Annotated in this window: 55 protein-coding genes and 3 pseudogenes (2 of these 58 running past the window's edge); 27 read left to right on the plus strand and 31 right to left on the minus strand. The window is 72.4% G+C overall.

Annotated elements, in window-relative coordinates; genetic code table 11:
- From ACWD11_RS19455 to ACWD11_RS19475, 5 genes and pseudogenes are all read left to right on the plus strand, one after another.
- Positions 1-819, plus strand: the 3' portion of a protein-coding gene (locus ACWD11_RS19455) for a quinone oxidoreductase family protein (RefSeq protein ID WP_451284334.1). It extends 159 nt beyond the left edge of the window; 819 of the gene's 978 nt are visible here — the last part of the coding sequence; its start codon lies beyond the left edge, outside the window; it ends in the stop codon at positions 817-819.
- Positions 820-935: 116 nt separating this feature from the next.
- Positions 936-1,928: a dihydroxyacetone kinase subunit DhaK gene (gene dhaK / locus ACWD11_RS19460; RefSeq protein WP_451284336.1), complete on the plus strand. Its 993-nt coding sequence runs from the start codon at positions 936-938 to the stop codon at positions 1,926-1,928.
- Between the two features lie 47 nt (positions 1,929-1,975).
- Complete coding sequence (dhaL, locus tag ACWD11_RS19465) at positions 1,976-2,575, plus strand: dihydroxyacetone kinase subunit DhaL (protein ID WP_451284338.1); 600 nt, start codon at positions 1,976-1,978, stop codon at positions 2,573-2,575.
- On the plus strand, positions 2,568-2,978 hold the full coding sequence (gene dhaM / locus ACWD11_RS19470) for a dihydroxyacetone kinase phosphoryl donor subunit DhaM (protein ID WP_389417916.1): 411 nt from the start codon (positions 2,568-2,570) through the stop codon (positions 2,976-2,978). The genes dhaL and dhaM overlap by 8 nt, the downstream gene beginning before the upstream one ends.
- Before the next feature lie 56 nt (positions 2,979-3,034).
- A pseudogene (locus ACWD11_RS19475) lies at positions 3,035-3,130 on the plus strand (3-ketoacyl-ACP reductase); the annotation flags it as partial.
- Between the two features lie 7 nt (positions 3,131-3,137).
- Here ACWD11_RS19475 and ACWD11_RS19480 read toward each other — a convergent pair.
- Positions 3,138-3,848: a glycoside hydrolase family 75 protein gene (locus tag ACWD11_RS19480; RefSeq protein ID WP_389417915.1), complete on the minus strand. Its 711-nt coding sequence runs from the start codon at positions 3,846-3,848 to the stop codon at positions 3,138-3,140.
- Between the two features lie 417 nt (positions 3,849-4,265).
- Between ACWD11_RS19480 and ACWD11_RS19485 the strand changes: the two genes are divergently transcribed.
- Entirely contained in the window at positions 4,266-5,264 is a 999-nt protein-coding gene (locus ACWD11_RS19485) for a fibronectin type III domain-containing protein (RefSeq protein WP_451284340.1), read from the plus strand.
- Between the two features lie 206 nt (positions 5,265-5,470).
- Entirely contained in the window at positions 5,471-6,016 is a 546-nt protein-coding gene (locus tag ACWD11_RS19490) for a hypothetical protein (RefSeq protein ID WP_451284341.1), read from the plus strand.
- On the opposite strand, the gene ACWD11_RS19495 is transcribed toward ACWD11_RS19490, so the two are convergent.
- The 4 genes from ACWD11_RS19495 to ACWD11_RS19510 form a co-directional block, all read right to left on the minus strand.
- Positions 6,004-6,561, minus strand: coding sequence for a PadR family transcriptional regulator (locus ACWD11_RS19495; RefSeq protein ID WP_389417912.1), 558 nt, complete (start codon positions 6,559-6,561; stop codon positions 6,004-6,006). The genes ACWD11_RS19490 and ACWD11_RS19495 overlap by 13 nt on opposite strands.
- A gap of 31 nt (positions 6,562-6,592) precedes the next feature.
- On the minus strand, positions 6,593-8,608 hold the full coding sequence (locus tag ACWD11_RS19500) for an oxidoreductase (RefSeq protein ID WP_451284343.1): 2,016 nt from the start codon (positions 8,606-8,608) through the stop codon (positions 6,593-6,595).
- An 89-nt stretch (positions 8,609-8,697) separates the two neighbouring features.
- Positions 8,698-9,072: a hypothetical protein gene (locus tag ACWD11_RS19505; RefSeq protein ID WP_389417910.1), complete on the minus strand. Its 375-nt coding sequence runs from the start codon at positions 9,070-9,072 to the stop codon at positions 8,698-8,700.
- A gap of 115 nt (positions 9,073-9,187) precedes the next feature.
- Entirely contained in the window at positions 9,188-10,060 is an 873-nt protein-coding gene (locus tag ACWD11_RS19510) for a hypothetical protein (RefSeq protein ID WP_451284345.1), read from the minus strand.
- Between the two features lie 1,055 nt (positions 10,061-11,115).
- Here ACWD11_RS19510 and ACWD11_RS19515 point away from each other — a divergent pair.
- Positions 11,116-13,140, plus strand: coding sequence for a SpoIIE family protein phosphatase (locus ACWD11_RS19515; RefSeq protein ID WP_451284617.1), 2,025 nt, complete (start codon positions 11,116-11,118; stop codon positions 13,138-13,140).
- Here the strand turns inward: ACWD11_RS19515 and ACWD11_RS19520 are convergent.
- Positions 13,137-13,955 (minus strand): putative protein N(5)-glutamine methyltransferase, encoded by an 819-nt coding sequence (locus ACWD11_RS19520; RefSeq protein ID WP_451284347.1) that lies wholly within the window; start codon positions 13,953-13,955, stop codon positions 13,137-13,139. The two genes, ACWD11_RS19515 and ACWD11_RS19520, sit on opposite strands and share 4 nt — an antisense overlap.
- Positions 13,956-14,149: 194 nt before the next feature.
- Between ACWD11_RS19520 and ACWD11_RS19525 the strand changes: the two are divergent.
- A pseudogene (locus ACWD11_RS19525) lies at positions 14,150-14,431 on the plus strand (MarR family winged helix-turn-helix transcriptional regulator); the annotation flags it as partial.
- Here the strand turns inward: ACWD11_RS19525 and ACWD11_RS19530 are convergent.
- Complete coding sequence (locus ACWD11_RS19530; RefSeq protein WP_451284349.1) at positions 14,416-15,138, minus strand: GNAT family N-acetyltransferase; 723 nt, start codon at positions 15,136-15,138, stop codon at positions 14,416-14,418. The pseudogene ACWD11_RS19525 and the gene ACWD11_RS19530 sit on opposite strands and share 16 nt — an antisense overlap.
- Positions 15,139-15,274: 136 nt before the next feature.
- Between ACWD11_RS19530 and ACWD11_RS19535 the strand changes: the two genes are divergently transcribed.
- The 5 genes from ACWD11_RS19535 to ACWD11_RS19555 all read left to right on the plus strand — a co-directional run bounded on the left by ACWD11_RS19535 (position 15,275) and on the right by ACWD11_RS19555 (position 19,335).
- Positions 15,275-15,880, plus strand: coding sequence for a sulfite oxidase-like oxidoreductase (locus tag ACWD11_RS19535; protein ID WP_389417906.1), 606 nt, complete (start codon positions 15,275-15,277; stop codon positions 15,878-15,880).
- Positions 15,873-16,628 carry a ferredoxin reductase gene (locus tag ACWD11_RS19540; RefSeq protein WP_451284351.1) on the plus strand — a complete coding sequence of 252 codons (756 nt, stop codon included), beginning with the start codon at positions 15,873-15,875 and terminating at the stop codon, positions 16,626-16,628. The genes ACWD11_RS19535 and ACWD11_RS19540 overlap by 8 nt, the downstream gene beginning before the upstream one ends.
- A gap of 32 nt (positions 16,629-16,660) precedes the next feature.
- The gene (locus ACWD11_RS19545; protein ID WP_451284352.1) at positions 16,661-17,248 is read left to right on the plus strand and encodes an Rv1733c family protein; all 588 of its coding nucleotides are present in this window, start codon (positions 16,661-16,663) and stop codon (positions 17,246-17,248) included.
- Between the two features lie 240 nt (positions 17,249-17,488).
- Positions 17,489-18,457 carry an acetylxylan esterase gene (locus ACWD11_RS19550; RefSeq protein ID WP_451284354.1) on the plus strand — a complete coding sequence of 323 codons (969 nt, stop codon included), beginning with the start codon at positions 17,489-17,491 and terminating at the stop codon, positions 18,455-18,457.
- 134 nt (positions 18,458-18,591) lie between these two features.
- The gene (locus ACWD11_RS19555) at positions 18,592-19,335 is read left to right on the plus strand and encodes a GntR family transcriptional regulator (RefSeq protein ID WP_451284356.1); all 744 of its coding nucleotides are present in this window, start codon (positions 18,592-18,594) and stop codon (positions 19,333-19,335) included.
- A gap of 13 nt (positions 19,336-19,348) precedes the next feature.
- Here ACWD11_RS19555 and ACWD11_RS19560 read toward each other — a convergent pair whose 3' ends face one another.
- Entirely contained in the window at positions 19,349-20,077 is a 729-nt protein-coding gene (locus ACWD11_RS19560; RefSeq protein WP_451284357.1) for a class I SAM-dependent methyltransferase, read from the minus strand.
- A 5-nt stretch (positions 20,078-20,082) separates the two neighbouring features.
- Positions 20,083-20,646: a PadR family transcriptional regulator gene (locus ACWD11_RS19565; protein WP_451284359.1), complete on the minus strand. Its 564-nt coding sequence runs from the start codon at positions 20,644-20,646 to the stop codon at positions 20,083-20,085.
- 70 nt (positions 20,647-20,716) lie between these two features.
- Here ACWD11_RS19565 and ACWD11_RS19570 point away from each other — a divergent pair, with 70 nt between their 5' ends.
- The 3 genes and pseudogenes from ACWD11_RS19570 to ACWD11_RS19580 all read left to right on the plus strand — a co-directional run.
- On the plus strand, positions 20,717-21,115 hold the full coding sequence (locus ACWD11_RS19570) for a nuclear transport factor 2 family protein (RefSeq protein WP_389417899.1): 399 nt from the start codon (positions 20,717-20,719) through the stop codon (positions 21,113-21,115).
- Positions 21,116-21,512: 397 nt separating this feature from the next.
- Positions 21,513-22,640 carry a transcription termination factor Rho gene (gene rho, locus ACWD11_RS19575; protein ID WP_389417898.1) on the plus strand — a complete coding sequence of 376 codons (1,128 nt, stop codon included), beginning with the start codon at positions 21,513-21,515 and terminating at the stop codon, positions 22,638-22,640.
- A gap of 93 nt (positions 22,641-22,733) precedes the next feature.
- A pseudogene (locus tag ACWD11_RS19580) lies at positions 22,734-23,603 on the plus strand (D-alanyl-D-alanine carboxypeptidase family protein); the annotation flags it as partial.
- Positions 23,604-23,689: 86 nt separating this feature from the next.
- Here the strand turns inward: ACWD11_RS19580 and ACWD11_RS19585 are convergent.
- Positions 23,690-25,057: a glycosyltransferase 87 family protein gene (locus tag ACWD11_RS19585; RefSeq protein ID WP_451284361.1), complete on the minus strand. Its 1,368-nt coding sequence runs from the start codon at positions 25,055-25,057 to the stop codon at positions 23,690-23,692.
- Positions 25,054-26,457 carry a polyprenol phosphomannose-dependent alpha 1,6 mannosyltransferase MptB gene (gene mptB, locus ACWD11_RS19590; RefSeq protein ID WP_451284363.1) on the minus strand — a complete coding sequence of 468 codons (1,404 nt, stop codon included), beginning with the start codon at positions 26,455-26,457 and terminating at the stop codon, positions 25,054-25,056. The genes ACWD11_RS19585 and mptB overlap by 4 nt, the downstream gene beginning before the upstream one ends.
- Before the next feature lie 112 nt (positions 26,458-26,569).
- On the opposite strand from mptB, the gene ACWD11_RS19595 reads away from it, so the two are divergent.
- Complete coding sequence (locus ACWD11_RS19595) at positions 26,570-27,391, plus strand: MOSC domain-containing protein (RefSeq protein WP_451284365.1); 822 nt, start codon at positions 26,570-26,572, stop codon at positions 27,389-27,391.
- A gap of 7 nt (positions 27,392-27,398) precedes the next feature.
- Here the strand turns inward: ACWD11_RS19595 and ACWD11_RS19600 are convergent, their stop codons facing one another.
- Together ACWD11_RS19600 and ACWD11_RS19605 are read right to left on the minus strand one after the other, a co-directional pair.
- Positions 27,399-28,703, minus strand: coding sequence for a hypothetical protein (locus ACWD11_RS19600; protein ID WP_451284367.1), 1,305 nt, complete (start codon positions 28,701-28,703; stop codon positions 27,399-27,401).
- Positions 28,704-28,882: 179 nt separating this feature from the next.
- Positions 28,883-29,536, minus strand: coding sequence for a DNA-binding response regulator (locus tag ACWD11_RS19605; protein ID WP_389417893.1), 654 nt, complete (start codon positions 29,534-29,536; stop codon positions 28,883-28,885).
- A 74-nt stretch (positions 29,537-29,610) separates the two neighbouring features.
- Here ACWD11_RS19605 and ACWD11_RS19610 point away from each other — a divergent pair, with 74 nt between their 5' ends.
- Positions 29,611-30,516, plus strand: a complete 906-nt coding sequence (locus ACWD11_RS19610) for an oxidoreductase (protein WP_451284369.1) — start codon at positions 29,611-29,613, stop codon at positions 30,514-30,516.
- On the opposite strand, the gene ACWD11_RS19615 is transcribed toward ACWD11_RS19610, so the two are convergent.
- The 9 genes from ACWD11_RS19615 to ACWD11_RS19655 form a co-directional block, all read right to left on the minus strand.
- Positions 30,485-31,426 (minus strand): glutaminase, encoded by a 942-nt coding sequence (locus tag ACWD11_RS19615; RefSeq protein ID WP_451284371.1) that lies wholly within the window; start codon positions 31,424-31,426, stop codon positions 30,485-30,487. The genes ACWD11_RS19610 and ACWD11_RS19615 overlap by 32 nt on opposite strands.
- A gap of 271 nt (positions 31,427-31,697) precedes the next feature.
- Positions 31,698-32,714 carry an asparaginase gene (locus ACWD11_RS19620; protein ID WP_451284372.1) on the minus strand — a complete coding sequence of 339 codons (1,017 nt, stop codon included), beginning with the start codon at positions 32,712-32,714 and terminating at the stop codon, positions 31,698-31,700.
- Positions 32,715-32,758: 44 nt separating this feature from the next.
- Entirely contained in the window at positions 32,759-33,427 is a 669-nt protein-coding gene (locus ACWD11_RS19625) for a FadR/GntR family transcriptional regulator (RefSeq protein WP_389417984.1), read from the minus strand.
- A gap of 113 nt (positions 33,428-33,540) precedes the next feature.
- The gene (gene crcB / locus ACWD11_RS19630; RefSeq protein WP_389417889.1) at positions 33,541-33,900 is read right to left on the minus strand and encodes a fluoride efflux transporter CrcB; all 360 of its coding nucleotides are present in this window, start codon (positions 33,898-33,900) and stop codon (positions 33,541-33,543) included.
- Positions 33,897-34,409, minus strand: coding sequence for a fluoride efflux transporter CrcB (gene crcB, locus ACWD11_RS19635; protein ID WP_451284374.1), 513 nt, complete (start codon positions 34,407-34,409; stop codon positions 33,897-33,899). Before crcB (ACWD11_RS19635) ends, crcB (ACWD11_RS19630) begins: the two co-directional genes overlap by 4 nt.
- Positions 34,410-34,469: 60 nt before the next feature.
- The gene (locus tag ACWD11_RS19640) at positions 34,470-35,432 is read right to left on the minus strand and encodes an SMP-30/gluconolactonase/LRE family protein (RefSeq protein WP_389417887.1); all 963 of its coding nucleotides are present in this window, start codon (positions 35,430-35,432) and stop codon (positions 34,470-34,472) included.
- A 9-nt stretch (positions 35,433-35,441) separates the two neighbouring features.
- Positions 35,442-35,729: an ArsR family transcriptional regulator gene (locus ACWD11_RS19645; RefSeq protein ID WP_389417983.1), complete on the minus strand. Its 288-nt coding sequence runs from the start codon at positions 35,727-35,729 to the stop codon at positions 35,442-35,444.
- 190 nt (positions 35,730-35,919) lie between these two features.
- On the minus strand, positions 35,920-37,479 hold the full coding sequence (locus ACWD11_RS19650; protein ID WP_389417886.1) for a glycoside hydrolase family 53 protein: 1,560 nt from the start codon (positions 37,477-37,479) through the stop codon (positions 35,920-35,922).
- 119 nt (positions 37,480-37,598) lie between these two features.
- A complete protein-coding gene (locus ACWD11_RS19655) occupies positions 37,599-39,620 on the minus strand; it encodes a beta-galactosidase (protein WP_451284377.1) in 2,022 nt (673 codons plus the stop codon).
- Between the two features lie 184 nt (positions 39,621-39,804).
- Here ACWD11_RS19655 and ACWD11_RS19660 point away from each other — a divergent pair, with 184 nt between their 5' ends.
- The 7 genes from ACWD11_RS19660 to ACWD11_RS19690 all read left to right on the plus strand — a co-directional run bounded on the left by ACWD11_RS19660 (position 39,805) and on the right by ACWD11_RS19690 (position 45,997).
- A complete protein-coding gene (locus ACWD11_RS19660) occupies positions 39,805-41,133 on the plus strand; it encodes an ABC transporter substrate-binding protein (protein WP_451284378.1) in 1,329 nt (442 codons plus the stop codon).
- On the plus strand, positions 41,130-42,053 hold the full coding sequence (locus ACWD11_RS19665) for a carbohydrate ABC transporter permease (protein ID WP_389417883.1): 924 nt from the start codon (positions 41,130-41,132) through the stop codon (positions 42,051-42,053). The genes ACWD11_RS19660 and ACWD11_RS19665 overlap by 4 nt, the downstream gene beginning before the upstream one ends.
- The gene (locus tag ACWD11_RS19670; RefSeq protein ID WP_451284380.1) at positions 42,050-42,955 is read left to right on the plus strand and encodes a carbohydrate ABC transporter permease; all 906 of its coding nucleotides are present in this window, start codon (positions 42,050-42,052) and stop codon (positions 42,953-42,955) included. The genes ACWD11_RS19665 and ACWD11_RS19670 overlap by 4 nt, the downstream gene beginning before the upstream one ends.
- On the plus strand, positions 42,952-43,983 hold the full coding sequence (locus tag ACWD11_RS19675) for a LacI family DNA-binding transcriptional regulator (protein ID WP_451284382.1): 1,032 nt from the start codon (positions 42,952-42,954) through the stop codon (positions 43,981-43,983). The genes ACWD11_RS19670 and ACWD11_RS19675 overlap by 4 nt, the downstream gene beginning before the upstream one ends.
- Positions 43,984-44,110: 127 nt before the next feature.
- Complete coding sequence (locus ACWD11_RS19680; protein ID WP_389417880.1) at positions 44,111-44,461, plus strand: VOC family protein; 351 nt, start codon at positions 44,111-44,113, stop codon at positions 44,459-44,461.
- A gap of 70 nt (positions 44,462-44,531) precedes the next feature.
- Positions 44,532-44,921, plus strand: coding sequence for a MarR family winged helix-turn-helix transcriptional regulator (locus ACWD11_RS19685; RefSeq protein ID WP_389417879.1), 390 nt, complete (start codon positions 44,532-44,534; stop codon positions 44,919-44,921).
- Positions 44,922-45,013: 92 nt separating this feature from the next.
- On the plus strand, positions 45,014-45,997 hold the full coding sequence (locus ACWD11_RS19690; RefSeq protein WP_451284619.1) for an AraC family transcriptional regulator: 984 nt from the start codon (positions 45,014-45,016) through the stop codon (positions 45,995-45,997).
- A gap of 213 nt (positions 45,998-46,210) precedes the next feature.
- On the opposite strand, the gene ACWD11_RS19695 is transcribed toward ACWD11_RS19690, so the two are convergent.
- Positions 46,211-46,612, minus strand: a complete 402-nt coding sequence (locus tag ACWD11_RS19695; RefSeq protein WP_389417877.1) for an SseB family protein — start codon at positions 46,610-46,612, stop codon at positions 46,211-46,213.
- A 192-nt stretch (positions 46,613-46,804) separates the two neighbouring features.
- Between ACWD11_RS19695 and ACWD11_RS19700 the strand changes: the two genes are divergently transcribed.
- On the plus strand, positions 46,805-47,383 hold the full coding sequence (locus ACWD11_RS19700; protein ID WP_389417876.1) for an AMIN-like domain-containing (lipo)protein: 579 nt from the start codon (positions 46,805-46,807) through the stop codon (positions 47,381-47,383).
- A 16-nt stretch (positions 47,384-47,399) separates the two neighbouring features.
- On the opposite strand, the gene ACWD11_RS19705 is transcribed toward ACWD11_RS19700, so the two are convergent.
- From ACWD11_RS19705 to ACWD11_RS19740, 8 genes are all read right to left on the minus strand, one after another.
- Complete coding sequence (locus ACWD11_RS19705; RefSeq protein ID WP_451284384.1) at positions 47,400-47,873, minus strand: SRPBCC domain-containing protein; 474 nt, start codon at positions 47,871-47,873, stop codon at positions 47,400-47,402.
- Positions 47,874-48,065: 192 nt separating this feature from the next.
- Complete coding sequence (locus tag ACWD11_RS19710; protein ID WP_389417874.1) at positions 48,066-48,527, minus strand: PaaI family thioesterase; 462 nt, start codon at positions 48,525-48,527, stop codon at positions 48,066-48,068.
- A 31-nt stretch (positions 48,528-48,558) separates the two neighbouring features.
- On the minus strand, positions 48,559-49,779 hold the full coding sequence (locus tag ACWD11_RS19715) for a beta-ketoacyl-[acyl-carrier-protein] synthase family protein (protein ID WP_389417873.1): 1,221 nt from the start codon (positions 49,777-49,779) through the stop codon (positions 48,559-48,561).
- A 16-nt stretch (positions 49,780-49,795) separates the two neighbouring features.
- Positions 49,796-50,071, minus strand: coding sequence for an acyl carrier protein (locus tag ACWD11_RS19720; RefSeq protein WP_451284387.1), 276 nt, complete (start codon positions 50,069-50,071; stop codon positions 49,796-49,798).
- Positions 50,072-50,091: 20 nt separating this feature from the next.
- Positions 50,092-51,762: an AMP-binding protein gene (locus ACWD11_RS19725; protein WP_451284388.1), complete on the minus strand. Its 1,671-nt coding sequence runs from the start codon at positions 51,760-51,762 to the stop codon at positions 50,092-50,094.
- Positions 51,759-53,285, minus strand: a complete 1,527-nt coding sequence (locus tag ACWD11_RS19730; RefSeq protein ID WP_389417870.1) for a B12-binding domain-containing radical SAM protein — start codon at positions 53,283-53,285, stop codon at positions 51,759-51,761. Before ACWD11_RS19730 ends, ACWD11_RS19725 begins: the two co-directional genes overlap by 4 nt.
- On the minus strand, positions 53,282-54,589 hold the full coding sequence (locus ACWD11_RS19735; RefSeq protein ID WP_389417869.1) for a B12-binding domain-containing radical SAM protein: 1,308 nt from the start codon (positions 54,587-54,589) through the stop codon (positions 53,282-53,284). The genes ACWD11_RS19730 and ACWD11_RS19735 overlap by 4 nt, the downstream gene beginning before the upstream one ends.
- Before the next feature lie 356 nt (positions 54,590-54,945).
- On the minus strand, positions 54,946-55,308 hold the end of the coding sequence (locus ACWD11_RS19740; RefSeq protein WP_451284391.1) for a helix-turn-helix transcriptional regulator. The gene runs 666 nt beyond the window's last position; the window shows 363 of its 1,029 coding nt (coding positions 667-1,029); its start codon lies beyond the right edge, outside the window; its stop codon occupies positions 54,946-54,948.

Raw genomic sequence — 55,308 nt, forward strand, 5'->3', positions numbered from 1 at the left:
GACGCGCTGCCCTACCGCCCGGGTCTGGAGGTCTCCGGGCGGGTCAGGGCCGTCGGCGAGGGTGTCGAGGGCCTGCGGCCCGGGCAGGAGGTCGCCGCGCTGGTCGGTGGCGGCGCCTACGCCGAGGTGGTGGTCGCCGACGCGGCGACCGTCTTCCCGCTCCCCGAGGGCATGGACCTGCGGACGGCGGCCACGCTCCCCACGGTCGTGCCGACGGCGTACGCCCTGCTGCACGAGGTGGGCCGGTTGCGCGCCGGGGAGAGCGTGCTGGTGCACGGCGCGGCGGGCGGCATCGGCACCGTGGCCGGGCAGCTGGCCCGGGCGGCGGGCGCCGGGGCGGTGTACGGCGTCGCCTCCTCGGCGGGCAAGGCCGAGTACGCCCGCGGGCACGGCTACGACGCGGTGTTCACCGCCGAGACCTTCCCCGAGGACGTCCGCCGTGCCACCGGCGGCCGGGGCGTGGACCTGGTCCTGGACCCGGTCGGCGGGGACACCCTGCGCCGCGGCCTGGACGCGCTGGCGGTCTACGGACGCCTGGTGTCCTTCGGCAACGCGAGCGGATCGGAGCCGTGGCAGGTGGGCCAGCCCGAGCTGTACGCGCAGGGCCGCTCGGTCGCGGGCTTCTCCATACTCGCCCTGGCCCAGTCGGCACCGGACGCGCTGCGCTCGCTCGCCGAGCGGGCCTTCCGTACGGTCGCCGACGGCACCGTGCGGCTGCCGGTCACCGCGGAGTTCCCGCTGTCGGACGCGGCCGGGGCGCACCGGCTGATGGGGAGCCGTACGTCGACGGGCAAGCTGGTGCTGCGGGTGGCCGACTGAGCCGGGGCGCCCCGGGCGCCGACGGGTCCTCCCCCGCACGTGACCTTCCTCGTCCCAAGGTCGATACTGCCGGCAGCGGTCCGGAAGCTGTCTGCCCACCTCACCAGGAGGCACCCATGAGGATGCTCATCAACGTCCCGGAGACCGTCGTCACCGACGCCCTGCGCGGTATGGCGGCCGCTCACCCCGAACTGACCGTGGATGTCGAGAACCGGGTGATCGTACGGCGGGACGCCCCGGTGCCCGGAAAGGTCGCCCTCGTCTCCGGCGGCGGTTCGGGGCACGAGCCGCTGCACGGCGGGTTCGTGGGGCCCGGGATGCTGTCGGCGGCCTGTCCGGGCGAGGTGTTCACCTCTCCGGTGCCGGACCAGATGGTGCGCGCCGCGGCGGCCGTGGACAGCGGCGCGGGCGTGCTGTTCATCGTGAAGAACTACACCGGCGACGTCCTCAACTTCGACATGGCGGCCGAACTCGCCGAGGACGAGGGCATCCAGGTGGCGAAGGTGCTCGTCGACGACGACGTGGCGGTCACCGACAGCCTCTACACCGCGGGACGCCGCGGCACCGGCGCGACCCTGTTCGTGGAGAAGATCGCGGGTGCGGCGGCCGAGGAGGGCATGCCGCTGGAGCGGGTGGAGGCGATCGCGCGGCAGGTCAATGACAGCGCCCGCAGCTTCGGCGTGGCGCTCAGCGCCTGCACCACCCCCGCCAAGGGCAGCCCCACCTTCGACCTGCCCCCCGGTGAGCTGGAGCTCGGCATCGGCATCCACGGCGAACCGGGCCGGGAGCGGCGGCCCATGATGACCTCGGGCGAGATCGCCGACTTCGCGGTGCACGCGGTCCTGGACGACATGGCCCCGCGCAACCCCGTCCTGGTCCTGGTCAACGGCATGGGCTCGACCCCGCTGCTGGAGCTGTACGGCTTCAGCGCCGAGGTCCAGCGGGTGCTCGCCGCCCGCGGGGTGGCCGTGGCCCGCACCCTCGTCGGCAACTACGTCACGTCCCTCGACATGGCCGGCGCCTCGGTCACCCTGTGCCAGATCGACGAGGAACTGCTGCGCCTGTGGGACGCGCCGGTGCGGACGGCCGGACTGCGCTGGGGCATGTGAGCGGGCGGCCCCCGGGTGTCAACGTACCTACCACGCAAGGAGATCCCGTGCTCGACGCCGACTTCTTCCGCCGCTGGATGACCGCGACCGCCGCGTCCGTCGCCCGTGAGGCGGAGCGGCTCACCTCCCTCGACTCGCCGATCGGGGACGCCGATCACGGCAGCAACCTGGTGCGTGGCTTCCACGCCGTGACCGCGATCCTGGACAAGGAGTCCCCGGACACGCCCGGCGCGGTGCTGACCCTCGCCGGACGGCAGCTGATCTCGACGGTGGGCGGCGCCTCGGGGCCGCTGTACGGGACGCTGCTGCGGCGCACCGGCAAGGCGCTCGGGGAGGCGGCCGAGGTCGACGAGGCACAGTTCGCGGAGGCGTTCCGTGCCGGAGTGGACGCGGTGATGACGCTCGGGGGTGCCGCGCCGGGCGACAAGACGATGATCGACGCGCTGGTGCCGGCCGTGGACGCGCTCGGCTCCGGTTTCGCCGCCGCGCGGGCCGCCGCCGAGGAAGGGGCCCGGGCCACGACGCCGCTCCAGGCGCGCAAGGGGCGGGCGAGCTATCTCGGCGAGCGCAGCATCGGGCACCAGGATCCCGGTGCCACCTCCTCGGCCCTGCTCGTCGCGGCGCTGGCGGAGGCGAACGGTGAGTGACGACCGGCGGGTCGGGATCGTGCTGGTGTCGCACAGCGCCGAGGTGGCCGCGTCGGTGGCCGAGCTGGCGAAGAGCCTCGCGGGCGGCGGGACGTCGGTGCCGGTGGCGCCGGCGGGCGGCACCGAGGACGGCGGCCTCGGCACCAGTTCCGAGCTGATCGCGGCGGCGGCCGCGGCCGTGGACCAGGGGGCCGGGGTGGCCGTCCTCACCGACCTCGGCAGCGCGGTGCTGACCGTGAAGGCGCTGCTCGCCGAGGGCGACGAACTCCCCGACGGCACGCGGCTGGTGGACGCGCCCTTCGTCGAGGGCGCGATCGCCGCGGTCGTCACGGCGGCCACCGGCGCCGACCTCGCGGCGGTACAGGCGGCCGCGGAGGAGGCGTACACCTACCGCAAGGTGTGAACCTCCCGCACCGTGCGACCGGCGACGGGGTCTAGGCGATGCCCCGGGAGGCCACCTCCAGTGCCGCGGCCATCGTGTTCCTCGCCTCGGACGCGGCGAGCAACATCAACGGCGTGGTGCTGCCCGTGGACGACGGCTGGTCGGCGGTCTGACAGGCGGTCAGCCGCCGCGCGCGAACGTGCGCGCCAGCCGCTCCCCCACCGCCACGGCGGCCTCACGGTCCTCGATCGGGTCCACCCGGGTGTCCTTGAAGAGGATGTAGGTGACCTCGGAGTCCGTGCCGCCGCCGTGCGGGTCGGCGGGGATGCCGAGGGCCTCGGCGGCGGCGTAGGACGCCTCGCCGATGATGTCCCGCGGACCCACGTCGCCGACGACCGCGTACCGCACACGGTCCCGGTGCACGAGGGCGACCACCGAGCCGCCGCGGATCCCGTGGTCCCGGTAGTCCCAGATGCGGCTCGGCGTGGGCACGACGACGTACGGGAGGCGTTCGGCGTCCAGGTAGCGGCCGTCGGACTGGGTGAAGGCGGTGGCGTCACTGAACCAGGGGTCGGTGCGGCCGTTGCAGCGGGGGCCCGGGCGGCCGTCGCAGTCGATGTCCAGGTCGGCCTTCCAGAAGACGGCGTCCGGGGTTCCGCAGACGGGGACCGTCGGGAAGCGGCCGTCGTCCGTGCGGTAGCGACCGCGGGAGATCTGGGCGCAGCGGCGCGTCTGGGCCAGCAGTTCGGCGGCGCGGACGTCGCCCTGGGGCCCCATCGCGGGCCGCACCGCCGGCCTCTCCTCGGCGCGCGGCGGGGTGGTGGTGGGCGAGGTGGTCGGGGCGAGCAGGGCGGCGCTTGCCGCGACCAGCGTCAGCGACTGGACACGCATGGATAAGGGACCCTCTCCGGGGGGACACTGACGAACACTCAGCCCAATCTGGTACCTGGCCGATCAAGGAGCCACCATTCGAGGGCCAGACGGGGTGTCCCGGCGCGCCCTTCGGCGACGGGTGGACCGAATCTCCGGCAGCGGCCGGGAGTCTGAGCCTGGATCGGCCCGTCCTCCCGGCCGCGCACGGCCGGCGCGGCATCAGCGACGACAGCGGTCCGCGCCCCCGGCGTGAACTCCCGATTTCCCCGGGGGAGTTCAGCCGTCGAGGGGCCAGCATACGGAACCGCCGCGAACGGTCACCCCCACCGCCCTCTTGATGTGATCGCGTCAGCCACGCCATATTGGTCCGGACCATTGCCGTGCCGGCGCCGGGAGTGCCGCCGCGGCCCCGGTTCCCCCACAGGAGGCTCAGCCGTGCGACGCGCTCCGGTCCCCGCCCGCCCGCACCGACGCGCCCTGTTCTGCGGCGCCCTCGCCCTGGTCGCCTCCTGCGGCGGGCAGGGGCAGGCCGAGCAGGTCCCGCTGCCCGGCGCGCCGAGGGGCGTCACGGCCGAGGCGGGCAGCGCGACCAGCGTGCACGTGATGTGGAACGCGGTGGCGGTGAGCCAGGGCATCGACGGTTACGAGGTGTATCGCGGCCCCACAAAGGTCAAGGACGTGCCGGGTGACGCACACATGGTGGACGTCACCCGGCTCCGCCCGTCCACCACCTACACCTTCACCGTGCGGGCCCGCGACGCCGACGGCCGCCTCGGACCGCCCAGCGAGAAGGTCCGCGCGACGACACCCGCCTCGGCCGCCCCGGACCGCGCGGCCCCGAGCGCGCCGGGCGGCCTCCGGGGCCGCGCGGTGGGCAGCCGGGCCGTCCAGCTGTCCTGGTCCCCGGCGAAGGACGACCAGGAGGTGGTGTCGTACGACATCCATCAGGGCGATACGAAAATCCACAGTGTGGGCGGGAACCAGACCGCGTCCGTCGTGACCGGACTGCGGCCGGGCACCCGCTACACCTTCACCGTCCGTGCCCGGGACGCCGCCGACAACCGCTCCGCGCCGGGCAGGCCCGTCCGCCTAACCACCCCCGGCACCGACGACGGCCGCGGCACGGCACCGTCCGGCTTCCGCGCCACCAGCCACCGCGACCAGGAGGACGGGGCCTACTACATCGACCTGAGCTGGGTCCCGCCGCGCGCCGACGGCCGGATCACGGAGTACCAGGTGCACCTGGACGGCAAGCCCGCCACCTCGGTGGTGTTCGGTGGCGACGAACCGCTCGAGAAGGCCACGTACAGCTTCTACGCGGGCGAGGAGGCGGGCGTGCGCCACCGGGTACGGCTGCGGGCGCGGCTACCCGACGGGACGTGGGGCGGCTTCTCGGCCGAGCGCACGGTCACCACGGGCGACGCGGCACGGTGAGCAAGGCCCGGCAATGGGCCGGACCCGGCACGGAGAGCAAGGCTCCGCCATGGGCCGGACGATGGACCGCGTCACCTGCCCGGGTGCCGTCCGCATGCGCGTCGGGCCCAGAGGACGTTGGCTGACCCCGAGGCAGCACGGGCCTTTCCCGACCCTCGGCGGCGCAAGGGATGTACCGCCAACCGTGCCGCTGGAGGGCAGTCCACATGCGCAACACATCGCCAATCGTCCGCTCGGGGCTGACCGTGGCGGCCGTCGCCGCGCTTCCGCTCGCCCTGACCACCCCGACGGCCGGCGCGCAGTCCGGGATCTCCGTGAGCACCAGCGGCAACACGGTCTCGGTCACCACCAGCGCGTGCAGCCAGACCAGCTCCACCGGCAGCTGGGGCACCGCCTCGCTGCTCACCAGCAGCCAGGCCGACTTCGCCCAGGGCCGTCAGGTGGCGCTCTCGGGCACGACCACCCAGCAGTCGGCGGCCTGGTCGAGCGTCAGCCCGGGCACGTACACCGTCGTGGTGCAGTGCACGTTCAACAACCAGACCGCGGGCACCCAGGCCGTCGTCGTCTCCTCGGCCCCCACGCCCACCGTCTCCGCGACGGCCTCCCCGTCCCGCGGGGTCATGGGCGGCGTCGGCGGCGGCACCAAGGACTACGGCACGCTGACCCTCGCCGCGGGCGGCGGACTGCTGGCGATCGGCGCCGCGGCGACCGTCTGGTTCCTGCGCCGCCGCTCCAAGTCCTACCGCCTCTGAGGCTCGGCGCCGGGCAGCTCGGCGAACTCCTCCAGCGCGTGGGTGAGCCACTGGGTCCAGAAGGTCTCCAGATCGATGCCCGCCCGCAGCACCAGATGGCGCAGCCGGTCCTCGGGGCCGTCCTTTCCGGGCGGGAAGTCGCGCTCCTCGATCTCCCGGTACTCGGCCAGCTGCCGGGCGTGCAGGTCGAGATGGCGGCGCAGATCGGCCGCGATGCCCTCGGTGCCGACCACGGCCGCCGCGCGCAGCCGCAGCAGCAGCGTGTCCCGCAGCGGCTTGGGGTCCTGGGGGGCGGCGCTCCAGCGGGCCAGTTCGGCGCGGCCCGCCGGCAGGACCTCGTAGCTCTTCTTCTGGCCGCGGACGGGCTGCTCGGACGCGAGCGCGCGGATCAGCCCGTCCGCCTCCAGCTTTCCCAGCTCGCGATAGATCTGCTGATGCGTCGCCGACCAGAAGTAGCCGATCGACTTGTCGAAGCGACGGGTCAGCTCCAGCCCCGAGGACGGCTTTTCGAGCAGGGCGGTGAGGATCGCGTGCGGGAGTGACATGACGTCATCCTAGGGACGGCCCGGGACGGCCCTACAGGGCCGCCGCGACCTCCGTGCCCTGCTTGATGGCCCGCTTGGCGTCGAGTTCCGCGGCCACGTCCGCGCCGCCGATCAGGTGCGCGCTGCGGCCCGCGGCCACCAGCTCCCGGTACAGGTCGCGGCGCGGCTCCTGGCCGGTGCACAGGACGATGGTGTCGACCTTCAGGACCGTGCTCTCCTCGCCCACGGTGACATGCAGCCCGGCATCGTCGATCCGGTCGTAGCGCACGCCCGGGACCATGCGCACGCCGCGGTGCTTGAGCTCGGTGCGGTGGATCCAGCCGGTGGTCTTGCCGAGGCCCGCGCCGACCTTGGTGGTCTTGCGCTGGAGCAGGTGGACGGTGCGCGGCGGGGCGGGCCGCTCGGGCGCCGCCAGCCCGCCGGGGCCGGCGTACGTCATGTCGACGCCCCAGTGGCGGAAGTACGTCTCGGGGTCCTCGCTCGCCTTGTCGCCGCCGTCGGTGAGGAACTCGGCGACGTCGAAGCCTATGCCGCCCGCGCCGAGGATCGCGACCCGCTCGCCGACCGGCACCCGGTCGCGCAGGACGTCGAGGTAGCCGACGACGCTGGGGTGGTCGACGCCGGGGATGTCCGGGGTGCGCGGGGTGACGCCGGTGGCGACGACGACCTCGTCGTAGCCCTCCAGATCGGTGGCCTCGACGGACGTGTTCAGGCGTACGTCGACACCCCGCGCGTCGAGCTGGTGGCGGAAGTAGCGCAGGGTCTCGTCGAACTCCTGCTTGCCGGGGACCTGGCGGGCGACGTTGAGCTGGCCGCCGATCTCCCCGCCGGCGTCGTACAGGGTGACCTCGTGGCCGCGCTCGGCGGCCGAGACCGCGCAGGCCAGACCGGCCGGGCCCGCGCCCACGACCGCGACCCGCTTGCGCAGCCGGGTCGGCGCCAGGACCAGCTCCGTCTCGTGGCAGGCACGCGGGTTGACCAGGCAGGAGGTGATCTTGCCGCTGAAGGTGTGGTCGAGGCAGGCCTGGTTGCAGCCGATGCAGGTGTTGATGGCCTCGGGCCGGCCCTCGGCGGCCTTGTTCACGAACTCCGGGTCGGCGAGCATCGGGCGGGCCATGGAGACCATGTCCGCGTATCCCCCGGCGAGCAGTTCCTCGGCGAGTTCGGGGGTGTTGATGCGGTTGGTGGTCACCAGCGGGACCGACACCTCGCCCATCAGCCGCTTGGTGACCCAGGTGTACGCGCCGCGCGGAACGGAGGTGGCGATGGTGGGGATGCGGGCCTCGTGCCAGCCGATGCCGGTGTTGATGAGGGTCGCCCCGGCGGCCTCCACGGCCCGGGCGAGGGTGATCACCTCGTCCAGCGTGGAGCCGCCCGGGATCAGGTCCAGCATGGAGAGCCGGTAGACGATGATGAAGTCCTCGCCGACGGCCTCGCGGACCCGGCGCACGATCTCGACCGGGAACCGCATGCGGTTCTCGTACGAGCCGCCCCAGCGGTCGGTGCGACGGTTGGTCGGGGCGGCGATGAACTCGTTGATGAGGTAGCCCTCGGAGCCCATGATCTCGACGCCGTCGTAGCCCGCCTGCCGGGCGAGCCGGGCGGTGCGGGTGTAGTCCTCGATGGTCCGCTCGATGTCGGCGTCGGTGAGCTCGCGCGGCGGGAAGGGGCTGATCGGGGCCTGCAGCGGGCTCGGCGCGACGAGGTCCTGGTGGTAGGCGTAGCGGCCGAAGTGCAGGATCTGCAGCGCGATCCGGCCGCCCTCGCGGTGCACGGCGTCGGTGATCTGCCGGTGCTGCTCGGCCTCCGCCTCGGTGGTGAGCTTCGCGCCGCCCTCGTAGGGGCGGCCCTCGTCGTTGGGCGCGATACCGCCGGTGACGATCAGGCCGACGCCGCCGCGCGCCCGCTCCGCGTAGAAGGCGGCCATCCGCTCGAAGCCGTGCTCGGCCTCTTCCAGGCCGACGTGCATGGAGCCCATGAGGACACGGTTGGGCAGCGTGGTGAAGCCCAGGTCGAGCGGGTTCAGCAGATGCGGGTAACGGCTCATCGGGCCCCTCCGTGCGCGGCGTCGTCACCCCTGTTGTAGAGGACCGCGCACGGCTTATGCAACTAGTTGCACAATAGAAGAGACCCAGGTCACCGACTTTCCAGCCGTACGTGCAGCTCGCGCTCCTGATCACCGGAGGAGGTGCTGAGGTCATGCACCGTGAACAGGTCGTCCAAGGTGGAGCGGAAGCGCTCGATCGCCCAGTAGCCGCCCTGCACATCGGCCTCCACGGACGAGGACAGCCGCCCGTCGGGCCGCCGCTCGGCCGGGCGCGGGTCGGAGACGTCGAACGTGCCCAGCCACACCGTCGGCCGGGACTCGTGCCAGTCCTGCGGTACGTCGTCGGAGCACCGGTCCGAGTCGAAGTGCGCGCACAGGGCGTCGAACACGATCCGGGCATCCTCCTTGCTGCATCCGCTCAGTTCCACGGAAACGGATTCCGGGTGCTGTCGCTCAGTGTCCATCGTGGTCACTCCTCTCGAGGCCGTGCAGCGTCACAGCGCGGGTTCCCCCGCGACACCGTGTCGCACTCCCAGAAAAGCACCACATTCCGGGATGCACAGCCCCGAGAGGCCCGGCTCAGCCGCGGGTGAAGCGGTAGGTCTTGCTGTCGGTCAGGATGCAGAAGCCCGGCGACAGGACGATCACCCGCAGGGTGCCGGTACGGCGGTCGTAGTCGACGCCCTCCGTCTCGAAGGTGCCCGAGCAGCGGCTGCGCAGGGGGAGCTGGCGCAGGGCGGTGACCTGGCCGGTGACGTCGGTACTGCCCGGCTGGGCGGACAGGTCGATCCGGAGCAGCGGCTTGGTCACGCCGAACAGGGTCCCGGCCGGGTCGTCCGAGGAGCACAGCAGGGTGGTCGGACCGGAGAAGTCGCAGCCCTGCACGTCCCGTACGGGCCGGTCCAGGCGGACGGTGGAGACCTGCGGGAGGTTGGCCGACGGGGAGGTGCTCGGGTTGGCGCCCGGGGTCGGGAAGACGAGCAGCCGGTTCATGGTGCCGTACTCGCCGGCCAGCATCCACTGGCCGGAGGGCGCGACGGCGACCCAGGAGTTGTTCAGCGCCTCTCCGGGGCCGAGCGTGTGCACGTACTCCGACCAGGCGCCGCCCGGTGCCTGCACCCGGAACATCTTCGCGGTGCCGGAGTCGGCCTGGTACGGCTCGATGTAGTAGCCGTCGTGGGTGGCGTCCGGGTCGCCGACGTGGTTCCAGCCCCGGCTGCTCACGCCCAAGGGGATGGTGCCGATACCGGTGTAGCGGTTGGGACTGCCGGCCGGGACCTCCACGGAGGCCAGACCCTGGCTCTCGGTCAGCGGGTCGGCGCGGTCGGAGCCGACCTCGGTCCAGGTCTCGGCGGCGGACGCGGGCGGGGCGGCGGACAGGACGGCGGCACTGGCGAGGGCGACGAGTCCGGTCAGGACGGCGTGACAACGTTGCCGGGCATGCAGGGGCATGGGCCGACTCCTCGATCGGGGGGGGTGGGGTGCGGGTGCTCGGCGGACAGTGTGGCGCGCCGAGATGGTCATGTACAGACCAACAGCGGAACGGCAGTGGTCGTCTTCGGGGCGCTCGCCCGGACGCCCGGCCCCGTGTTGAGGGATGGTGGAGGTGAGCGACGCGAGAGGTCGCGGAGACGGTTGAGCGCGGTACAACTGGGGGAGTCGGCACGGGGGACGGCGTGCCGCGTGAAAGGGCGAAGGCGGTGCGTGGGATGACTGCAGCCGGATCTCCCGTGGCCCGGGACGACGAACCGCCACCGGGCGAGGAGCCCACGCGCGCCGCGGTGCCCCTGGCCGGGGGTGACGAGGCGGTGCGGGCCGTTACGCCATCCCTGGCAGGGGGTGACGAGGCGGTACGGGCCCCTGCGCCACCCGCGGGCGGGAGCGACGAGCCGGTGCGCGCCGGGCGACCCATGGACCGCGGCGACGAGCCAGTGCCGGATGACGAGCCCGTGCACGCGCCCACGCCGCCCCTGGCCGGAGGCGACCAGCCCGCGCACGCGCCCACGCCAACCGCGGCCGGGGGTGACGAACCGGTACCGGATGACGAGCCCGTGCGCGCCGCCGCGCGACTCATGGGGCGCGGCGGCGAGCCGGTAGCGGGTGACCAGCCCGTGCATGCCGCCACGCCGCCCCCGGCCGGAGGCGACCAGCCCGTAAGCGCCCCCACGCCACCTGCGGCCGAGAGCGACGAGCCGGTACCGGATCACGAGGCGGTGCGCGCCGCCGCGCTACCCGTGGACCGCGGCAACGGGCCCGTAGCGGGTGACCAGCCCGTGCATGCCGCCACGCCGCCCCTGGAGGGGGGTGACAAGCCCGTACGCGCCCCCACGCCACCCGCGGCCGGGAGTGACGAGCCCGTGCACACCCCCACACCACCCCCGGCCCGGGGCGACCAGCCCGCGCACGCCGCCGAGCCACCCCCGGCCGGAGGCGACCAGCCCGCGCACGCCGCCGCGTCCGGGGCGCTGCCCGCTCCCCCGGCCGGCGATGAACCCGTGCGGGGACCCGTGCGGCCCACCGGGCTGCTCGATGTGCTGGGCGTGGCCTCCGTCGTCCTGGACACCGACGGCCGGATCGTGCTGTGGAGTCCCCAGGCCGAGCAGCTCTTCGGCTACTCCGCACAGGAGGCGCTGGGCCGGTCCGCCGCCCGGCTGATGATCCACGAACAGCACTACGACCTGGTGGTGAAGCTGTTCGCCGATGTCCTGGAGACCGGCGAGAGCTGGGCCGGGGCCTTTCCGATCCGGCACAAGGACGGCAGCACCCGGCTGGTGGAGTTCCGCAACCAGCGGCTGCTGGACGACCTGGGTGACGTCTACGCGCTCGGTCTGGCCGCCGACCAGTCGACCGTGCGGCGACTGGAGCGGGACGTCGCGCTGTCCACCCGGATGGTCGCGCAGTCGCCGACCGGACTCGCCGTCCTCGACACCGATCTGCGGTTCGTCTCCGTCAATCCCGCGCTGGAGCGGATCAACGGCATGCCGGCCGAGGCACATCTGGGCCGTACCGTCCCCGAGGTCCTGCCCGACCTGGACACCGACGCCCTGGAGTCCGCGGTGCGGCGGGTGCTGGACAGCGGGGCGGCGCTGGTCGACCAGGCCCTCGTAGGACGCACTCCGGCCGATCCTGACGAGGAGCACGCCTGGTCGGTGTCGCTGTACCGGCTCGAGGACGCGCTCGGCACCGTGCTGGGCGTGACCTGCATGGTCGTGGACATCACCGAGCAGCACCGGGCGCAGACCGAGGCCGAGGCGGCACGCCGGCGCCTCGCGGTGATCGCCGACGCGTCCACCCGTATCGGCACCACCCTCGACCTGGACCGCACGGCATGCGAACTGGCCGATGTCGCCGTCCCCGAGCTCGCCGACATCGCGGCCGTGGACCTGCTGGAGGCGGTGGTGGAGGGCAGACGCAGCATCCTCGGCCCCACCGAACCGGCCGTGATCCGCGCCCTGGCCGTCCAGGCGGAGCATCCGTCGGAGGCGCTCGATGCCGCCGATCCGCCCGGCCAGATCGCGCGGTACGCACCCGACCGGCTGGTCACCGAGTGCGTGCGCACCGGCAGCCCGGTGATGCTGGCCGAGGTCGAGCCCGCGGACCTGCCCCGCATCGCCCGTTCCCTCGAGGCCGCCGAGCAGCTGGCCCGCGCGGGGGTGCACTCCTATCTGGCCGTGCCGCTGATCGCCCGCGGCGAGGTGCTGGGCGCCCTCGACCTGAAGCGGATGACCAACCCCCTGCCCTTCGGGGACGACGACCTGCTGCTGGCCCGGGAGTTGGCGGCCCGCGCTGCCGTACAGATCGACAACGCCCGCTGGTACCAGAACGCCCGCAACACCGCCCTCACCCTCCAGCGCAGTCTGCTGCCGAGCCATCCGCCGATGACGGGCGGCCTGGAGGTCGCCTCCCGCTACCAGCCCGCGGGCGCCACGGCGGAGGTCGGCGGCGACTGGTTCGACGTGATCCCGCTGGACGGCGGCAAGACCGCGCTGGTCGTCGGTGACGTGATGGGCAGCGGGGTGAACGCCGCCGCGACCATGGGCCGGCTGCGGACCGCGACCAACACCCTCGCCTCCCTCGACCTCGACCCCGCCCGGCTGCTGGAACACCTGGACAGGACCACGGAGGGCCTGGACCAGGCCATCGCCACCTGTGTGTACGCGGTCCACGACCCGCGGCTGCGGCAGTGCAGGATCGCCAACGCCGGGCACCTGCCACCGGTCCGCCTGCGCGACGGCCACGCCCCGGAACTGCTCGAACTGCCCACCGGGGCACCACTGGGGGTGGGCGGAGTGGCCTTCTCCACCACCACCGTGTCGCTGGAGCCCGGCGACCGGCTGGTGTTCTACACCGACGGCCTCGTCGAGACCCGCCAACACCCGCTGGACGAACGCCTCGACGCCCTGCTGCGCCTCCTCGACGGCCCCGACCGCCCCCTGGAGGAGGTCTGCGACCTCCTGCTGCGCACACTGCACCAGCCCGACAACTCCGACGACGTCGCCCTGCTCATCGCACGGGTGGCGACGCCGGGTTAGGCCCCGGGCGGCCCTGGGACGGCCAAAGACACCGTGCCGAGCACGACTTGGGCGTACCGCTCCTCGCACACCGCCGGGCGGGCTGTCAGGCCGCCGCGGGTGAAGGCCTCGACGGCGGCCGCGGTCTGCCGCTCGCTCGTCTCGACGAGCAGGCAGCCGCCCGGCGCCAGCCAGCGCGCCGCCTCACCGGCGACCCTGCGCAGCAGGTCCAGGCCGTCGGCGCCGCCGTCGAGGGCGGTCAGCGGCTCGTGGTCACGTGCCTCGGCGGGCAGCAGGGCGACCTCGCCGGTGGGCACGTAGGGGACGTTGGCGGCGAGGATGTCGACACGGCCGCGCAGGGCCGGGGGCAGCGCCCCGAACAGGTCACCGGTGTGGACCTGGCCGCCGTACGCGGCGACGTTACGGCGGGCGCAGCGCACCGCGGCCGGGTCGATGTCGGCGGCGTGCAGGGCGACCGGGCCCAGCGCCGCGGCGAGCGCGGCCCCGACGGCGCCTGAGCCGCAGCACAGGTCCACCACCACACGGGCCTCCGGGACTTGGGCGAGGGCCTGCTCGACCAGGAACTCGGTACGGCGGCGGGGGACGAAGACGCCGGGTTCGACGGCGATGCGCAGTCCGCGGAACTCGGCCCAGCCGAGGACCAGTTCGAGGGGTTGGCCGGCCGCACGCCGGTCCACCAGGGCGGCGAGCTCGGGCCCGGAGCCGGCGGTGGTCAGCAGCAACCGTGCCTCGTCTTCGGCGAAGACACAGCCCGCGGCGCGCAACGTGGCGACGACGGCGTCACGGGAGAGGGAAAGGGGAGACAGGGAAGACAAAGGGGGCCTCTCGGAATCCGAAGGGCGCTCCTCGGGTCACCGGCGAACGGCGACGGCACCGACGCGCGGGGAGAGCACCCGACCTGACACTGCGGTAATGGGTCTCACCCCCTCGGTGCGACACGTCCGGGACGCTCCGCGGACGGCCGTCAGCCTACCCAGTGATCTCCGCCGATGTCTGCCGAGTTGTGATGAACGGCGGCTGCCGGGCCACCGACCTCGCGGCGCGCTACGCCCTGGACAAGTCCACCGTGAGCCGCCAGGTGGCCGCCCTGGAGCGCGACGGCCTCATCGGGCGCAGCCTCGACCCGGACGACCACCGGGTGCAGGTGCTGCACCTGGCGGACGCCGGGCGGCGGCTCCTCGCCCAGGTCACCGAGCGGCGGCGGACGGTGGTGCGGGAGCGGCCGGCCGACTGGCCGGACGAGGATCTGGAGCGGTTCGCCGAGTACCTGGTGCGCTACAACGCCGGTTGAGCCGCCGGTTCCAGAAGGTCCTCCGGGACGTGGGTGCCGAGGAAGACGGTGCTGCGGTGCAGACGGAAGCCCAGCGCCTCGTACAGCCGGATCGCGCCGGTGTTGTCCGCGGCCGCCTGCAGGAAGGGCGTCTCGCCGCGCTCCTGGATGCCGTGGGCGACGGCGAGCACCAGCCGTCCGGCCAGGCCCTGGCCCCGGACGGAAGGGTCGGTGCACACCGCGCTGATCTCCGTCCAGCCCGGCGGCCGCAGCCGCTCCCCCGCCATGGCGACCAGGGCACCGTCCCGGCGTATGCCGAGGTAGGTGCCGAGTTCGAGGGTGCGGGCCCGGAACGGTCCCGGGCGGGTGCGGGCGACCAGGTCGAGCATCTCGGGCACGTCGGCCGGGCCGAGGCGGACCGCCTCGGGGTCCGGTGCGCCCGCCACGTCCGGGCCGACGAGCTGCACGCCCTCGGCGCGGAAGACGGTCTCCCAGCCCTCGGGCGCCGGGCCCCGGAAGCCGATCAGCAGGGCCTCGTTGCCGGGACCGGCGAGAGCGGCGATGTCGGCCCAGTCGGCGGGCTCCGGGTCCTCGGGAAGCGCCACCCAGGGCGCCACCTCGGCGGGGTAGCGCAGGACCCGGCCCCGCTGCTCGGCGAGCCGGGCCTGCGGGCCGGTCAGCGCGGTCCAGGCCGGGTTGTCGAGGACCTGCTCGTACGCCTTGGACATCTGCTCCCTCTCTCCTTCGCCGCCACAGAAACCAAGCAAGATCGGCGGGCGGCTATTCCCGCCCGGCCGGACCAGTACGGTTGAATGAGCAACGTACTGATCACGGCCGTCCCGGCGGTCTGGAGGCACCACCCGCATGAACGTCACCCGAGGCTTCACCGGACGCCCACGCGTCCCCGACCCCGGACTGCCACCCGGCCAGTACGACGCCGGCGACGACTGGCCCGTGCTGTCCGCCGAGGTCACGCCCGATCTCGCGCCCGCAGAGTGGACGTTCCGCGTCGACGGCCTGGTCGACGAACCCCGCACCTGGACCTGGGACGAGGCCCACGCGCTGCCCGGATCGGTCTACGAGGGCGACATCCACTGCGTGACGAGCTGGTCGAAGTTCGGGGTGCGGTTCGGGGGCGTCTCCCTGGACGCCTTCCTCAGTGTGGTCCGGCCCCATGCCTGCGCCACCCATGCCGTGGCCTACTCACACACCGGGTACACCACGAACCTCCCGCTCGCGGACCTCACCGGCGGGCGCGCCTGGATCGCCTGGGAGTACGACGGCCGGCCGCTCGCCCCGGAGCACGGCGGCCCGGCGCGGCTGCTGGTGCCGCATCTGTACTTCTGGAAGAGCGCCAAGTGGATCGCGGGCCTGCGGATCCTCGACCACGACGAGCCGGGCTTCTGGGAGCAGAACGGCTACCACGAGCGGGGCAACCCGTGGGAGGAGCAGCGGTACTCCGGTGACTGAGACCTTCACTCCCCCGACCCGCTTCGCCGTGCCGGGACGTATCGCGGTGAGTCAGCAGACGGCGACGGTGTGGCAGACCGCCACCATCGCCGAGATCCGGCGCGAGACCCCGCGCGCGGCCACCGTCCGGCTCGCGGTGCCCGCCTGGGCGGGGCATCTGCCCGGCCAGCATCTGATGCTGCGGCTGACCGCCGAGGACGGCTACGCGGCCCAGCGCCACTATTCGATCGCGTCCGCGCCCGACGACTCCGGGCACATCGAGCTGACCCTGGACCATGTCGAGGGCGGCGAGGTCTCCGGCTGGTTCCACACCGTCGCCCGGCCCGGCGACCGGGTCGAGGTCCGCGGACCGGTCAGCGGCTTCTTCGCCTGGCCCGGTGACCGGCCGGCGCTGCTGATCGGCGCCGGATCCGGGGTCGTCCCGCTGATGTCGATGGTCCGCCACCACCGGGCGCGCGGCCTGGACGTGCCGCTGCGGCTGCTGGTGTCGGCGCGCAGCCCCGAGGAGCTGATCTACGCGCGGGAGTACGGCGCGGAGACGACGCCCGTGTTCACGCGGAGCGCGCCGGAGGGCCTGCCGGTCGGACGTGTGTCGGCCGCACATGTGGCGCCGCTCCTGGCCGAGCGGCCGCCTGGTGGGTGGGAGGCCTATGTGTGCGGCTCCAACGGGTTCGCCGAGCACGCCTCGCGGCTGCTCGTGGAGGCGGGCCAGCCGGTCGACCGGATCCGCATCGAGCGCTTCGGCTGACTTCCGCGCGCCTCGGCGGGTACGCGGCCGGCGTGACGAGGACGCGAGCACCCGGCCGGCGCCGCCGGGACAACCCGCTGCGGCGCCGGTCCGATGTCATGGAGGCGTGGGCGCTAGTGGTGGTGGCCGTCCTGCTGTTCCTGGCCGCGCCGCTGGCCGGGGTGGTGGCGGGCTGGTGGGCCCATGACGACGCCCGGGCCACGGCGGCGGCCCAGCGCGCCGACCGCCACCGGATCCGCGCGCAGGTGACCGGCGCGGCGGCCTCGGGATCCCTCCCCACCGTGCAGAGCACCGAGCGCAAGCAACGGGTGACGGTGCGCTGGACGGACCCGGACGGCACGCGCCGCACGGACACGGCCCTGGTCCCGGCCGGCGCCCTCCGCGGTGAGCGGGTCGACGTGTGGCTCGACTCCGCTGGCCGCAGCGTCTCCCCACCGACGACCGGGGCGACGATCTGGCAGCACACCGTGACGATCGGCGTCTGCGCGACGGCCGGTACTGCGGGCCTCGTCCTTCTCGGACACGCCCTGTTCCGCCGCGTCACGACCGCGCACCGGCTCACGGAGTGGGAGCGGGAGTGGGCCCGCGTCGAGCCGCAGTGGAGCCGACGGGACGCCTGAAGAGCGGGCGGTGACCCGACCACCAGGGAGGATGGGCCCGTCGCCGGCGATCTCCCGCCCGGCATGCCCGGCTGCCAACTCGGCCGCCCCGACCAGCACTTCTGCCCTGCGGCCGGGCCGCCGACCGGACTCGCCACGGCGTCGGCACGGGACGCGGACCCCGGGATGATCTGGCGAAAGGTCCGATCACCCCCGTACCGTGTGATCATCCGCAGGCCCTCCTCCCAAAGGCGGTCTTCCATGGCCCTGTTCGACCTTCCGCTCGACGAACTGCGGGAGTACCGCAGTGACTCCGTCGTGCCCGAGGACTTCGACCCCTTCTGGTCCAAGACACTCCAGGAGGCCCGCGCACACGATCTGGACGCCCGCTTCGAGCCGGTCGACACGGGGCTGGCCACGGTGACGGTGTACGACGTGACGTTCGCGGGGTTCGGCGGTCATCCGGTGAAGGGCTGGCTGACGCTGCCCGCGGCTGCTGAGGAACCGGTGCCGCTGGTGGTGGAGTTCGTCGGGTACGGGGGCGGGCGCGGGCTGCCGCACGAGCACCTGCTGTGGGCGTCCACCGGGCGCGCGCACTTCGTGATGGACACCCGCGGCCAGGGCAGCGCCTGGGGCGGTGGCGGCGGTACGGCGGACCCGGTGGGCGGGGCGCCCGCCTACCCCGGCTTCATGACGCGCGGTGTCGACGCACCCGAGAACTACTACTACCGGCGGGTGTTCACGGACGCGGTGCGCGCGGTGGAGGCGGCCCGTTCGCATCCGCTGACGGATGCCTCGCGGACCGTGGCGGTGGGCGCCAGCCAGGGTGGCGGGATCACGATCGCCGTGGGCGGTCTGGTGCCGGACCTGACGGCCGTCGCCCCGGACGTGCCGTTCCTGTGCGACTACCCGCGCGCCGCGACGCTGACCGACCGGCACCCGTACCGCGAGATCGGCCTCTACCTCAAGACGCACCGCGGCCGCGGCGAGGACGTGCTGCGCACGCTCTCCTACTTCGACGGCGTCCACTTCGCCGCCCGCGGCACGGCCCCCGCCCTGTTCTCGGCCGCCCTGGAGGACCAGACCTGCCCGCCCTCGACCGTCTTCGCGGCCTACAACGCCTGGGCGCACGACGCCAAGGCGATCGAGGTGTACGAGTTCAACGACCACGAGGGCGGCGGGCCGTATCACGAGGCGGCCAAGATGCGCTGGCTGGGGTCGTACGTCTGACGCGTGCGGTGATCCGTGGGCCGGTTTCGGCCGAACCGGCCCGACGGCCTTCCCTGCTGGTTTAGACCAATGGTAGATCTGGTGGCGCAATGAGTCGGCATGGCTACGGCACGTCACCAACAGGAGGGCGCGGCATGGCCCGCACCACCCCGCACGACCACTCGCTCACCGAGGCACAGCCCCTCTACTGGCGGATCGCGACGCAGTTGCTCGGCGAGCTGCGCGACGGCACGATCCCGCCCGGCGAACGGCTGCCGGGCGAGCGGCACTTGGCCCGGCACTTCGGGGTCAGCAGGGAGACCGTACGGCAGGCGCTGGAGGTGCTGCGGCACGACGGCCTGGTCGCCACCGACCGGCGCGGCAGCCACGCCACACTGCCCGGTCTGCCGGTCGAGAATCCCGCGGCGCTCACCTTCCCGGTCGGCGCCCGGGCGGCCGATCCGGGCGCCGTCGACCGGGCGACGGTGGCGTGGGAGACGCCCCCGCCGGGCCACGCCGAGGCCCTGGGCCTGGCCCCGCACCGCCGGACCCTCGTGCACCGCTACGAGTCCGCGGGCGCCGACGGGGGCGGCCGCCGCATGGCCGTCACGTCCTTCTCCGACGTGGCCGTGGCCGAGGTGGCGGAACTGGCCCGCTACCGGGACCGCGCCGACGGCTCCACCTCGGCCCAACTGCACCGCGCCTACGACTGGATGCGCAAGGCGGGCCTGGACCTTCACCACCGGGACTCCATCACCCCGCTCGCGGGCGCGGCGTCGGTACGGGTCACGCGGCGCGTGCACGACCAGTACGCCCGTCCGCTGGAGATCACCGAACTGGTCGTGGACGCCCGACAGGACGCGCTGGTCTACGAGTTCACGCTGCCGGCGGCCGTCTGAGCAGGATCGTCCCTCACGTCGGCCGGCGCGCCACGATCACCCGGACCCTCGGGCTCCCGTCCCGCCGCCGGCCGAACTCGGGCAGGGGCTCCAGGGTGACGGAGAATCCGGCGCGCTCCAGCTCCGGGACCACCTCGCCCAGCCGGAACGCCCGGTAGTACATGACGAACGGCGGGCGCCACACGGCGTTGCGGATCCGCATCACCGCGTCGAAGCCGAGCAGCGTCCAGTACGCCCGCGATCCGGGGCCGGGCGGGGCGACGACCGGGAAGACGAACGCCCCGCCGTGCCGCAGGACGGAGCGCACCTGGGCGAACAGGCCCGGCAGTTCGCGGGGCAGGAAGTGCCCGAACGCGCCGAAGCTCACCGCGAGGTCGAAGGCGGGCGCGAACGGCAGGGCGCGGGCGTCGGCGCGGACGTAGGACACCGGCGGCGCGGCGGCGGGGCGGGGGCGCTCGCGGGCGACGGTGAGCATGCCCGCGCTGAAGTCGAGGCCGACGACTGCGCGGCGGCACACGCGCGTGAGGACGTCGGTCCCGGCGCCGGTGCCGCAGCACAGGTCGAGCCCGGTGCCGAAGGGCCCTTTGCGCTCCAGTGCCGCGGCGACGGCGTCGAGCACCGAGTCCGGGGTGCGGAAGGGGGTGTGGTCGAACTTCGGGGCGAGCAGGTCGTAGCCGCGTTCGACGGACGACAGCGCCTGGACGGCGAGTTCGCGCAGGGAGGGGCCTTCGGGGCTGAACATCCGCGTCAGCCTAGAGGACTCCGCTGCTTCAGTACGGCGAGAACGCGCTCGCACCAGCCCACGTTGCCGCGCTCGTAGTCGATGCCGGCGAGCAGGGTGAGATAGGGCCCGACGCGGTCGCTCACGCGCAGGTACTCCTCCTCGGACCGCCCGGCCAGCAGCCGCTCGCGCACCCGCTCGTAGCGGGCGAGTTTGCCCCGGGACCAGCTCATCCGCTCCTCGATCAGCGCGCGGGCGGGGCCGGGGTCCGCGTCGTCCAGGGCCTGGATCTTGATCATGAGTTCGTCGCGCAGGGCCGCCGGGCGGCGCACCGGCTCGGCGGCGAAGGAGTCCAGCTCCTCCCGGCCCGCCTCGGTGAGGGTGAACATCCGTTTGTTGGGCCGCCGTTCCTGCTGCACCACCCGGGCCTCGATCAGGCCGTCCTGTGTCAGGCGCTCCAGCTCCCGGTAGAGCTGCTGGGGGGTCGAGGCCCAGAAGTTCGCGAAGGACACGTCGAACACCTTGGACAGCTCGTATCCCGACGCCTCCCCCTCCAGGAGGGCGGCGAGGACGGCGTACTTCAGCGACATATGGACAACGCTAGCAGGGGGTGACTAATCTCTTCTGCACCTACTCAAAAAATTGACTATGGAGGCCGCGATGAAGGCGTTCCGCGAGGCGATCGAGGCATGGGACCTCGACGCCGCCGAGGCACTGCTGGCCGAGGACGTCGTCTTCACCAGCCCGGTGGTGTTCAAGCCGTACCCCGGCAAGGCGCTCACGGCCGCGATCCTGCGCGGGGTGGCGCGGGTCTTCGAGGACTTCCGCTACATCCGGGAGATCGACGACGCGGGCGGCCGGGACCACGCGCTGGTCTTCACCGCGCGCGTGGGCGACCGCGAGATCCAGGGCTGCGACTTCCTCCACGTCAACGAGGACGGCCTGATCGACGAGTTCACCGTCATGGTCCGCCCCCTGTCGGCCGCCCAGGCGCTCCAGGCCGCCATGGCCGCGCAGTTCGAGCAGATCGCCAAGGACGCGGAGGCACGTTCCGTCTGAGCCTCAGCCCTGGGGCCGACCGGTTTTTCCGCCGCCCTCGCCGTCCGCCACGCGCGGAACAGGCGAGGGCGGCGCCGCGTTGACGCAGGCAGGAGTGGCCGCCCCGCGGCTTGCCGGTGCGGCCGCGCCTCCCCCTGCTCCACGCAACCCTCGCCAGGCGCTGAACCGGCGTGGTACCGTCCCGTCAGCACTTGTGCACGCCCTGTCCAGGGCGCCGGTGCCAGTTCTCCTTCAGCCGGCCGGTGTCGTACCGGCCTCCTCGCCACCTCGTGACCAGCGGTTCCGTCGTACCCGAGGTGCTGTTTCCCGCCGCCCGGAGGCGCTTCGTCCGCCCCGTTCTCGCGGCTCCCCCTTCCTCGCATGTCCCATGCCGTACGTCCGTGAAAGGACACCCATCATGACCACCACACTCGAACCCCCCGTACAGCAGACCGCCCCGCAGACCGTCACCGGTGTGCTCGACATCGACGCAGGCGGGAAGGGGTTTCTGCGCGCCGGAAGCCTGCTCGCCGCCTCCTCCGACCTCCAGGTCTCCCCCGCCCTGATCCGCCGTCACGGCCTGCGCAAGGGCGACCTCGTCGAAGGCGTACGGGGCGACCGGCGGACCCTCACCGAGGTCGCCCGCGTCAACGGCCGCGCCCCCGAACGCGACCGCCGGAACTTCGGCGACCTGACGCCGCTGCACCCGAGCGAGCGGCTCCGGCTCGAACACCCGGCGGCCGGGCTCACCGGGCGCGTCGCCGACCTGATCGCCCCCGTCGGCAAGGGCCAGCGCGGGCTGATCGTCGCCCCGCCCAAGACCGGCAAGACGGTCCTGCTCCAGCAGATCGCCGCCGCGGTCGCCGGCAACCACCCCGAGGCCCGCCTGATGGTGGTGCTGCTCGACGAACGCCCCGAGGAAGTCACCGACATGCGGCGCTCCGTGCGCGGCGAGGTGTACGCCTCGACGTTCGACCGGGCGCCCAAGGACCACATCGCGCTCGCCGACCTCGTCATCGAGCGGGCCAAGCGGCTCGTCGAGGCGGGCGAGGACGTGGTGATCCTGCTCGACTCGCTGACCCGGCTGTGCCGGGCGCACAACAACGCGGCCGCCGCCGGTGGCCGCACCCTCAGCGGCGGCGTCGACGCTTCCGCGCTGATCGGCCCCAAGCGCTTCTTCGGCGCCGCCCGCGCGGCCGAGGAGGGCGGCTCGCTCACCATCCTCGCCACCGCCCTGGTCGAGACCGGCTCACGCGCCGACGACTACTTCTTCGAGGAGCTCAAGGGCACCGGCAACATGGAGCTGCGGCTCAGCCGCGACCTCGCCTTCCGCCGCGTCTTCCCGGCCGTCGACCTCAACCCCTCCGGCACCCGCCGCGAGGAACTGCTCCTGAGCCCGGCCGAGTTGACCGCCGTGCGCGGTCTGCGCCGGGTCCTCCAGGGCAAGGACGCCCTGGACACCCTCCTGCAGCGGATGCGCGAGACCCCGGACAACGCGACCTTCCTGCGCCGGATCCAGCCGACGCTGCCCGCGGATCCCGCCTGACCGACCCGGACCGCGTGCGGCATCCGGGTGCTCGCGGGCGACGCTCCGTCCGGGCAGCGCGGTGTGTCGCCGAGCGCTTTCTACGTTGATCATATGAAGATCGGATTCTCTTACCGGGTGACCGTCTCGGCCTGCGTGCTCTGTGTGGCGGGCCTGTGGGGGCTCACGCCCACCGCGGCGGCCGACCGGGGCGACACGGGCCCCGCCGCGGCGGCCGACCGGGGCGACGCCGGCCCCGGTGGGACGGAGCGGGGTCGGGGGGCGGCGGTTCCGCCGGCGTCGTTGCTGCACCGTCCCGGTACGCAGGTGCGGCTGCGCGCGGGGGCGCCCCGGGTGCCCCGGGTCTCGGCGCTGTCGTGGGTGGTCGCCGACGCCGGTACCGGTGAGGTGCTCGCCGCGCACGACGCGCACCGCAGACTGCCGCCCGCCAGCACCCTCAAGGCGCTCTTCGCCCTCACCCTGCTGCCCGCCCTGCCCGGCGGGATCCGGCACACGGTCGACGAGGAGGAGCTGGCGGGCGTCGGTGCGGGCAGCAGCCTGGTCGGGGTCGCCGAGGGGCGCACCTACCGGGTCACCGATCTGTGGAACGGGGTGTTCCTCAACTCCGGGAACGACGCCGTGCACGTCCTTGCGCGGCTGACCGGCGGCTGGCGCGCCACGGCCGCCCGGATGCAGGCCAAGGCCCGGGCGCTCGGCGCCCTCGACACCCAGGTGCTGTCGCCGGACGGCTACGACACACCGGGCCAGGTGTCCTCGGCGTACGACCTCGCGGTGTTCGGCCGGGCGGGGCTGCGCAACAAGGACTTCGCGCGGTACTGCGCCACCGTCGAGGCCAGGTTCCCGGGCCGCGGCGGATGGTCGTACCCCATCCGCAACACCAACCGGCTGCTGACCGGCGCCGACGGCGTCGCCCCCTACCCCGGCCTGATCGGCGTCAAGAACGGCTACACCAGCCGGGCCGGCCACACGCTGGTGTCGGCCGCCCGTAAGGGGAACCGGACCCTCGTCGTCACGGTGATGAACCCTCAGTACGGCGGCGGACTGGCCGTCTACGAGGAGGCCCGGGAGCTGCTGGACTGGGGTTTCGCCGCGGCTGGCCGGGTGGAACCGGTGGGCTCGCTGGACGCGCTGCGGGCCAGGCCCCGGCCGGGGCCCGAGCCGGTGTCCGAGCCGGTGTCCGCAGGGGCCGTCGCGGCGCCGGCGGAGGCGGGCCCGGGCTGGGCCGAGGCCGGACTGGTGGCGGCCGCCACCGTGCTCGGCGCCGGGGCCGTCGCGGTCGCCCTGCGGCTAAGGAAGGGCCGAACTGCGGGGAGTTGACCCACCGGCAGCCACAGCAGCAGCCCCAGCGTGATCCAGACGTAGGCGTTGGAGCCGAGGAAACCGTCGATGCCGGAGGCGTCGTCGAACCACAGCCACACCACGCTCGTGCACAGCACCGCGTACAGGGTGCCCGCGATGCGCGGGTGCCCGGCGCGGATCAGCACGGCGAACGAGGGCAGCAGCCACACCAGATGGTGCACCCAGGTGATGGGGCTGACCAGACACGCCGTCAGGCCCGTCAGGGCGAAGGCCGCGATCCACTCCCCCGCGGCGACCGCCCGGCTCGCCCGCCACGCCCACACGCACAACACCAGCAGCACGGCGACCGCCCACAGCGCGCGGTCCGGTGCGCCGAGCCGGGCCAGGACACCTTGCAGGGACTGGTTGGAGACGTACTCCAGGCGGCCGATACGGGTGGTGTCCCACAGGGCCCGGGTCCAGTAGAAGCGCGAGGCGTCCGGGGCCACCCAGGCCGCCAGGGCCGTCGCTCCGAGGGCCACGGCCGTGGCGACCGCGGCCGCCCGCCACCGGCGGGCCAGCAGGAGCAGGCCGATGAAGACGGCGGGCGTGAGTTTGATCGCGGCGGCCAGCCCGATGCCGTAGCCCGCCCGGCGCCCCCGTCCGGTGGCCAGGAGCCAGGCGTCCGTCAACACCAGGGCGAGCAGCACCACGTTGACCTGGCCGAAGCTGAACGTATCGCGCAGCGGCTCGAACAGGGCGAGCGCGCAGACGCCGAGCACGCAGCCGAACCAGCCGTGCCGCCGCCAGTCCCGTCCGGCCAGGATGCGCACCACCACGGCCAGCGCCGCAAGGTTGAGCAGCAGAGTGACGACGACGGCGGCGGGCAGGTCCAGCAGGGCCATGGGCAGCATGACGACGGCGGCGAACGGCGGGTAGGTGAAGCCGTACGTCGTGCCGGGGACCAGGTAGTCGTAGATGCGTCCGCCGTGGTGGATCCAGCTGTCCACGGTGCCGTGGTAGACGCGCAGGTCGAACCAGTCGCGCAACAGCGGCACGGTCGCGGTGAACACCGTCACGGCGGCGACGAGGAGCAGCGCGAGCGGCAGCCGTCCGCGGTCGGAGCGGGGCAGTCTCATGCGGTACGCCCCCGGCCCGGCGCGAGTTCCGCCTGGTGGGCCTGGAACAGCACGACCACCGCGAGCACCCCGCCGGAGACGGCCAGCACCAACTGGCCGGTGTCCGCCGGGCCCCCGCTGGGCAGGGTGGCGAGCGCCAGTACGCCCGTCACGGCCGCCACCCGGTGCCGCACCGAGGCGCTGGGCGCCGCGGCGGCGATGAGGAACAGGCCCCACAGGGCGTACCAGGGGCGGATCGCGGGACCGAGGGCGGCCACGGCGGCGAGGCTCAGGCCGAGCGCGTACACCGGGCGCGGTCTCAGCCGCAGCCAGATGACCGCGACGGCGACCACGGCCGCGGCGACCCCGAGCGCGTGCCACGCGGGCACGGCCAGGGGTGCCAGGTCGCTGCCGAGCCCTTCCAGGAGAGCGCGGGTGGCGCGGCCGAGGAGGCTGGTGAGCGCCCAGTTGTGCGGCGAGACCGGGGTGTCGAGGGCGCCGATCCAGCCGTATCCGGTACCGGCGACGGCGGTCGCTGCGACCGTCGTGGCGGCGGTGGCCGCCGCGGTCGTCCGCACGGCCCGGGCCGGCGGGCGGCCCGCCCGCACCTGGAGGACGACGACGGCGGCCAGGCCGAGCACCGCGGGCGCCTTGACCAGGGCGGCGAGGGTGACGAGTACGGCGCCCAGGACCGGCCACCGGCCGAGCGCGGCGACCAGGCCGAGCCCGAGCAGGCCGAGCATGACGGCGTCGTTGTGGGCCCCGGCGATCAGGTGCAGCAGGACCAGCGGGTTGAGCGCGCCGAGCCACAGGGCGGCGGCCGGATCGGCGCCGCTGTGCCGGGCCAGAGGGGGCAGGGCGGCCGCCATCAGGGCCACCCCGAGGAGGGCGACGAGCCGCATCCCGAAGAGCCCCGCGGGGAGTTCACCGCTGGTCAGCGCCGACAGCGCGGAGGCCAGGGCGAGGAAGACCGGGCCGTACGGCGCTCCCGTGTGCTGCCACAGCGGGGCGACCTCGTCGGCAAGCGGACCGCCGAGCCGGGACGGCCCGTGGGTGTAGACGTCGAGGTGGGCGTCCACCATGGCGCCCTGCGCGAGATAGCTGTACACGTCCCGGCTGAACAGCGGCGGGGCGAGCAGCAGCGGGGCCGCCCACACGGCGAGGGTGACCAGCAGGGCGCGGGGTGCCGGCGGTCCGTCGCCGAGCAGGAGACGGCCCAGCAGTGCCCATGCCGCTATCAGCAGGACGACGCCGAAGTACACACCGATCAGGCCGAGGGCGGCCTCGGCGGAGGAAGGGGCGAGGAGGTCCCGGACGGGCAGTGCTCCGGCGGTGCCGCCGCCTGCCGCGAGGGAGGCGGTACCGGCCAGTCCGAGCACCTGGCAGCGGCGGAGATCGACGGGAAAAGCCGTGGCCAACACGCGGTCAGCGTGTCAACGTCGGGTGGCCGGAAATCGACGCGGTTCCCTCCGGTGGGAAGCCGACGTGTGTCCGGCGCGTGGCAGCCTGGCCACCGACCGGAGGAGGCGGCGCATGGCCGATGTCCTGGAACTCTTCTGCTACCCCGTCAAGGGCTGCGCGGGTACGTCGGTGAGTGACGCGCTCCTCACCCCGGCGGGGCCGGCGCACGACCGCAGCTTCATGGTCATCGGCGAGGACGGTGTCCACCGCACCCAGCGCCGTCATCCCCGCCTCGCTCTGATCCGGCCCGCCGTCAGCGCCGACGGCAGCCGGCTCACCCTCGACGCGCGCGGCTCGACCGTGCACATCGACGTGACCACCTCCGCGCCGCGACGCGACGTCGACCTGTTCGGCGAGGCTTTCCAAGGGATCGACCAGGGCGACGAAGCCGCCGACTGGCTCTCGGAGGTGCTGGGCACCCCCAGCCGTCTGGTCCGGGTGCCTCCGGAACATGACCGGATCGCCGACGGCTGGACGCCGGGCCCGTCGGGTTACGCCGACAGCAGCGCCGTGCACCTGCTGACCCGGTCCTCCCTCGCCCTGCTCGACCAGCGGCTGCCCGAGCCGCTGCCGATGAACCGCTTCCGGCCGAACATCGTCGTCGGCGGCGACGGTTGGGCGGCCGATCCTCATGCCGAGGACCGCGCGCGCCGCATCACGATCGGCGGGACCGAACTCGGTTACGCCAAGCTCGCGGTGCGCTGCGCGGTCACCCTCGTCGACCAGGAGACCGGCGCCCGGCAGGGCAAGGAACCGCTGCGCACGCTCGCGGCCTACCGGCGCGCGGCGAGCGGAGGAGTGGTGTTCGGCGCCAAGTTCTCCGTGCTGCGGCCGGGAAAGCTGTCCGTCGGCGACGAGGTGGTCGTCCAGGAGTGGGGCGACGCCGAACGGTAGGCCCCGCTCACCGGAAGCGGGAGCTGGGTACCGGGCCCGAGGACGGCAGGTGGGCGCGGTCGCCCTGGAGCCAGGTGTCGCGTACGGCCGTCACGAACCGCGTGAGCCGTTCGTCCGGGTCCGCGGGCGACTCGCCGTCCCCCTCGTCCGGGGCCGGGTCGGCGGCGACGATGTCCGCGGCGATCTCGGACTCGGGGCGGGCGTCGGCGGCGGTGCGCTCCACTCCGCCGTCCTGCGCCTGCTGGAGCACTCCGTCCCAGGGTGCCGTGGCCGACTGGTGGAGCAGGGTGACGCTGTCGGCGGTGACGGCCGGCGGGTCGGTCCAGCAACTGGCGTGCTCGTGCAGGATCTGGCCGGGCGTCCGCTCGAAGAGATGGTCGATGATCTCGGGGCTCACCTCGTTCAGGTCGTACGCCACGACCACGGTGTCCGCCCGCTCGGGGGCGAAGGGCAGTGCCGGAAGTCCGAGCACCTCGGCCGCGGCCAGGCCCAGGATCCGGCTGCCGCGGTCGGGCAGCAGGGACACGGACGTGGGCCGTGCGCCGGCGGCGGCCAGCACCGTCCTCAGCCGGAGCAGGCCGTGCAGGCACTGGTCGCAGGTGTCCTGGAGCCAGGCGTACCGCCCCGTCATGCCCGCGTCGAAACCGTAGGGGGACAGCGTGCCGAGGACGGTGCCGCCCAGGACGTACTGCCAGCCCCGCAGATCCGAGCGGTCCAGCGCGCCGCCCGTCTCCACGCTCGCCGCGCGCTCCAGCATGCGGCGCTGACGGGCCTGCGCGGACAGCCACTGCTCGTCCTCCGGGTCCGTGAGCAGCGCGTGCTGACGGCGGGCCAGGGCGAGGTCGCCGGACATGAGGGCGTTGTGGACCAGGAGATAGCGGTCCGGCCAGGCGTCGAGGGTGCTTTCGTGCGCGGCCAGTACCTGTACGGCCTCGCCGTGCCGCTCCTCGCCCTCGTAGGCGGAGACCAGCTCGCGCAGCGCCGCCTTGGAGTCCGGCACCAGGCGCAGGGCCTCGCGCAGGGCGGGTATCGCCAGATGGGCGACGCCGCGCTCCACGCACGCGTACCCGAAGTCGTAGAGCTCCTGCGGCCGGTCGGGACGGGAGGCGAGGGCCTCGGCCGCTTGCCGGAGGTCGTCGAACCCGGCGGAACCGGCCGCCCGGGCGATGACGAGGGCCAGCTCGCCGAGGGGCAGTTCGTCCGTGCCGGACCGCAGGTGGCGCAGGGCGCCGGGGACGTCCCCGGCGTCCAGGGACTCCCAGGCCTTGAGGAGTTCGGGGGACTTCGGGCGACGAGACTTGCGCGAGAACATGAGGGCGATCTTCGCCCGGGGCGGGGCAGGGTCTCAACCGGATTAGGCGCCGCGCGCCCGCTCAGCGGTTCAGACCCTGCTCCCCCGTGCGACCGCGTGCTCCGCGATACGAGCCCGGCTCACCCACGCGCCCGCCCGCTACAGCGATTCCCACCCCGCCCACCCACGCACCCGCCCGCTCAGCGGTTCAAGCCGAGTTCGCCCGCGCGCATCCCGGCCTGGAAGCGGGACCCGGCGTCGAGGGTGTCGAGCAGTTCGGCGACCCGGCGTCGGTAGGTGCGCAGGGACATACCGAGTTCGCGCGCCGCGGTCACGTCGGTGACGCCCGAGCCCAGCGCGCGCAGGACCGTCCGGCTCCCCGCGTCGAGCCGGGGCCGCTCCGCGCGCAGGAACTCCTCAAGACCGGTGGCGGCCTCCCAGGCGGCCTCGTACAGCGCGTGGACGCCGCCGACCAGCGTGGGCGCGCTGGTCACGGTGTACTCACGGCCGCCGGGAGTGCCGGCCCCGGCGAGGATCGCGTACTGCCGGTCGATGATGATCGTCTCGTGCGGCAGAGCGGCGGCGGCGATCCGTACCTGGCCGCCCTCGGCGACGATGTCGCCCAGGTGCGCGCGGCTGTGCTCGTCGGCCAGCGCGGCGGGGCTGTACAGCTTGCGCACCCGCAGGGTGCCGCTGCGTCGGACCCGGTCCCGGGCCGCCTGCCGGGCGCCGTGGTGCGGCCAGGTGCCGAGGTCGCGGGCGGCGCAGACGAACTCCTCGCGAACCGCGGAGAACAGGTGCGCGGTGCGGGCGAGCAGCTCCAGGTCGCCGTGGATCGTCACGATCTCTGCCACGCGCTCATTCTGCCCGATGGCAGCAAGCTGCCACGGGCTCGCGGCACCGACGCCCCGCCTCCCAAGCTGGGTTCATGAGCGATGACTTCCGCCTCGGCGGCGACCTGTTGATCAACCGGATGGGCTTCGGAGCCATGCGCCTGCCCACGAACTCCTTCCACGGCCCGGCCCGCGATCCCGAAGCCGGCCGGGCCGTCCTGCGCCGAGCAGTCGAACTCGGCGTCGACCACATCGACACCGCCGCCTTCTACACCAGCGGCGACGGCACGGTCCGGGCCAACACCCTGATCCGTGAAGCCCTTCACCCCTACCCCGGCGGCCTGGTCATCGCGACCAAGGTCGGCCCCGTCTTCACCGCCGACGGGGGCCTGGCCGCCACGTCCGACCCTGGTGCCCTGCGCGCACTGGTCGAGGAGAATCTCACCGGACTCGGCCTGGACCGCCTCGACTTGGTCTATCTGCGCATCGGCGGCCTCGCACTCCCACCGCGCGGTGAGTCGGTCGCCGCGCGCTTCACCGCGCTGGCCGCGCTGCGGGAGGAAGGGCTGATCCGCCACCTCGGCCTGAGCCATGTGGATGCCGCCCATCTCGCCGAGGCCCGAGCCATCGCACCCGTCGCCGCGGTGCAGAACCACTTCCACGCCGCCCGGCGCGACGACACCGAGGTGCTGGCCGCCTGCGAGCGGGCGGGCATCGCCTATGTGCCGTTCTTCCCCCTGGGTGGTGGCGTGAGCGACCTCAACGGGGAGCGCATGGCCAGGGTCGCCGGCCGGCACGGGGCCACGGTTCCGCAGATCGCCCTGGCCTGGCTGCTCGCCCGCTCCCCCGTCACCCTGGCCATCCCCGGCACCGGCTCCCTCGCCCACCTGGAGGAGAACACCGCGGCCGGATCGATCGTCCTCACCGAGGAAGACCTGGCCGACCTGGCGGCACAGCGGACCGCGCCGGTCAGAACACCGACAGCCCCGTCAGCGTCGTGAAGCGGTCCAGCGCCGCGACGCCCGCCACCGAGTTGCCGCGCTCGTCGAGGCCCGGGCTCCATACGCACAGCGTGCAGCGCCCGGGCACGACGGCGATGATGCCGCCGCCCACCCCGCTCTTGCCGGGCAGGCCCACGCGGTAGGCGAAGTCGCCCGCCGCGTCGTACGTCCCGCAGGTCAGCATCACGGCGTTGACCTGCTTGGCCTGGCTGCGGGTCAGCAGCCGGGAGCCGTCGGCGCGGACGCCGTGCCGGGCGAGGAAGCCGGTGGCCAGGGCGAGGTCGGCGCAGGAGGCGCGGATCGAGCACTGGCGGAAGTACTGGTCGAGCAGGGCCGGTACGGGGTTGTCGATGTTGCCGTAGGAGGCCATGAAGTGGGCCAGGGCGGCGTTGCGGTCGCCGTGCGCGGCCTCGGAGGCGGCGACATCCGTGTCGAAGTCCAGCGTCGGGTCGCCGCTCTCCGCGCGCAGGAAGGACAGGAGTTCGCCCGCCGCGTCGCCGGTACGGGTCTGGAGGCGATCGGTGACGACGAGGGCGCCGGCGTTGATGAACGGGTTGCGCGGGATGCCGTTCTCGTACTCCAGCTGCACCAGCGAGTTGAAGGGGTTGCCGGAGGGCTCTCGGCCCACGTGCTCCCACAGTTCGTCACCCTCGCGGGCCAGGTCCAGGGCGAGGGTGAAGACCTTGGTGATGGACTGGGTGGAGAAGGGTCGGCGCCACTCCCCCACCCCGTACACCGTGCCGTCGAGTTCGGCGACGGCCATGCCGAAACTGCGCGGGTCGCAGGCCGCGAGCGCCGGGATGTAGTCGGCGGCGCGGCCGCGGCCCGGGGTGCGCCCGATCTCGTCGGCGATGCGCTCCAGGACCGGCTGGAAGGTCTGGGACGAGGGTGCAACGCTCATGATCACCATTGTGCCTCCGGGCCGGTCGACGAGGCCGGGGCGGCCGTACCGGACGTCAGTCAGCCGGCCGCGGCGGGCAGGGGGCGCCGGCCGGGGGGCGCAGCGAGTTCGGACTGACGCCGAAGCTCGCGGCCCGGGCAGGCCGGCCGCGGTCTCCTGCGACACCGGCTCGGGGAGCCGCCCGACCGGCCGCACACGGCCCGCACCCACACGCCCCCAGAGGCGACGGCCACACACGGCCCGCACCCTCACCCGCACGCCCCAGAAGCGAGCCGCGTCCCTAGGCGCACGGCGCGACAGCGACCGGCTCCAGGGACCGCACCGGCCGCACACACCCCACCGCCCGGCCGCCCCCGAGAAGCGCCTCGCCCTGGAACTCGGTGAGGAGCGACGGATCGACCCCGGCCCGCGCGAGCGCCGCCGCCGCGACCGGGACCCGCGCCCGGTTCGCCCCGTCGGAGATCTTCACGGCGACCGCCCGCCCGTCGGGCAGTGCGGCGACCTGCACGCCCTCGAAGCCGTCCTTCGCCAGCAGCCCCGGCACGGCCCGCATCAGCGCCGCCACGTCCCGCCCGCTGCCGGAGGCCATCTCCGCGTGCTCCCGCATGGCGTCGGCGACCCGTGCCTCGGGCGTACCCGGCGCGGCGGCCGTGATCCGGGCCGCGGCCCGGGCCAGCCCGTGCAGCGAGACGGAGAACAGCGGAGCCCCGCAGCCGTCCACCGTCACCTGCGCGATGCGCTGGCCGGTGAGGTCCTCGACGATCTCGGCGATCGCCTGCTGAAGCGGGTGCCCAGGGTCGAGGTATCCCTCCAGCGGCCACCCGTTCAACCGGCAGGTGTACAGCATCGCCGCGTGCTTGCCGGAGCAGTTCTGGGCCAGGCGCGAGGGCAGCCGCCCCTCCCGTACCCAGGCGTCGCGGACCACCGGGCCGAACGGCATGTCCGGCACGTTGCGCAGGGCGCTCTCGGAGACACCGGCCAGCTCGAGGATCCGCCGGGTACCGGCGAGGTGCCGCTCCTCGCCCGAGTGGCTGGCCGCGGCGAGCGAGAGCAGCTCGCCGTCGAGCGGCAGCCCGGCGCGGACCATGGCGACGGCCTGCACGGGCTTGAGCGCCGAGCGGGGGTAGAACGCGGCCTCGATGTCGCCGACCTGGAAGCGGACCTCGCCCCCGGTGCCGAGCACGACGACCGAGCCGTAGTGGATGCCTTCCACGACTCCGCCGCGTATGAGGTGGGCGACGGGGGCGTGCAGGGGCTCACGGAGAAGGGGTGCGTCCGGGAGGGAGGTGCTGTACATCACTGCCTGTTTCCTGGGGTGGTGGGCGGCGGCCGGGGCGCGGGTCACGCGTCGGCCTGCCGGGATGCCGTGCGCGCCGGGCGCACGATGTCCGTGAGGGTGGTCGCGACGCGGTCGAGGTGATGCGCCATCGCCTCGGTGGCGTCCTGCTCCGAACCGGCGATCAGTGCCTCGACGATCGCCCGGTGCTCGCGGTTGGACTGCTCGCGACGGCCGCCGAGTTCGTTGAGGAAGGCCGACTGGCGTGCCAGGGCGTCCCGGATCTCCTCGATGACCCGGCGGAAGACCGGGTTCTGGGCGGCCTCGGCCACGGCGAGGTGGAAGAGGGTGTCCATCGCGACCCACGCGGTGGTGTCCGTCTCGCGTTCCATACGGTCGAGCAGATGGGCCAGGTGGTCGAGGTTGTCCGGGGTGCGGCGCCGGGCCGCGTATCCGGCGACCGGGATCTCGACGTGCCGGCGCACCTCCAGCAGATCGCTGGCCGCGTAGTCGCCGAAGGTCGGGTCCTCGACGGCGGAGGCGACGACGAAGGTGCCCTTGCCGGTCTTGGAGACGGTCAGGCCCATGGTCTGCAGTGCCCGGAGGGCCTCGCGCAGCACGGGTCGGCTGATCTCCAGGGTGCGGCACAGCTCCACCTCGGAGGGGAGCTTGTCGCCCACGGCGTACTCGCCGCGTTCGATGGCGGCGCGCAGATGCGCGAGCACCGCCTCCATGGCACTGACGCGCCGGGGAGGCTGTCCGGCTGTCCGGCTGTCTGACAGGTTCACGGGTGTGATGGTCCGGATGGCGGAGGGTGCTGTCAAGGCGCCCCCGCCCCCACTGCGGGTCAACCCCACAGCGCCCCGGCGAGCCATACGCCCGTGAAGGCGGCGCCGAGGCCGAGGACCAGGCTCCCGGCGACGTTGCCCAGCGCGTACAGCCCGGCCCCCGTCTCGGCCAGCCGCAGGGTGTCGTAGGAGAAGGTCGAGTACGTGGTCAGCGCCCCGCACAGACCGGTGCCGAGCAGCAGCTGGAGGTGAGGGCTCGCGGCGCCGGTGAGCAGGCCGAGGGCCAGGCAGCCGGTGATGTTGACCGCGAAGGTGCCCCAGGGGAACACCGAGTCGTGCCGGGACCGCACCGCGCGGTCGGTGAGGTAGCGCAGCGGGGCGCCGACCATGGCGCCCGCGACGACGAGCAGCCAGTTCACGAGGGGTTCCCCCCTTCGGTGCGGCCGGCCTCGTCCTCCCTGGTCGACCCCTCGCGGCCGCTGTGCCGCCGCACGATCCGGCGGGTCGTCGCCGCGCCGAGCCAGACCGCCGTCAGGGCCGCGAGGAGGGTCGCGGCGAGGTAGGCCAGGCCCGTGCCGGGGTGGCCGGAGTCGAGCAGCTTCCGGATGTCGACGGCGTACGTCGAGAAGGTGGTGAAGCCGCCCAGGACGCCGGTGGCGACGAAGGGGCGTACCAGGCGAGGGGCGCTCCACGCCTTGGTGATGATCACCATGAACGCGCCGATCACGGCGCAGCCGATGACGTTGGTCCAGAAGGTCGCCCAGGGGAATCCGCCGGGGCTCAGGGGCCACCACAGGGAGAGGGCGTACCGGCCGGTGGCCCCGAGGGCGCCGCCGAGCGCGATCACGGCGAGGACGGGTGCCTGGCCGCGCAGAACGGGCGGTCTCGGGGTGCGGGCGGCCCGCGGCTCGGTGTCCGAGGCTGACATGGTCGTACGTCTCCTGCCGGGACGGCCCGGTAGGGGCCGGTCAACAGGGTAACGCCGGGCTCAGGTCGCGGCGGGCGGCTCGCACAGGGCGACTCCGCGCTCCCACAAGCTGCCCAGGACGAGGTGGCCCCCGGCCTCGCAGACGCTGGTCACCATGCGGAAGCGGGAGTGGCGGCGGGCCAGGTGGTGGCGGATCGCGCCGGTGTCGTCGACGGCGAGGACGCCGATCGTGCCGGTGGGACGGAAGGGGGCGCGGACGGCGACCCGGGCGGCGGCGCGGCGGACGGCGGGGGTGGCGCGGTGCAGCAGATCGAGGGGTGGCACGCGCGGGCCGGCGAGGGCGACCCAGAGGGGGCCGTCCGAGGTGCCGCGCCAGAGGTTGTCGGGCATGCCGGGGAGGTGCTCGACGAAGGGTTCGGCGCGGCCCGCCTTCGGTCCGGTGAGCCAGTAGCGGGTCAGGCGGCAGGCGCCGGTCTCGGCGACGACCAGGAAGGACTCATCGGCGCTCGGGGCGAGGCCGTTGGCGAACCGCAGTCCGTCCAGGAGGACTTCGGGGGTGTCCGCGCCGGGTGCCAGGCGCAGGAGGCGGCCGGTTCCGGTGTCTTCGGTCAGGTCGCCGATCCAGTGTTCCAGGGGGTAGCGGCGGCTGGAGACGGTGAAGCAGACGCTGCCGTCGGCGAGCGCCACGGCGTTGCTGGCGAAGCGCAGCCGCTCCCCCGCCACCGAGTCGGCGAGGATGCGGACGGTGCCGTCGGTGAGGTCGACGCGGAGCAGTCCCTGTTCGGCGTCGCACACCAGCAGCGTGTCGTCGGTGAGGAGTTCCAGGCCGAGCGGGCGGCCGCCGGTCTCGGCGAGCACGCGGACGCGGACGTGGCCGGGGTCCGCCAGTCCGTCGAGCCCGAGGATGCGGCCGTCCTCGACGCCGGTGAGGACCCGGCCGCGGGAGTCGGCGACCACGTCCTCGGGGCCACGGCCGCCGATCGCGATGTACCGGTGCGGGACGAGGGTGCGGGGACGGTTCATGCGCTCCCTCTACCAGCCCTTCTCGAAGATGCGCGCGACCTCGGCGATGCGCACCTCGTCGCGCCGGTAGTACGTGCGCCGCCGGATCCGCCGGGTGCGCAGCAGGCCGACGCAGGCGAGCAGGCTCAGATGGGTGTCGGCGACCGGCGGGGCCACCCCGAGTTTGCGGGCGACGGCGTCGGAGGTGACGCCGTCCTCGACGAGGTCGCCGTGCGGCTGGGGCGGGAAGTGCGCGGCCGGATCCTTCAGCCACTCCAGGATGTCCAGGCGCTTCGTGCTCACCGGTGTCCTCAACATCATGCCCCCTCCGTCCGGTCCTCCTCGTAGCGCGTGTTCCCCACTGTTCCGCAGTCGATGCCGACATGTCCGGCACTCCCCGCGCAATGGCCGGTAGCGAACTGTCGTGCGATCCCGAGGCGTGCGAGCTGGTACGAGCAAGGCCCGGCCGCGCGTTCCCGCGGCCGGGCCCCGTTTCTCTGCGGTGGGGTCAGCGGTGGCTGAACCAGGCCATCGCCGGGAGGGCCCTGTCGTCGTAGCCGAACAGTGCCTGGTTCTCCCAGCCGTTGCCGGAGGCGGGGTCGGTGGGGTCCCAGCCGTTGCCGGTGACCGCGGTCCAGGTCGACTCCCAGTAGAAGACGCCGAGTCCGCGGCCGTTCGGGACGGCCTCCACGATGCTCGCGATGTCGTTCATCCAGCGGGTCTGGCCGGCCGGGGTGGCCGGGTAGCCGGGGACCAGTTCGCTGTCGAGGTCGATGATGTTCTCGTGCGTGTCCTCGCTGTCCAGCCGGAAGGGGTAGGCCGTCTCAGCGACGAAGACGGGCTTGCCGTAGCGCCCGGCCGCGTCGTCCAGGGTGGTCTGGAAGTCGTGCAGCGTGCCGTGCCAGTAGCCGTAGTAGGACAGGCCGATGACGTCGAACTTGACGCCGTTCGCGACCGCGCTGTCGAACCACCAGCGGGTGCCGGAGAGGTCACCGCCCTTGGCGAGGTGCAGCGCCACCTGGGTGGCGGAGTTGACCGCCTTGACCGCGTCGTAGCCGGAGTTGAGCAGACCGGCGAGCTGCGACCAGTTGCTGGTGGAGCCCTCGGACCAGAGCATGCCGCCGTTGATCTCGTTGCCGACCTGGACCATGTCGGCGGTGGTGCCCTGCGCCTTGAGGGCGTTGAGGACGTCGTACGTGTGGTGGTAGACGTCCGTCTTGAGCTGACTGTAGGAGTGTCCCGCCCAGGCGGCCGGCTTGCTCTGGGCGCCCGGGTCGGCCCAGGTGTCCGAGTAGTGGAAGTCCACCAGCAGTTTCATGCCCTGCGCCTTGACGCGCTTGGCCAGGGCGAGGACCCGGGCCTTGTTGTTGTAGCCGTCGGCCGGGTTCACCCAGACCTTCACGCGGGCGTAGTTCTGTCCGGCGGACTTCAGGACGGCGAGCGGATCGGCGAGCGTGCCGGAGCTGGTGCGGTAAGTGCCGCCCAGCGCTTCGCTCTTGGGGATCGAGGAGACGTCGGAACCCTTGATCGAGGTACTGGACGTACCGGAGGTGAAGGTCAGGTCGTCAACATTGATCCAGTTGCCCGCGTTCGCGTCACTGTTGACGCTGATGGTGCACTGGTTGCTCGTCACCTTGACCGGCACGACGATCCGGATCCACCCACTGGCGGACACCGGCAGGTTCGTGCGCTGCTCCGCGCTGCCGCAGTTCTTGAGGGCCAGGTAGGCGGAGTTCTGCCCGCCGCCGGAGCGGACCCAGGCGGTGAGCTTGTAATTGCCGTTGGTGAGCCCGGACAGGTACTGGTAGGTCTCCACCTTGTAGGCGGAGGACGACCAGTGGCTCAGCCGGTAACTCCCGCCGTGGCCGCCGGACTCCACGAAGGAGGCCGCGGTCGAACCGTACTCGGACCAGCCGGACGGGGTGGCGGCGCCCGCGGCGTCGGACTCGAAACCGCCGTTGGTGAGGGTGCTCGCCGCCTGGGCGCTCTGCGCGGGAAGTGCGGTGAGGGCGAGCCCGGCCGCGAGCGGCAGCAGCAGGGCCTTTAGGGTGCGTCTGGGATGGAACATCTTCGTCCGTCGTCCCTTCGACGTGGATGGGGATGGGGGTTCCCTCGCCCGGGATCAGCGGGCGGGGGCGCCCCTCCGCCCGCGGCTCTCGTGGCACGCGCGGGCGGAGGGGAGTCGGTTCAGCCGTCGAGCCGGACGACCCGGACGGCTCCGGCGGGCACGTCGAGGCGTCCCGCGGCCCGTTCGCCGGTGAGCAGTTCGGTGCCGTGCGTCTCCAGCGGCACCTTCGCGTCCGACGGGCTGTGGTTGATCGCGAACAGGTAGCTGCCCGACTCGCCGGTGCGGCGCACCACCTCGACGTCGTGCGGGAGGTCGGCGCGCGGGGCGATCCGCGCGTCCTCGGCGGCCCGGCCGAGCAGGGCGTCCAGGCCGTGCGCGTCGAGGCGGGTGGACACGTACCAGGCGGTGCCCTCGCCGCGCCGGTGCCGGGTGACCGCCGGGCGGCCCGCGGCGAGTCCGTCGGCGTACGTCCACACCGTCTCGGCCTCGCGGGGCACCACGACCTCGCTCCACACGTCGCCGGTGAGCTCGGCGCCGTCCGGGCCGGTGACCCGGACCGTGTCGCCCTGGAGCAGCGGCGAGAACTCCTCGACGGTCAGGCCCAGGACGTCACGCAGCGGTCCGGGGTAGGCGCCGTCGTGCACGGCGTCGTGCTCGTCGACGATGCCGGAGAAGTACGACACGACGAGGGTGCCGCCGTTGTCGACGTACTGCGTGAGGTTGCGCCCGGCCGCCTCCGTCAGCAGGTAGAGGGCGGGGACGACGACCAGGGGGTAGGCCGACAGGTCGGCCTCCGGGTGGGCGAAGTCGACCGTGAGGTGGCGGTCGTAGAGGGCCTCGTAGAAGGCGTCGGCGCGTTCGCGTGCGTCGTGGTCCTCGCTGGGGCGCCAGTCGAGGCCCTGCGCCCACCAGGAGTGCCAGTCCCACAGGACGGCCACGTCGGCCTGCGTCCGGGTGCCCCGGATCGGGTTCAACGCGTCGAGGGACGCGCCGAGTTCGACGACCTCCCGCCAGATGCGGGTGTCGGTGCCGCCGTGCGGGACCATCGCCGAGTGGAACTTCTCGGCGCCGCGCCGGGACTGGCGCCACTGGAAGAACATGGCGCCCTCGGAGCCGCGTGCCACATGGGCGAGGGAGTTGCGGGCCATCTGGCCGGGGGCCTTGGCGGGGTTGCGGGGCTGCCAGTTGACGCCCGAGGTGGAATGCTCCAGCAGGATCCAGGGCGCTCCCCCGGCCACCGAGCGGGTCAGGTCGGCGGCCATGGCGAGGTTGACGTGGGTGCGGCGGCCGTCGGTGATCAGGTAGTGGTCGTTGGTGACGATGTCGACCTCGCGGCCCCAGGCCCAGTAGTCGATCGAGTCGCACTGGCTGAGGGCGGTCATGAAGTTGGTGGTCACCGGGACGCCGGGGCTGAGGCGGTGCAGGATGTCCCGCTCCATCAGGAAGTTCTCGCGCAGGGTGGCGTCGGCGAAGCGGCGGTAGTCCAGCGCCTGGGCCGGGTTGCCGACGGTCGGGGTGGCGCGCGGCGGATTGATCTGCGCGAAGCCGGTGTAGCGCTGGCCCCAGAAGGCGGTGCCCCAGGCCTCGTTCACCGCCTCCAGGGTGCCGTACGTCGTCTCCAGCCAGCGGCGGAAGTGGGCGGCGCAGGAGTCGCAGTAGCAGGCCGAGACGGGGACGCCGTACTCGTTGTGCACGTGCCACATCGCCAGGGCGGGGTGGTCGGCGTAGCGCTCGGCGAGCCGGGTGGTGATGTTCGCGGCGGCGGCGCGGTAGTCGGTGTTACTGGGGCAGATGGCGCCGCGGGAGCCGAACTCGTAGCGCACGCCGTCGGCGGTCACCGGCAGGGCCTCGGGGTGCTCCCGGTAGAACCAGACGGGCGGGACGACGGTGGGGGTGCCGAGGTCCACGCGGATGCCGTTCGCGTGCAGCAGGTCGAGCAGGCGGTCCAGCCAGCCGAAGTCGTACTGCCCGCGCGCGGGTTCCAGCAGCGCCCAGGAGAAGATCCCGGCGCTCACCATGGTGACGCCGGCCTCCCGCATCAGCCGGACGTCCTCCTGCCAGACGCTCTCCGGCCACTGCTCGGGGTTGTAGTCCCCACCGAAGGCGAGCCTGGCGAGGCCCTTGGGGGTGGTCTCCGGCATGGAATCTCTCCCGGGTAATCGATCATTTGGGAACGTGCACACACATCCTCGGTGGTGCGAGCCCAACATAACCGCACAGCAACAACCATTGACAAGTGTCCGGGATGTTTCTCTACTGTGAACGCTCACAGAAGCATGGCAGGTTCTCGCAGCAGGCGGGAACCCCAGGTCAGGGGAGAGATCCATGCCCATCACAAAGCGCAGCGGGCTCAGCCGAATCACCGCCTCCAGCGTCGCTGTCGTCCTCGGAGCCACCGCCCTCGCCGCGTGCGGCTCGTCCGACGACGACACCGAGGCCGCGTCCGGTCCGGTGTCGCTGACGTACTGGACCTGGACGCCCGGCATGGACAAGGTCGTCGACCTGTGGAACAGCGGCCCGGGCAAGAAGGACCAGATCAAGGTCACGGTGAAGAAGCAGGCGTCCGGCGACACGCTGGTCACCAAGATTCTCACCGCGCACAAGGCCGGCAAGGCGCCCGACCTGGTCCAGGCCGAGTACCAGGCGCTTCCCACCCTGGTCAGCAATGACGCGCTCGCGGACATCTCGGGGGACACCGGCGAGGCGAAGACCAAGTTCGCCGAAGGCGTCTGGCAGCAGACCACCCTGGGCACGGACGCGGTCTACGCGATACCCCAGGACATCGGCCCGATGATGTTCTACTACCGCGAGGACCTGTTCAAGAAGTACGAGCTGACGGTCCCCAAGACCTGGGACGAGTTCGCCGAGACCGCCCGCAAGCTGAAGAAGGCGTCTCCCGAAACCGACCTCACCACCTTCTCCGCCAACGACTCCGGTCTCTTCGCGGGCCTGGCCCAGCAGGCCGGCGCCCGCTGGTGGACCACCGAGGGCGAGACCTGGAAGGTCGGCATCAATGACGCGGCGACCCAGAAGGTCGCCACGTTCTGGGGCGACCTCGTCAAGGAGGGCGCCGTCGACAACCAGCCGATGTACACCCCGGCCTGGAACAAGGCGCTCAACACCGGCAAGCAGATCGCCTGGGTCTCCGCCGTGTGGGCGCCCGGCACGCTGACCACCGCCGCGCCCGACACCAAGGGCAAGTGGGCCATGGCCCCGCTCCCCCAGTGGTCCGAGGGCGAGAACGTCACCGGCAGCTGGGGCGGCTCCTCCACCGCCGTCACCACGGACTCCGACCACCGGGCCGCCGCCGCCAAGTTCGCCGCCTGGCTGAACACCGACGACGCCGCGCTGCAGGCGCTGGCCAAGGAGAGCGGCATCTACCCCGCCGCCACCAACGCCCAGACGTCCGGCGCGTTCACCAGCCCGCCGGAGTACTTCTCGAACCAGGCCGACTTCTACACGCAGGCCGCCGAGATCGCCAAGAGCACCGCCCCCTCCGCCTGGGGCCCGAACGTGAACGTCGCCTACACGACCTTCAAGGACGCGTTCGGCGCCGCCGCCAAGAACAAGTCGGACTTCGTCGCCGCCCTGAACACCATGCAGGACGACACCGTCGCCGACATGAAGAAGCAGGGCTTCGAGGTCTCCGAGTGACCAGCGCCCGCCGGACGTCGTACGGGGTCAAGGGGGCCCCGTACGCCTTCCTCCTCCCAGCGACGATTCTGTTCCTGCTCTTCTTCGCGCTGCCGATCGGCTACGCGGTCTGGCTCAGCTTCCGCAAGGTGCAGGTCTCCGGGCTCGGTCTCGGCGCCGGCGCCCGCTCGGAGGTGTGGGCCGGCCTGCAGAACTACACGGACGCCCTCACCGACAGCGAACTGGTCGACGGCGCGCTGCGCGTGCTCGGCTACGGCTGCATCGTGGTGCCGGTGATGCTGGGCCTGGCCCTGCTGTTCGCGCTGATGCTCGACTCCGACAAGGTGCGGCTCGCCCCCTTCACCCGGCTCGCGATCTTCCTGCCGTACGCCATCCCCGGCGTGGTGGCCGCCCTGCTGTGGGGCTTTCTGTACCTGCCGGACGTCAGCCCGTTCTACTTCGTGCTCGACCGGCTGGGGCTGCCGCAGCCGGACCTGCTGGACGGCGGTCCGCTCTATCTCGCCCTGTCGAACATCGCGGTCTGGGGCGGCACCGGCTTCAACATGATCGTCATCTACACCTCGCTCCAGTCGATTCCGGCCGAGGTGTACGAGGCGGCCAAGCTGGACGGCGCCACCCCGACGCAGATCGCGCTGCGGATCAAGATCCCGATGGTGGCGCCCTCGCTGGTGCTGACATTCTTCTTCTCGATCATCGCCACGCTGCAGGTGTTCAACGAGCCGACCACCCTCAAGCCGCTCACCAACTCCGTGTCCACCACCTGGAGTCCGCTGATGAAGGTGTACCAGGACGCCTTCGGCAAGGGGGACATCTACGCGGCCGCCGCCCAGGCCGTGATCATCGCCCTCGCCACGCTGGTGCTCTCCTTCGGCTTCCTGCGGGCCGCGAACCGTCGTCAGAAGCAGGAGGCAGCACGATGAGTTCTCTTGCCGTCCGCAAGGCCGCGCCGGCGGCCGGGACCACGCCCGGCACCGCCCAGGGCCCGCCGCTGCGCCGCCGGATCGCCCTGCTGCCCACCGTCACGCTGCTGATCGGCGCGCTGTACTGTCTGCTGCCCGTCGCCTGGGTGGTCGTCGCGGCCACCAAGTCCGGCAGCGAACTGTTCTCCACCTTCACCTTCCTGCCGGGCACCGGCTTCACCGAGAACCTCAGCGATCTCAACGCCTACCGCGACGGCGTGTACTGGACGTGGATGGGCAACTCCGCCCTCTACGCCGGTCTCGGCGCCCTGCTCTCCACGGTCGTGTCGGCGTTCAGCGGTTACGCGCTGGCCGTCTACCGCTTCCGCGGCCGCGAGACCCTCTTCAACGTCCTGCTCGCGGGCGTGCTGATGCCGCCGGTGATCCTCGCCGTCCCGCAGTACCTGCTGCTGGCGGAGGTCGACCTCACCGACTCCTATCTGTCGGTGCTGCTGCCGCTGGTCCTCTCGCCATACGGCGTGTACCTCGCGCGCATCTACGCGGCCGCCGCCGTGCCCGCCGACGTGATCGAGGCCGGGCGCATGGACGGCGCGAGCGAGTGGCACATCTTCACCCGGGTCGCGCTGCCGATGATGGTGCCGGGTCTGGTGACGGTCTTCCTGTTCCAGTTCGTGGTCGTGTGGAACAACTTCCTGCTGCCGTACATCATGCTGAGCGACGACGAGAAGTTCCCGATCACGCTCGGTCTGTACACGCTGCTCGAACAGGGCGCCAACACCCCCGCGCTCTACACCCTGGTGATCACCGGAGCGCTGCTCGCGGTGCTGCCGCTCATCGTGCTCTTCCTGGTCATCCAGCGCTTCTGGAGCCTCGATCTGCTCTCCGGAGCCGTAAAGTCATGACCATGAGCAACACGGGGGCGCGGCGCAGACCGCCGACGATCCACGACGTGGCGCGCGAGGCCGGTGTCTCACGGGGCACCGTCTCGCGCGTCCTCAACGGCGGGCACTACGTCAGCCCCGCGGCCCAGGAAGCGGTCAACGCCGCGATCCGCAAGACGGGTTACGTCGTGAACCGGCACGCCCGTTCCCTGATCACCGGGCGGTCGGACTCGGTCGGCTTCCTGCTGACCGAGCCGCAGGAGCGGTTCTTCGAGGACCCCAACTTCAATGTCCTGCTGCGTGGTTGCACCCAGGCGCTGGCCGCGCACGACATTCCGCTGCTGCTGATGCTGGCCGGCACCGAGGACGAACGGCGGCGCATCACGCGCTACATCACCGCGGGCCATGTCGACGGAGTGCTGCTGGTCTCCAGCCACTCCGGCGACCCGGTCGCCGAGCAGCTGCGCAAGGCCGGGGTGCCGCTGGTGGCCTGCGGCAAGCCGCTCGGGCTCGCTTCCAAGGTGAGCTATGTGGCGGCGGACGACCGGGACGGCGCCCGCGACATGGTGCGCCATCTGCTCTCGCTGGGCCGGCGCCGGATCGGTGTGGTGACCGGTCCGCCGGACACCCCGGGCGGTGTGGAGCGGCTGGCCGGCTACCGGGAGGTGCTCACCGAGGCGGGCGTCGGGATCGACGAGCGGCTGATCGTCTCCGGCGACTACAGCCGGGCCAGCGGCGAGGCGGGCGCCGACCGGCTGCTCGCGCAGGCGCCGGACATGGACGCGGTGTTCGTCGCCTCCGACCTGATGGCCCAGGGCGTGCTGACGGCCCTGGAGCGGGCCGGGCGCCGGGTCCCGCAGGACGTCGCGGTCGGCGGTTTCGACGACTCCCCCGCCGCGCTCGCGGCCCGCCCGGAGCTGACGACCATACGGCAGCCGTGGGACCGCATCAGCTCGGAGATGGTCCGGGTGCTGCTGGCCCAGATAAGCGGCGAGGACCCGGCGGCGGTGATCCTCCCGACCGAGCTGGTCAAACGCGAGTCGACGTGACGCCGTCGCGCCCGGCGCCCACCCGGCCCACTCGGTCAGGATCGAAGAAGCCCCGGACGGCTCCACCGCCCTAGCGTGAAACCACCGACGCACCCCGTCGGAACCCGTCTCACGCTAGGAGTACGCCATGACCGCCGGTGTTCGGACCATCATCTACCCCGTGAAGGACCTCGCCCGGGCGAAGGCCGTGTTCGGCGCCCTGCTCGGGGTGGAGCCGTACGCGGACGACCCGTACTACGTCGGATACAAGGACGCCGGCCAGGATGTCGGCCTCGACCCCAACGGCCACGCCAAGGGCATGACGGGACCGGTGCCGTACTGGCACGTCGACGACATCCGGACCACGCTCGCGGGACTCCTGGAGGCAGGGGCGGAGGTGCTCCAGGACGTCCAGGAGGTCGGTGCGGGCCGCCAGATCGCCTTTGTCAAGGACGCGGACGGGAATCTGATCGGGCTGCTGCAGGACCCGGGCGAGTAACCGCCGGTAAGCTTGCACGCGCAATAGTTGCAAGATAAACAACTGGCCGGGTCGGTGCTACCGTGCAGATATGGCAGCCAAGACGGCCGGGAACGGACTTGAGGAACGGTGGCGGGACATCCTGTCGGTGCACGCGCGCACGATGTGCGAGATCGACCGCGTGCTGCACCCCCACGGGCTGGGCGCGAGCGATTTCGAAGTGCTCGACATCCTCGCCACCGCCGCGCCCGAGGAGGGTGACCACTGCCGGGTGCAGAACCTGGTCGGGCGGGTGCATCTGAGTCAGAGCGCCCTGTCCCGGCTGATCGGCAGACTGGAGAAGGACGGCCTGGTGCAGCGCTCCATCTGCGCCGAGGACCGGCGCGGCGTCTGGGTCACCCTCACCGCCAGGGGCCGTGAGGTGCACGCCGAGGTGCTGCCGCTCCAGCGGGGCGTGCTGGCCCGGATGCTCCACGGCTGACCCGGTGTCCGGCAGACCGTTCGACCTCCCGGTCCCGTGGGCATCATGACTCCCACAACCCTGTGAGGGGACGGGGAGACACCGACTTGTCCGTGGACGATGACCGTACCGCCGAGTTCGTCACCTACTCGACGCGCTCGGTGGAGGAGAGCCACGACGCGATAGCGACCCACTACTACGACCTTCGTCTGGAAGTGGCCGGTCCTGTCGCCCAGTTCCGTACCACGCTCGGCGTAGTCGACCTGGGCCGGGTGGTCGTGGGCGATGTCTCGTTCGGTACCGGGATGCGCATGAGCTTCGGCGAACCGGGCGTCTACCACGTGGCCGTACCCCTGGAGGGCGGCTTCGGCCTCCGGCAGGGCGGCGGCGCCGCCCTGTTCACCCACCCGCGGCGGGCCCTCTTCTTCGACCCCGGGTACGGCATCCGCATCGACGACTGGTCGCCCGACTGTCACGCGCTGACCGTGAAACTCGACCAGGTGTCCGTGCTGCACGGCCTGGAGGCCCTGCTCGGCAGACCGGTGCGCCGGCCGCCGCGGTTCGAGCCGTACATCGACGTGACCCGGGGAGCCGGCCTGAGCTGGGCCCGGCTGGTGCGGTGGTTCCTGCTGGACAAGGAGGTCTCGCACGGCCTGCTGCGCCGCCCGCTGATCCGCGGACGCCTGGAACACGCCCTGCTCGAAGGGCTGTTGCTGGCCGCCGACCACTCCTACCGGGCCGAGCTGGAGGGCCCGCCGCCACCGATGCGGCCGGCCACGGTGAAACGGGTGATGGACGCCGTACAGGAACGGCCCGCGGAGCCGTACGACGTGGCGCGGCTCGCGGCCATCGCCCAGGTGAGCGTGCGCACGCTGCAGGAGGCGTTCCGCAAGCATGTCGGGGTGTCGCCGATGACGTACGTCAGTGAGGTGCGGCTGGACCGGGCGCACGGCCAGCTCAGGGTGTGCGCGCCCGGCTCGACGACCGTGGCGGCCGTGGCCTACCAGTGGGGGTTCGCGCATCTCGGCCGGTTCGCGCGGCGCTACCGGGAGCGGTTCGGGGAAAGCCCCTCGCAGACCCTGCGTGCCCCGCACTGAGCCGGGCCGCGCCGTTCCCCCGCGTTTTGCGGACAGACGCCGCGCAAGAAGGAGCGACGCGGCCCCGGGACGGCCCTATCGTCGGGGGTTCGGCGATCGTGACGCGCGGACCGAGCGGAGTCGGTGCCACTCGGTCCTGCGCGAGCGCATCGCCGGGAGGGCCCGGCCGCTCCCCCACCGACTTTGGTGGCCGGGCTCTCCCCGGCGTGTGACTCAGGGCCTGGCCAGCAGCGTCCGGACGCCCTCGGAGGTCAGCGTGAGGGGATGCGGGGAGCCGGCGTCGATCGTCAGGGACAGGTCGTCCGCGGGCCACTGCGCGGCGAGCGCGCCCAGCGGCACCAGCCGGTAGCGGCCGACGAACGGCAGCAGCTCGGCCATCGCGGGCTCCGAGGTGAACACCGGCACCACGGGAGCGCCGTCCGGCTGCTCCAGTACGGGCAGCGCGACGGCCCCCGGGTCGGTGGCGTCCTCCTCACCGGCGTCGTCCGGCACGGGCACCAGCACCTCGCTCCCGGCGAGCATGTTCAGCGCCGCGATGTCCTCGTGGTCGGCGGTCAGCGCGTCCAGCGCCTGACGGGCCGGGGTGGCGGTGTGGCGGTCGGCGGGTGTCTCCATGACGAATCCCCTGGTAGCGGCGGTGGTCGTGGGGGCCGCGTACCCGATCCGGAGGAGAGCATTCACGGACGGGGACTCAGGTGGGCGGAGCGCCCCGGAGTGCCCTCGGCTTTCTTCATGATGTACCGCAACCATTCCCGCAACTCGGGTGTCTCCCCTAATAACACACCTACGCACCCGTCGGGGGACGTAATGCGAAGAAGCAGAACAACCTGGGTCACACTCGCCGCCGTCGCCGCCCTGGGAGTGCCGGCACTGCCCGCCGCCACCGCCTCGGCCGCCACCGCGCAGACCACGGTCTGCCCGACCGGCTGGGGCAGCACCGCCAAGGTCCGCTCCACCTCCACCGCGACACCGCTCGACAACATCCGCACCGGCCGTCACGCCTGCTACGACCGCATGGTCGTCGACGTGCCGGGCGCGGGCAAGGCCGGCCTCGGCTACTCGGTCCGGTACGTGAACCGGCTGTACCAGGACGGCTCGGGCCGTGAGATACCCGTCGCCGGAGGTGCCGTCCTGGAGGTCAGGGTGGCCGCGCCCGCCTACGACCCCGAGACCGGCGCCCCCACCTATCCGGGCCGGGTGAGCAGGCCCCTGCCGGGGGTCGACCTCGCCGGGTACCGCACCTTCCGGGACACCCGGTTCGCCGGCAGCTTCGAAGGGGAGACGCTCGTCGGGCTCGGGGTCCGCGCGCGGCTGCCGTTCCGGGTGCAGGTGCTCACCGACCGGATCGTCCTGGACGTCGCCCACAACTGGACCGGCGCCCGCTGATGAGCGGGACGGGCCCTCAGCGGAAGCCCTGACCGCCCTCCACGAGCCCGGCCAGTCTGGCCAGGGCCATCCGCGTGCCCGTCTCGTTGTCCGCGGCGGGCACCGCGTCGGGCAGACCCTCGTGCACCACGAGGACCTCCGTGCCACCGCCGTCCGCGTCGGTGAGCATGGTGGTCAGCGTCATCGTGCCGCGCAGCGCCGGATCCGGGGCCTCGAACTCGAGCACCTCCACCACCCGCTCGTCGGGCACCAGCTCCGCGAAGTGCCCGTGGTAGGTGTCGGTGTCCGCCGCCGTCTTCCCGGCCCCGGTCGGCACGTCGTAGGTGAGCGATACCCGGAACGCGCCGCCCACCCGGGCCTCGAAGACATGGACGCGCGCCGTCATCCCGTCCGGCACCCGCCATCGGCCGACCGCGTCCGCGTCCAGGAGCGCCCGGTACACGGCGGCGCGTGGTGCGTTCACATGCCGGGAGACCCGCGTGGTGTGCATGACCCACCCCTAGCGTTCGGTCCCGGCCCACCTCCAGCACCGCCTTGCCCCGGATCCGCCGTCCCGCAGTTCAGCACGGTCAGGTCGGCGCCCGCCGCGCCCTCGTTCACGAAGGAAAGGAGGTGAGCGAGGCGTGGGTGCGGCGCGTTACCGCCATCATGATCGAACGGGCCGTCGCGCGGGGGAAGTCGGTCAGGCCTCGTCGTAGCCGTCGAGGTCGGTCAGCAGGATCTGGGAGACGGTGTAGGTGCCCTGTCCCGCCGCCACGAGTTTGCCGCTGTCGGAGTAGACGTCGCTGCGGGCGACGTAGATCGTTCTGCCCGCGGTCACCACCTCGCCGACGGCGTGCACGCCCTCCTTGCGGACCGGCCGGATCAGGTTGATGTGGTAGTCGACCGTCAGGACGCTGTACGTCTCCTCCATCGAGTTGGCGGCCATGAACCCGGCGGTGTCCGCGACCTCGAAGAGCATGGCCGCGTGCAGGAAGTCCGCGTTCTGCGTCAGCTCCGGCTGGAACGGAATCGCCACCCGGGCGACGCCGGCCTTCTCGATCTCGATGGTCTTGTCGAGGAACCGGGAGATCTTGCAGCGCATGCAGCAGCGGGTCAGCTTCTCGAAGTGCGTGGCGGCGGGGCTCGGGGACGCGGAACTCAAGACGGTGCTCCTTGTGAGTGCGGTGGCACGGCTAGGCGCGGGACACCACCAGGCTGGCATTGATCCCACCGAATCCGAACGCGTTGATCAGACAACGTCGGAGGTCTGCCGCACGTGGCTCGCGGGCGATGTCGACGTCGGCGAACGACGGCTCGGTGCGGTCCAGTTTCACGGTGGGCGGCACGGTCCGATGGCGCAGCGCCAGCAGCGCCGCGGCCAGGTTCATGGGACCGTTCGCGGCGAACGCGTAGCCCGTGTGTCCCTTGATCGAGGTGACCACGGGCATCCTGCGCCCGCCCGCGGTCGCGGCCCGTACCGCCGCCAGTTCGGCCGCGTCGCCCTGGACCATGCCGGACGCCTGCGCGAAGACGCAGTCGATCTCCTCCGGTGCCAGCTCGGCGTCGGCGAGCGCGTCCGCCATGCACCGGGTGATGTGGTGGCTGGACAGGCCCGTGATCCCGTCGCCACCGCTGTTGGAGGCGAACCCGCTCAGCTCGCCGTGGATCACCGCGCCGCGCGCCTCGGCGTGCGCCCGCTCCTCCAGGACGAAGACGGCGGCCGCCTCACCGACGACCATGCCGTCCCGCTGCCGGTCGAACGGACGGGGTGTCAGCTCCGGGTCCGGGTGCCTGCTGAGCGCCCGCATCGCCTCGAAGCCGGAGTAGGTGATCGGCGTCGTCACCGCCTCGGCCCCGCCCGCCACCGCCCAGGTCCGGGCCCCGGAGCGGATGGCGCGCATCGCCTGCCCCAGCGCCTGGCAGCCGCTCGCGCAGGCCCCGGCGACCGTCACCTGCTCCCCCTCGATGCCGTGCCGCAGAGCGATCATGCTCGCCGCCATGTTGGGGATCAGGGAGGGGATCAGGAAGGGGCTGGTCTTGCGTGTCCCCTGCCGCTCCTGCTGGAGCACGCCCGCCTCGATGCTGGGCAGTCCGCCCATGGCGACACCGAGGTAGACCCCGCCGTCGCGCGGTTCGGCGATCGAGCTGTCCTTGAGCGCACGGTCGGCGGCGAACAGCGCGTAGCGCACGAACCCGCTCATCCGGGTGATCTCGAACCGGAGCGGACCCGGCTCGAAGACCACCCGGGTGTCGTCGATCTCGGCGGCATGGCGGGAGCGGAACCGGTCCGGGTCGAAGCGGGTCACCGGGCCGATCCCGGAGCGTGCGGTGATCAGGCCCTTCCACAGTTCGTCGGCGTCCGCGCCGAGCGAGCAGACCACCCCCATGCCCGTGACCACTACGTGGCGCGGCACGACGTCTCCGAATGGGTCACGCCTGCTGCCGGGAGGCGTCCAGGGTCTGCCGGATGTAGTCCTCCAGGTCCTGCATCGTCTCCAGCTTGTCCATGGCGGACTCCTCGAAGTCGACGCCGAAGCAGTCCTCCAGATACAGCAGCAGCTCGATCATCTTCAGCGAGCTCATGCCCTCGATGGAGTTGTTGACGTGCGACTGCGGAGTCAGATGGGAGACGTCCCGCTCGACGAACTCGCCGATGTGGATGACGAGTTTGTCGAACAGCTCCGGATCGTGCTTCTCGTCCTGCATCGTGTGGGCCTCCCCCATCGTCATGCGTGTCGGCTGGGCGCGGTGAGCTGTTCCTCGATCATCTTTCGGCACAGATGGCGCTGGATCTTGCCGCTGGTGGTGCGCGGAAGCTGCGAGCGGGCGATCCAGTGGAAGGTGACGCCGGCGATCCCGAACGCCTCCGCGAGGGCGCGGGTCACCCGGTCCGTGACGGACTGCCGTTCGCCCTCCTCGGCGAGGCGCTCGTCGAGCAGCAGATGGAGCTGCTCGGTGGGCAGACTCCGGTCGGGGACGCCGACGGCCACGACGGCCGGGGTGCGCGGGGACTCGGTGACGGCTTCCACGAACCGCTCCAGCTGGTCCGGTACGTAGTTGCGGCCGGCGATGATCACGATGTCCTTGCGGCGGCCGGTGACATAGACCTCGCCGTCGGCCTGGTAACCGAGGTCTCCGGTACGGAGATAGCCGTCCGGCGTCCGCAACGCGTCGTCGGCCTGCCCCTGCGGGCCCGGCTCCGGCAGGTATGCGTCGATCACACTGGGCCCGGCCACCTCGATCTCCCCGATCGCCCGTTCGGGCACCGGTGCGCCGTCCTCGCCGACGATCCGCAGGCGGTGCCCGGGCAGCACCGGGCCGACGCACGTCATGGCGACGCTGCGCGGGTCGTCGGCGGGCCGGGGCTCGGCATGGCCCTTGGCCGCGACGGCCTCGGCGTCCACCCGGTCCACCGTGTAGGCGCGGTCCACGTCGGGGATGGTCACCGCGAGTGTCGCCTCCGCGAGTCCGTACACGGGCAGCAGCGTCGTCTCGGGCAGTCCGAACGGGCCGAAGGTGTCCTGGAACTCGCGCAGGGTGGAGGCGTGCACCGGTTCGGCGCCGCACAGGGCGACCCGCCAGCGCGACAGGTCGAGATCGTCCGGCGGGCGGCGCCGCGCGACCCGCGCGCAGATGTGGAACGCGGAGCTCGGCGCGGGCGACAGGGTTCCGCCGTACCGGCTGATCCAGCGCAGCCAGGACAGGGGGTTGCGCAGGAAGGTGACGGGGTCCGCGAGCACCATCGGGATACGGGCCTGAAGCGCGTAGGAGATCCCGATGAGGCCCATGTCGTGGAACAGGGGCAGCCAGCTCACCAGGGAGTCGTCCGCTCTGGCCCGGATCGCCTCGGCGATGGCGCGGACGTTGGCGACGATGTTGCCGTGCCGGACCATGGCGAGTTTGGGGGCTCCGGTCGAACCGGAGGTGGCCTGGAGATGCGCCAGTGTGTCCGGCCGGGCGCGTGGCGCGTCGGGTCCGGAAGCCGCGCCCCGGACGGCGTCGGGGGTGGTGACCGGGATCTGGAGGGCCGGTGCCAGTTCCGGGGGCGCGATGATCCGGCGGGCCCGCGCGTGCTCCGCGAGTCTGCGCAGGTTCTCGGTGTAGCGCTCGCTAGGGGCCCCCGTCGGTTCCGCGGCGACGACCGGCACGATTCCGGCGTACAGACAGCCGAGGTACGCGGCCAGGAAGTCGCGGGAGGTGGGCAGGACGAGGATGACCCGGTCGCCCTCGCCGAGGCCCTGGGCGCTCAGTCCGGCCGCGGTCCCGCGGAGCAGGCGGGCCACGTCCGCGCAACTGAGGGCGAACTCCTCCTCGGTGCGCTCGATCACCCGGAAGGCGAGCCGGTCCGGGGTGCGCCGGGCGCTGTCGAGCAGGGCGTGGACGACGGTGCCGGTCATCGCGCGTATCGCTTCACGAATTCGACGTCGGTGCGCTTGGACGACTTCGCCAGCCAGTGGCGGAGTTCACCGTACCGGGAGTCGAAGTCGGCTTTCAGGCGCTCCTCCTTCAGCGTCCCGGACGAGGTGTAGTACGGCTTCTCCAGGTCCGCCAGGAAGCGGATGTGCTGCTCCATGCCGGCCCGTCCGCGGTCGACACTGCGGGCGTAGGACTTCAGGCGGGCCCGCCGTTGCGGGCGTTGCTCGATCTCGAAGGCCCGCTCGAAGAAGATGTCGTAGCTGTCGAGGATGCCCCGCTGGAGTTCGCTGGGGCGCATCTCGCGAGGGAAGATGCCGACGAACGAGTAGTGCTGGTAGGTCGGCACCTCCATGATGATCCGGTGGTCCTCGACGTCCTGCCGGGCCCCGTACAGCAGGTCCTGGAAGGGGTATTCGGCCAGGCACACGAAGACCGGGTGCATGATGCGGGCCTCCGCGCACCACCGGGCGGTGGCCTCGATCGCCGACCGGTCCTGGACGTCGAGGCCGAAGATGATGGCCGAGTGGATGGCGATGTCGTTCTCGGCGAAGCGCAGCAGCCGGCGGGTCTGTTCCGAGGGGTCGACGCGCTTGTTGAACGCCTTGAGGACGCTCGGGTCCTCCGACTCCACGCCCAGGCAGTACTCGTCGAACCCGGAGCGCTTGAGGTCGAGGACGAGGTCCATGTCGTCGGCGTGGTTGACCCGGCTCATGGCGATGAACTTGTAGCCCCGGTCCCGGAAGGTCTCGGCGATCTCCCGGCAGTATTTCTTGCGGGTGGTGAAGTTGAGGTCGGTGACGTAGAAGCGGTTGCAGCCGGTCTGTTGGTAGATGGCGTCCAGTTCGCTGCGGACGTCCTCGGCGGTCTTGGTGCGGAACTTCCGTCCGAGCAGGCGGATCGCGTAGCAGAACGAGCAGTCGAAGGGGCAGCCCCGGGACATGGAGACCGTCGCCCAGTGCAGTTTCGGCGCCCGGGCGAGGAGTTGGGGGTTGATGGCGTTGGCGATGTTGCCGTACCGGGCGACCTGGCTGAGGACCAACCGGCCCTCCGCGCCGATGTAGGCGAGGTTGTCGACCCCGGTGACCGGGTCGCCGGCCTCCAGCGCCCTGATCAGCTGGACGGACGGGATCTCGCCCTCGGCGATCACCGCGTAGTCGGCGTAGCGCAGTGCCTCGTAGGGCGCGAACGCGGCGTGCGGACCGCCCATGATCACCACGCAGTCGGCGCGCTTGTGCCGCTTGATCAGCTCCAGCGCCTCGAGGTTGGACCAGAAGTGGGTGGCCAGCGCCGAGATGAGGATGTAGTCGTACTCGGCGAGCGGGAAGTCGCCGGGCTGCTCGCCCCAGAACATCTGGCACATCTCGACGCGGGCGTCCGGGAACTCCTGCTGGACGAAGGAGGCGACGTAGTAGATGCCGTCGTTGTACGTCGTCGCCAGCGTGGAGGCGTCGGGATAGGCCTCGTGGAAGCCGAGCTGGACGCAGAGGATGTTCAGCGTCCTCATGACGGCGATCCGGAGTGGCTGACCTGCCGGTCGGCGTGCCGGCGCGCGAGTTCGGTGCGGAGCTTCGTCTTCATCTCCTGCTTCAGCCGGGCGGCGATGCGGTCCGGGTCGTTGACCCGGCGCTGCGCCCAGGCGAGCAGGTCGCGCGCTTCGGTGCGGTTCATGTGCGGGTGCTTCCACACCAGGTTGTACAGATCGTGCTTGCTGAGGTCCGGCTCGTCGATCAGGTGCTCCATCCGGCGGTAGAGCCGGGTGCCGTGGAAGGGGGTGAGCAGCGTCAACTGGCAGGCGAACAGGCCCTCTTGGCTGAGCTGCTCGATGTCGTACCGCATGTCCTCGATGGTGTCCTCGGCGAAGCCCACCATGAAGGTGCCGAGGGCCCGGCGGCCGTTGTCGATGAGTTCGCGCACGGTCTGCCGTACGTTGTAGACGTCGTCGCGCTTCTTCACGTCGGCGACGTTCTTGTCCCGGTAGGACTCGATGCCGACGATGGCGCCGTCCATGCAGCGGTCGGTGAGTTCGGGTATCCGTCCGCGGATCAGATCGGCGCGGGTGAGGCAGATCCAGGGCAACTCGCGTTCCGCGAGGGCGTCCACGACCTGTTCGGCCAGCTGGTTGGTGAGGAAGAAGCTCTCGTCGTAGATGATGACGTGGGCGACCTTGGCATCCCGGTACGCGTCGAGCGCCGCGTACGTGTCCTCCATGAAGATGGCTTCTTCTTTGGGATTGAAGATCGGCGTCGAGCAGAAGGTACAGCCGATGTTGCAGCCGCGCTTGGAGTACAGATAACCGACCGGGGAACTCATACCGCGAAAGCCGCTCTCCCCCAGCATCGCGGGGTGCCGCACCCGCGGCAGCGGCGTGCCGTAGACGTACTCGTGGATCGGGGCCTCACCGGCGCCCTTCACCAGCCGGGTGAAGTACTGGTCGATGCCGGGTGAGAGCACCCCGTAGTTGCCCGCCCAGATCTCCGGCACCCCGGCTTCCCGGGCGCACTTGGCCATCTCGATCGCGACCGGCGTGGACCAGGTGTAGAAGCTCAGGCCGACCATGTCCCAGTCCTCGGCGTGCAGCGCGTCGAGGTATTCCTGCCAGGTCGGGTACTCCAGGATCTCGACGTCCGGCACATTGTGCTTGATGAAACGCAGGCCGGTCGGCGGACAAGAGACGGATAATCGGTCCTCCAGGTCGACCGCGCAGGTCCAGGCCATATAGGTGTCGGTGCGGTCGTACCAGTTTCCGCCGACGCCATCGGATTCGACCAGTGCTTCTTTCGGAGCTGTCGCCAGGAGCACTTTCTTCATTGCGTCCCCTTCGCTTCGAATAACTCGCTGCGCGCAATATCATCGTGAAAGGCGTCGATTTCGGGAGTGCTCCGAGTTTTTGACCCTAGGTTCGCGCCAACTCGGGAGTCAACCCATTGGCGGCGCTCCGGTCAGGAGGGCCGCCAAATTCACGCCACCCGGTCACTGGCGTCCGCGCTCGTTCTCCGTGGGATCCCCGGCGGGAATTCCGATCACGGCCACGCGTCGCGAAGGGGCAGGTGGTCCGTGCCTTCTCGACCGGGGCCGACATCGAGGACCGGAGATCACGGGGTGAGCGCGGGGGGCGGTTTCGGTGCCCGGTCCAATGGCCGGATCGGGCACCTCGATTGCCTTGGTCAACTGGGTCGTGCAGTCGGTTTCGGCTGTTCCGAGCGGCCGGCCTCACGGGACATCACGCCGTAGGCCCGGGCGAGGACCTCCACGGTGGACGCCATGGCCTGCCGCAGTTCCGCGGGCGCGACCACCTCGACGTCGGCGCCGAGCCGCAGCAGCTCACCGCAGGCATGCGGGACGCTCTCCGTCGGGATGACCGCCTCGCACCAGCCGTCGTCGCCCACGGCCCTGGCGGTGGCGTCGACCGCCCGCACCACCTCCGGGGGCATGTTGTCGGGCAGGCGTTCACGGCCCCGGGGGGACAGCCGGACGGTGGCGGTACCGGTGTGACGGCGGGCCTGGAAGTCGTCGAGGTACGCGCTCCA

This window comes from Streptomyces sp. NPDC002776 (genome assembly GCF_053592195.1).

Bases quoted from the DNA above. Each gene is read 5' to 3' on its own strand.
- ACWD11_RS19505 (WP_389417910.1), bottom strand. From the start codon at position 9,072: ATGGACACTGAGCGACAGCACCCGGAATCCGTTTCCGTGGAACTGAGC.
- ACWD11_RS19730 (WP_389417870.1), bottom strand. From the start codon at position 53,285: ATGAGGACGCTGAACATCCTCTGCGTCCAGCTCGGCTTCCACGAGGCC.
- ACWD11_RS19650 (WP_389417886.1), bottom strand. From the start codon at position 37,479: ATGTTCCATCCCAGACGCACCCTAAAGGCCCTGCTGCTGCCGCTCGCG.
- crcB (WP_451284374.1), bottom strand. From the start codon at position 34,409: ATGTCAGCCTCGGACACCGAGCCGCGGGCCGCCCGCACCCCGAGACCG.
- ACWD11_RS19685 (WP_389417879.1), top strand. From the start codon at position 44,532: ATGGCAGCCAAGACGGCCGGGAACGGACTTGAGGAACGGTGGCGGGAC.
- ACWD11_RS19490 (WP_451284341.1), top strand. From the start codon at position 5,471: ATGCGCAACACATCGCCAATCGTCCGCTCGGGGCTGACCGTGGCGGCC.
- ACWD11_RS19550 (WP_451284354.1), top strand. From the start codon at position 17,489: ATGGCCCTGTTCGACCTTCCGCTCGACGAACTGCGGGAGTACCGCAGT.
- ACWD11_RS19600 (WP_451284367.1), bottom strand. From the start codon at position 28,703: ATGTTCTCGCGCAAGTCTCGTCGCCCGAAGTCCCCCGAACTCCTCAAG.
- ACWD11_RS19660 (WP_451284378.1), top strand. From the start codon at position 39,805: ATGCCCATCACAAAGCGCAGCGGGCTCAGCCGAATCACCGCCTCCAGC.
- ACWD11_RS19585 (WP_451284361.1), bottom strand. From the start codon at position 25,057: ATGAGACTGCCCCGCTCCGACCGCGGACGGCTGCCGCTCGCGCTGCTC.
- ACWD11_RS19565 (WP_451284359.1), bottom strand. From the start codon at position 20,646: ATGTCGCTGAAGTACGCCGTCCTCGCCGCCCTCCTGGAGGGGGAGGCG.
- ACWD11_RS19720 (WP_451284387.1), bottom strand. From the start codon at position 50,071: ATGCAGGACGAGAAGCACGATCCGGAGCTGTTCGACAAACTCGTCATC.
- ACWD11_RS19640 (WP_389417887.1), bottom strand. From the start codon at position 35,432: ATGAACCGTCCCCGCACCCTCGTCCCGCACCGGTACATCGCGATCGGC.
- ACWD11_RS19615 (WP_451284371.1), bottom strand. From the start codon at position 31,426: ATGGTGATCATGAGCGTTGCACCCTCGTCCCAGACCTTCCAGCCGGTC.
- ACWD11_RS19570 (WP_389417899.1), top strand. From the start codon at position 20,717: ATGAAGGCGTTCCGCGAGGCGATCGAGGCATGGGACCTCGACGCCGCC.
- ACWD11_RS19705 (WP_451284384.1), bottom strand. From the start codon at position 47,873: ATGCACACCACGCGGGTCTCCCGGCATGTGAACGCACCACGCGCCGCC.
- ACWD11_RS19700 (WP_389417876.1), top strand. From the start codon at position 46,805: ATGCGAAGAAGCAGAACAACCTGGGTCACACTCGCCGCCGTCGCCGCC.
- ACWD11_RS19725 (WP_451284388.1), bottom strand. From the start codon at position 51,762: ATGACCGGCACCGTCGTCCACGCCCTGCTCGACAGCGCCCGGCGCACC.
- rho (WP_389417898.1), top strand. From the start codon at position 21,513: ATGACCACCACACTCGAACCCCCCGTACAGCAGACCGCCCCGCAGACC.
- ACWD11_RS19695 (WP_389417877.1), bottom strand. From the start codon at position 46,612: ATGGAGACACCCGCCGACCGCCACACCGCCACCCCGGCCCGTCAGGCG.
- ACWD11_RS19735 (WP_389417869.1), bottom strand. From the start codon at position 54,589: ATGAAGAAAGTGCTCCTGGCGACAGCTCCGAAAGAAGCACTGGTCGAA.
- ACWD11_RS19560 (WP_451284357.1), bottom strand. From the start codon at position 20,077: ATGTTCAGCCCCGAAGGCCCCTCCCTGCGCGAACTCGCCGTCCAGGCG.
- ACWD11_RS19500 (WP_451284343.1), bottom strand. From the start codon at position 8,608: ATGAGCCGTTACCCGCATCTGCTGAACCCGCTCGACCTGGGCTTCACC.
- ACWD11_RS19680 (WP_389417880.1), top strand. From the start codon at position 44,111: ATGACCGCCGGTGTTCGGACCATCATCTACCCCGTGAAGGACCTCGCC.
- ACWD11_RS19535 (WP_389417906.1), top strand. From the start codon at position 15,275: ATGAACGTCACCCGAGGCTTCACCGGACGCCCACGCGTCCCCGACCCC.
- ACWD11_RS19510 (WP_451284345.1), bottom strand. From the start codon at position 10,060: ATGCCCCTGCATGCCCGGCAACGTTGTCACGCCGTCCTGACCGGACTC.
- ACWD11_RS19495 (WP_389417912.1), bottom strand. From the start codon at position 6,561: ATGTCACTCCCGCACGCGATCCTCACCGCCCTGCTCGAAAAGCCGTCC.
- ACWD11_RS19670 (WP_451284380.1), top strand. From the start codon at position 42,050: ATGAGTTCTCTTGCCGTCCGCAAGGCCGCGCCGGCGGCCGGGACCACG.
- ACWD11_RS19595 (WP_451284365.1), top strand. From the start codon at position 26,570: ATGGCCGATGTCCTGGAACTCTTCTGCTACCCCGTCAAGGGCTGCGCG.
- ACWD11_RS19555 (WP_451284356.1), top strand. From the start codon at position 18,592: ATGGCCCGCACCACCCCGCACGACCACTCGCTCACCGAGGCACAGCCC.
- ACWD11_RS19625 (WP_389417984.1), bottom strand. From the start codon at position 33,427: ATGGAGGCGGTGCTCGCGCATCTGCGCGCCGCCATCGAACGCGGCGAG.
- ACWD11_RS19655 (WP_451284377.1), bottom strand. From the start codon at position 39,620: ATGCCGGAGACCACCCCCAAGGGCCTCGCCAGGCTCGCCTTCGGTGGG.
- ACWD11_RS19480 (WP_389417915.1), bottom strand. From the start codon at position 3,848: ATGCGTGTCCAGTCGCTGACGCTGGTCGCGGCAAGCGCCGCCCTGCTC.
- ACWD11_RS19610 (WP_451284369.1), top strand. From the start codon at position 29,611: ATGAGCGATGACTTCCGCCTCGGCGGCGACCTGTTGATCAACCGGATG.
- ACWD11_RS19530 (WP_451284349.1), bottom strand. From the start codon at position 15,138: ATGTCCAAGGCGTACGAGCAGGTCCTCGACAACCCGGCCTGGACCGCG.
- dhaK (WP_451284336.1), top strand. From the start codon at position 936: ATGAGGATGCTCATCAACGTCCCGGAGACCGTCGTCACCGACGCCCTG.
- ACWD11_RS19675 (WP_451284382.1), top strand. From the start codon at position 42,952: ATGACCATGAGCAACACGGGGGCGCGGCGCAGACCGCCGACGATCCAC.
- ACWD11_RS19620 (WP_451284372.1), bottom strand. From the start codon at position 32,714: ATGTACAGCACCTCCCTCCCGGACGCACCCCTTCTCCGTGAGCCCCTG.
- ACWD11_RS19645 (WP_389417983.1), bottom strand. From the start codon at position 35,729: ATGTTGAGGACACCGGTGAGCACGAAGCGCCTGGACATCCTGGAGTGG.